Raw genomic sequence first — 57,671 nt, forward strand, 5'->3', positions numbered from 1 at the left:
GCCGGGCTGCCGCAGTTGCGCCGGCCATCAGACGTCTTCCGACGTCAGAGCCCTGCCGGGCCGAGAGCGAGACGCACATCACGCCTTCTCGATTTGGCCTCCCGTTCACCTGCCGGTAGAGTTGATCTTGCGACGCGGGGTGGAGCAGTTCGGTAGCTCGCTGGGCTCATAACCCAGAGGTCACAGGTTCAAATCCTGTCCCCGCAACTGACGGAAAGCCCGGATCTGGAAACAGGTCCGGGCTTTCCTGTTTGTGCCGTCGTGGGTTTGAATGGCTGTTAGACGGACCAGGCAGGTGCAGCGGACCTGGCGAAAGTGGCAGCCAAAGTAGGGTAGTGTTGATCAAGCGACGCGGGGTGGAGCAGTTCGGTAGCTCGCTGGGCTCATAACCCAGAGGTCACAGGTTCAAATCCTGTCCCCGCAACCAGATGGAGGCCCCGACCGGCAGTTACGCCGGTCGGGGTCTTCTTTTTGCTGGAATGCCGGTTGTCCCTAGTATTCTCTTTCGCAGAGACTCACGTTTTGAGCACTGGCCAGTCATTCTCGAGAGGAATGTTCTTCGATGTCCACATCCACAAAGAAGCCTGGGTCCGCGGCAGGCAAGCGGTCAAGACTCTATTGGGGTGTCCCTGCCGCTCTGGTGGTGCTGGTGCTCGTGGTGCTTCTGGCCAGGTGGATGACCGGACTTCCGGCTGTGGCCTCTTTTCTTGCCGACTATCCGGGCCACTCGGAGCTCCCGGGGGACGCGCCGGTGGGTTTTCCGGCGTGGTTGGCGTGGCAGCATTTCCTGAATGCTTTCTTCCTGCTCCTCATCATCCGGACCGGCTGGCAGGTGCGCACCACCACCCGCCCCAGCGGGCACTGGACGCGCAATAACAAGGGCCTGATCAAGACGAAGACGCCGCCCACCAAGATCACCCTTGAGCTCTGGTTCCACCTGACGCTGGATGCGTTGTGGATCCTCAACGGGCTGGTTTTCGCAGTCCTGCTGTTCGCGACCGGGCAGTGGATGCGGATCGTCCCTACGAGCTGGGATGTTGTCCCCAATGCCTTGTCAGCCGCGCTTCAGTACGTATCCCTCAACTGGCCCACTGAGAACGGCTGGGTCAACTACAACGCGCTCCAGCTGCTCACGTATTTCGCCACGGTCTTCATTGCCGCACCGCTTGCCTTCATCTCCGGCATCCGGACCTCCTCCGTCTGGCCGAAGAAAGCAACGGGCCTGAACAAGGCTTACCCGATTGAACTGGCGCGGGCCATCCATTTCCCGGTGATGATCTACTTCGTCGCCTTCATTGTGGTCCATGTCTTCCTGGTACTGGCGACGGGGGCGCTGCGCAACCTGAACCATATGTACGGCCCCAGCGACGACGCCGGCTGGTTCGGATTCTGGGTCTTCGTCGCCTCGGTGGCAGTCATGGTGGCAGCCTGGTTCCTGGCCCGGCCCATCTTCCTTCGCCCGATAGCTTCCCTGATGGGCAAAGTCAGCCGCTGACGGCCGCCAGACTCCCAAGCACGGCGAAGGCCGGGGTTCCTCACGAACCCCGGCCTTTGAAGGCTTCAGCGGGCTTAGGGCCCGCATGCCGCTAAAGCTTGTCGAAATCAGCTTCCTCGACGGTTGATTCCGAAGCGGCTGACGCGCCGGAAGCGCCGATAGCCGGCTTGGCGTTGCCGGACTTGAGTGCGGCCAGGCGTGCCTCGATTTCAACCTGCTCGCCGAGATCCTCAAGCTGGTTGAACTGGGCATCGAGGCTGGACTCGGCAAGTTCCTGCTGTCCCCGCACCTTGGCCTCTTCCCGGCGGATCTTCTCTTCGAACCGGCCCACCTCGGATGTGGGATCCATGAAGTCGATGCTCTTGATGGCATCGTGGACCTGCGACTGGGCAGCGGCCGTCTTGGAACGGGCGACGAGTTCGTTGCGCTTGCTGGTGAGCTCGTTGAGCTTGCCCTTCATCTGGTCAAGGCCGGTCTTAAGCTTGTCCACGACTTCACGCTGTGAGGAGATGCTCGGCTCGGCGCCCTTGGCTTCGTTTTCGGCCGACATCTGGCGCTGCAGTGCCACCTTGGCCAGGTTGTCGAACTTCTCGGCATCTGCAGCGTGGCCCGTGCCGCGGTATTCATCGGCCTTGCGCGATGCGGCGAGGGCCTTGTTGCCCCAATCGCGGGCGTTCTTTACGTCTTCGTTGTAGTCGTCTTCGAGCATACGCAGGTTGCCGATGGTCTGCGCCACGGCGGATTCAGCCTCGGCGATGTTGTTGGTGTAGTCCCGGACCATCTGGTCCAGCATCTTCTGCGGATCCTCAGCGTTATCCAGCAACGAGTTGATGTTTGCCTTTGCAAGCTGCGCGATGCGGCCGAAAATGGACTGCTTAACCATGGTGTTACCTTTCATCCTGCTCAATGGTGGCCACTGAAATCAGTGAACAGTTTGTTGTTTCGCTTCTATCCGCCAGCCGGTTCATTCCGGCCGGCGCCAGTTCTATCGGCTCAGAAACTTCCGGAGTCGCCTCCGCCGAACTCGCCTCCGCCAAAATCACCTCCGCCGAAGCCGCCGGAATCTCCGCCGCCCCAGCCGCCGCCGTCGCTGTGGCCGCCGCCCCAGCCGCCGCCGCTGCCGCCGTTGAGGATGGAGTTGATGAGGATGCCACCGAGGATGGCGCCGCCCAGGCCGCCTCCGCCGCCTCCGCCGAACATGCCTCCGCCGCCGTAGCCCTGGTTGGCATAGCCGCCGAAGTTGTCGACGTCGGCCTGGGCGAGCTGCGCCGCCTGGGCGGCGAGGGCGTGCGCCTGCTGGGCGTAGGTAAGGGCAGTGACAGGATCGTTTCGGGAGATGGAGAGGGCGTAGTCCAGGTTCCGCTGCGACTCAGCCAGCCGGGTGCGCGCCTCGGTACCCACGCCGCCGCGGCGGGCCGTGATGTAGTCCGAGGTGGCGCTGATCTGGGCCTGGGCAGACATGATGGTCTGCTGCAGGGAAGCCTGGGCCCGGCGCGCCTGTTCCTGCTGGTCCCGGATCCCGGTCAGCGCCTGGTCCAGTGCCTGATGTGCTGTTTCCACGCGCTGCAGCGTGGCGATGGGATCGATCTTCCCGCCCTGCATCTCGGCCTTGACCTGGCCAAGGGCCGACTCGACCCCGGCCACCGGTCCGGCCAGCTCCGGGTGGGCACCGGACTGGATCAGGGCCCGTGCCTGCGCCAGATCCTGGGAGGTATCCACGACGGCGGCCTCAAGGCCGTGCCGCGCCTCATCCAGGCTGGTGGAGACCTTGGAAATGGCGTCGAGGAGAACGTTGGTCTGGTGCAGGCTCTCTTCTGATGCACGGACGGCGACAGCGGCGAGGCTGGCCTCGCCTTCAGCCAGTTTCTGCTCCGCCGTGGCTGTGGCGTTCTGGACGAAGGCCAGGCGCTCCTTGGCCTGGGTGATGTTGTCTGCGACCTGAACCAGTGCGCTGTCCGCATATTTGGAGCGGAGGGCGGTGAGCGACTGTTCGGCTTTGGCGATCTTCGCGTCGGCTTCGTGCGCTCCGGCCTGGACTGTGGCAAGTGCCTGAGGGGCGTTCTTTTCCAGCTCGCGCAAGGAATCGAAATCGGCCTTTTGTTCCTGCAGGGAAGCGAGTGCGGCCTTGGACCGGCGGATGATCTCGCCAAGCCAGCTGCGCTGCTGCTCTTCGGTATCGGGAATGTGGTCGTCCAGTTGTTGCTGGAGTTTGAACGACTCGGACATGTGGGCTTTTGCTTCCGCCAATGCCTTGGTGAAATTGCCGACGGCGGAATCGCCGTATTGGGCCTGGGCGAACATCAGTTCCTGCTCGCTGGACTTGATGGCGTCATCTGCTTCGATGAGCAGCGATCCGCTCTTGCGGCGGAGCTCCTCCACCGTGAGCGAAGCGAGCGGATCCAGCTCGGCACCCTGGGGGCCGTAGCTGGCGCTGGATGCCTGGCCCGCTTTTTTCCGCCTGTTGCGGAAGTAGAGGTACGCGCCGGCACCTCCGGCGGCTACCACACCGGTTCCAACAAGGAGCGCGGTTCCTGCGCCACTGTCGGACGGGACATTGCCACTCCCGCCTCCGGCAGCATCGCCCACCGCCGCGGCAGTATCAATGGCCGCCTGCGCGTAGTCCTTCTTGCCACCGGCAAGATTTGCGGTCACGGCATTCTGGCTGATGTTCGACTGCTTGGACCTGATGGCGCTTGAGGCGTCAGTCGCAAAATAGAACTGACCCGCGGTCGAAATGGCCAACAGTACGTCGGCTTTACCCATGGATTTGTTTGTCGCGACGGCCTTGCCCCAGTCTTCAGGCTTTGCGGGGTTCTCAAAAGAGTTCACGGTGACCACGTAGAGGTTGTACTTGTGGTCTTTCAGAAGCTTTGAGATGGCCTCCTGGACCTCCGCTTTCCGGCCACCCAGAACATTGGCGTTATCCACAATGTTCGTTCCCGAGGGAATAGTCACCGGGCTCTCCGCCCAGGCGATACCGGCGGGAGCCGCCAGCAAACCGGTCAGGCCGATCACGGCGAGGATACGTTTGAACTTTGACCGCATGTGCAACCCTTCAGCACGCCTGACACTGATTCGGGACGAATCAGTCGTCTCGGAATCGATCAGCGCCCCCACGCGTGTGTCAAAGCCGCAGGTCGCTGTGGCAATTCCTCTTGATTCTATGGTGCACCGTCGGGGCGGTCCACAGCGGCGAATATGCCAGCAGCGAAACCGCAGGGCAGGTGCTGAAGCAGGTGCTGAAAGAACGGGAAAACGATGCGACTGACATTCAGGAACCTCCCAGTCAACGTGTGCCCGGGTTCCAGCAAGAGAGTCCATAGTTAATACAGACGAGGATGAAAGGAAGTCCAATGACTGAGAACCCAACGCCGGGTGCAGCGCCTGAGAACCGGAATCCGGGCCAATGGCAATCGCCGGAAGCGCAGGACGCTCACCAGCCGGAAGCACGGTACGGACAGAACCCCACGCCGTCGCACAACGGGGTCGCCGGGGAAGGGGATCACTACGCGCCTGCAGCCGGCAACGAGGGACCGGAGGCGCGCGATAGCGTGACCGAAAGGCTGGACCGCCCGCAGGAGCCTGCCAACCCTACCCGGCAACTCTCCGACGCCCCTCGTCCCGTCTACCCTCCCCGGGAACCGTTCTACGGGCAGCAGAACGCCCAGCAGAACCCCGGCCAGTACAGCTACGGCCAGCAGGACCCCGGGCACCACAATTCCGGACAGTACAACCCTGGCCAGCAGTACGCCCAGTACGGAGCTCATTCAGCGGGCCCTGTCGGTCACGACGGAAGCGGCGGCATTGCTTCCAATCCTGCCAATGCTCCTCGCCGGAAGGCCTCGTTCGGCGTCGGCACCCTGATTGCAAGCATCCTCGCTGCCGGCCTGGTGGGTGGCGGCGTGGCCACCGTGGGATCCGCCAACCTCTTCGGCAACGGCCCCTCGTCACCAGTAAGCAGCAGCAACCAGCCGGGCACCGTCATCGTCAACAACAAGGACGACGTCAATGCCATCACCGCCGCCGCCCTGAAGGCGTCCCCGAGCGTTGTCACCATCAGCGCGACAAGCGGCAGCTCCGGCGGCACCGGATCCGGCATCATCCTGGACAACGACGGCCATATCCTGACAAACACCCACGTGGTGACCCTGGACGGCCAGACGGCCAGCGCAACCATCGAGGTCCGGACCAGCGACGGCAAGGTCATCCCTGCCAAGGTCGTGGGCACCGATCCGCTGTCCGACCTCGCAGTTATCCAGGTGGATAACGCTTCAGGTCTGACGGCAGCCACCCTCGGTGATTCCTCCAAGCTCAACGTGGGGGATACCGCGATCGCCATTGGCTCGCCGCTGGGACTGACCGGCACAGTCACCGACGGCATTGTCTCTACCCTCAACCGCACCATCAGCGTCGCCTCCTCGGCCGCACCCAAAAACGGCGACGATTCCCAGGGCGGGGACCAGGGCTTCCAGTTCGCCCCTCCAGGCGGCGGACGGGGCCAGAGCACGGCCGGACAGGGCTCTATTTCCATCAACGTGATCCAGACCGATGCCGCCATTAACCCCGGCAACTCCGGCGGTGCGCTGGTCAACACCAAGGGCGAGATCATCGGCGTGAACGTGGCCATCGCCTCCGCGGGGTCCGACTCGACCTCGACCCAGAGCGGTAACATCGGCGTGGGATTCAGCATCCCGATCAATCATGCCAAGCGCGTTGCCCAGGAGATCATTGACAACGGCAAGGTGTCCCATGGCCAGCTGGGCGTGAGCGTGAAGGACAAGTCCACCTCGGGTTCATCATCCGGTTTCTCCGTGGGAGCGGATGTTGCCACCGTTGAAGCCGGTTCGGCCGCCGCTAAGGCAGGCATCAAGGTGGGAGACGTGGTGACCAAGTTCAACGACCTGGCCATCAGTGACCCCAACCAGTTGACGGCGGCTGTACGCGAGCAGCCCGGTGGATCCACGGTTAAGATCACTGTCCTGCGCAACGGCCAGGAGCAGACGCTGGACGTCACGCTGGGTACCGCTCCCGACCAGTAGGAAGAACGGGCGACGACGGCGGAGGCCACCTTAATCGGGTGGCCTCCGCCGTCGTCGTCGGTCCACTACCTGGCGGGTCTGACACAGGCCTTAACGGGAGGGCGCCGGAGCCCGGCTATATGGTTAGCTAGGAGCTACCCGTACCCCGGGCGTTCCGCGGCCATGTCCTCACCCGGCTGGCTATCCACAAGCATGGAAGGCTGCTGTAAATACAGTGGAAGAGACATTGAAGATCATCGTCCTGGTCAAGCATGTACCGGACGCGCAGTTCGACCGTCACCTCAACGGAGAGGGCTACACCACGGACCGCGACGAAAGCATCCTCTCGGAGCTGGACGAATACGCGCTGGAGGCCGGATTACAGCTGGCCGAAGCCCGCGGCGGCAGCAAGGCAGGCAACCAGGTCATCGCCCTGAGCATGGGACCTGCCGGCGCCGTGAACGCCGTGAAAAAGTCCCTGCAGATGGGCGCCACCGAGGGTTTCCACCTCACGGACGATGCCCTCGCCGGCTCGGACGCTGCCGCCACGTCATTGGCCCTCGCGGCGGCCATCCGCCACATCGGCACCGGCGCCCCAGTGGACCTCGTCCTCACCGGCATGGCCTCCACCGATGGCGAAACCTCGCTTGTGCCGGCGCAACTGGCAGAGCGGCTCGGCCTTCCGCAGGTGACATTCGCTTCCTCTTTGGAGCTCGACGGCGGACGGCTCACCGCGCGCCGGGACGCCGACACCTACTCGGAGACTGTGGAAGCTTCGCTGCCGGCAGTGGTTTCCGTTACTGACCAGATCAATGAGCCGCGCTACCCCAACTTCAAAGGCATCATCGCCGCCAAGCGCAAGAGCATCACCACCCTCTCCCTGGCGGATGTAGGGGTTGATCCCTCGCAGGTGGGCCGGGCGGGGTCCTGGACCACAGTGACGTCGGCCGAGGAACGTCCGCCGCGCACGGCTGGCACCATCATCACCGACGAAGGCGACGCCGGTATCAAGCTGGTGGACTTCCTGGCCGCCCAGAAGCTGCTCTAAGAGGGATCACAGACATGGCAAAAGTACTCGTATTCATTGACAACCCGGGCGACGCCCTGAAGAAGAGCAGTCTCGAGCTGCTGACGCTTGCACGTTCCCTGGGGGAGACTGTGGTGGCCCTGAACGGCGATCTCAACAGCGGCGTCTCGGACGAATTTGCGGAATATGGCGTCACCGCGGTTTACCGGCCGTCGTCCCAGGACCTGGACAACTACCTGGTGGCGCCCAAGGCGGCCTACCTGGCGGCAGCCGTGGAAGCTGCAGGTGCCGGCACAGTGCTCCTGGACAACTCGCCGGAGGGCAAGGAAATTGCCGCGAGGCTGGGGATCCGCTTGGGCGCAGGCGTCATTACGGATGTTGTGGGGGTCGACGCCGACGGGACGGCGCATAAATCAGTCCTGGCCGGCTCCTACACCACTGCCTCCAGGGTCACCACGCCGGTGGCCGTGCTGACGGTGAAGGCCAACAACGTGACGCCGGAGCCGGCGGCCAGTCCGAGCACCCCCGACGCCGTCACCGTTGAGGTACCGGGTGACAGCATTGCGACGGCTGCGCGCATCACCGACCGCCAGCAGAAAACCGCAACCGGCCGCCCGGACCTGACGGACGCACGGATTGTCGTGGCGGGCGGGCGGGGCCTCGACGGTGACTTCGGCCCGGTGGAACAGCTGGCAGATGCACTGGGTGCCGCCGTAGGCGCTTCCCGTGCCGCTACCGACGCCGGCTGGATCAGCCACGACGCCCAGGTCGGCCAGACAGGCAAGACCGTCTCCCCGCAGCTGTACATCTCGGCAGGCATCTCAGGGGCGATCCAGCAGAAGGCCGGCATGCAGACGGCGAAGGTCATTGTGGCCGTGAACAAGGACGCCGAATCACCCGTGTTCGAGATTGCCGACTTCGGCATCATCGGGGACCTTTTTGACGTCCTGCCCCAGGCCACGGAAGAGATCAAGAAGCGAAAAGGCTGATTTTTGACTGACCACGCTGTTCCAGCACAGAGCCCGTTCAACCCGGCCATCCACCAGGTTGGGCGGGTGCTCTGTTTCGCAGCCCATCCCGACGACATCGACTTCGGAGCAGCAGGTACCATCGCGGCGTGGACGGCGGCCGGTGTCCAGGTCAGCTACTGCATCATGACCGACGGCGACGCCGGCGGCTTCGACCCCGCTCAGCGCGCGGAAATCATCGCTCTGCGGGCGGCCGAGCAGGAACGGGCTGCGGCGCTCGTCGGCGTCACCGACATCCACTACCTTCACGAACGGGACGGCTTTCTCGAACCGAACCACCAGGTGATGTCCGGGGTAGTGAAGCTGATCCGGGAAATCCGCCCCGACGTCGTGCTTTCCATGCATCCTGAACGCAACTGGAACCGGATCCAGAAGAGCCACCCCGACCATCTGGCGGTGGGGGAGGCGGTGACCCGGGCCATTTACCCCGCGGCGGAAAACCCCTACGCCTATCCGGAACTCGCCGAATCCGGACTGCAGGCGTACAAGGTTCCCTGGCTGTGGCTCTACGCGGGTCCTGAAGAGCGGGAAAACCATTTCGTTGACATCACCGGGCAGGTGGAGAGCAAACTCCAGGCAATCCACGTCCATGTCAGCCAGCATCCGGACGTCGAGGCGATGGAATCGGCAGTCAGAAGCGGAATGGTCCTGAATGCAAGGCGGGCAGGCCTGCCGGGCGGGCGCAGTGCCGAGGCTTTCCATGTCGTCACAATCAACGGGCCGAGGACCATCGCCGGCTTCTAGGATTGCGAGGCTGTAACGCCTGTCATATGCTGGCCTCTGTTTAAATCATATTTATTCAGGAAGGCAGACTTTGATGGCGAAGACTGCGCAACAGCCCGTTCTGGTGATCATGGGCGTTTCGGGATCAGGCAAATCCACGGTGGCCGGCGTTCTTGCCGGCAAACTTGGCTGGGACCTCGCGGAAGGCGACGACCTGCATCCGGAGGCGAACGTGGCCAAGATGCAGGCCGGATCACCTTTGACGGACGAGGACCGGTGGCCTTGGCTGGAAATCATCGCCGGCTGGATCCGGCAGCACACTGAGAACGGCAAGCCCGGCGTCATTACGTGCTCGGCCTTGAAGAAGAGGTACCGGGATGTCCTTCGCGGCGAAGGGGTGGTCTTTGTCTTCCTTCAGGGCAGCAAGGACAAGATCTCTGACCGCCTGTCCTCCCGCCACGGGCACTTCATGCCTCCGGCGCTGCTGGAATCCCAGTTCGACGCGCTCGAAGAACCCACCGCAGACGAAAACTACATTTCCTTGTGCGTCTCCGCCACTCCCGCGGAGGAAGCCCAGGAAATCATTGAGACACTCGGCCTCGAAGGCGCCACGAGCGCCTCGGGCCAGAATTAGGAACCCATTGTGAATTCGCTAGTAACAGGGCAGCTCCCCGCTGCCTTGGAGGCCTGGACCGGGCATGACACCCAACTCCTCGTGGTCGCCGGATTGGGCATAGCCCTTATCGTGGTCCTCATCGCCAAGTTCAAGTTCCATCCGTTCCTGGCACTGGTGCTCGGGTCCGCATTCGTGGGGCTGGCTTCCGGGGTGGAGCTGGCCAAAGTCATCAGCAACTTCGAGGACGGCGTTGGCGGCGTCCTCAAGGAAGTTGGCCTCCTCATCGCGCTCGGCGCAATGCTGGGTAAACTGCTGGCAGATTCGGGCGGCGCGAACCGCGTGGTGGACACCCTCGTGGAAAAGGCAAGCGGAAACAAGGTCGTCTGGGCCATCACGCTGGTTGCAGTCATCATCGGCCTGCCCATGTTCTTCGAAATCGGGCTCGTGCTGCTGCTCCCGGTGATCGTCCTGGTGACGCAGCGGTCCAAGATGCCACTGATGCGGATTGCGATTCCGGCTCTGGCCGGCCTTTCCGTCCTGCACGGGCTTGTTCCGCCGCACCCCGGTCCGCTCATCGCCATCAGCGCGGTTAAGGCTGAGCTTGGTACCACCCTGGCATTAGGAATCCTCGTTGCCATCCCCACCGTCATCATCTGTGGGCCACTCTTTTCCAGGCTGGCGGCCCGCTGGGTACCTGTCGGCGCCCCCGCCGTGGCCGGCGGCATTGACACCCGGCATGGCGCCGACACCGAAGGGGTCAAGCGCCAGCCGACCTTCCTGGTCACCCTGCTGACAATCATCTTCCCGGTGGTGCTGATGCTCCTCAAAGCAATCGTCGACATCGTCTGGCCTGACCCGGCAACTGCCCCGGCTGTCCGGATGGTCTTCGATTTCATCGGCCAGCCGTTGGTGGCCATGACCCTCGCAGTGCTGCTGGCCATGGTGACATTCGGCTATGCAGTGGGCTTCACCAGCAACAGGATCACGTCCAAGATCGGTGCCAGCCTCGGCCCCATTGCAGCGATCCTGCTGATCGTGGGCGCCGGCGGCGGCTTCAAGCAGACCCTGATCGGGGCCGGTGTAGGCGACGCCGTGAAGAAGTGGGCGGAGGGCACCAACATGTCCGTCCTGGTCCTGGGCTTTATCGTGGCTGTGGCGCTTCGCCTGGCCACCGGCTCCGCGACAGTGGCTACAGTCACCGCAGCCGGGATCGTGGCGCCCCTGGCCAGTTCTCTGACCCCGACCCACGCAGCGCTGCTGGCCCTCGCCATCGGCGCCGGGTCGCTGTTCCTCTCCCACGTCAATGACGCCGGTTTCTGGCTGGTGAAGGAGCTCTTTGGGCTGACGGTGGGCCAGACCTTCAAGACCTGGTCGGTGATGGAAACGTTGATCTCCGTGGTCGGGTTCGGCTTCGTGATGCTCCTGTCGCTCATTATTTAGGCAGCAGGGCCCGCCCGACGCAAAAAGCCCCGCTGCGCGCCTTCCGTCCGGAGGACATGCAGCGGGGCTTTTGGCCAGCGGCCGAATCAAGTACGCCGAATCAAGTACCCAGCGGCGCAGCGGCAACCGTAGGCAACGTAGGGGAGGTGGAACCTCCCACGGGCTCCACCGTGATGCCGAGGGTGGCGGCCTTGGCGATGCCCTTTACCACCGCAGGCTTGGAGAGTGCTTCTTCGTCCATCAGGCCCTGTGATACAGCCGCGGAGCCGTCCTTCGGAATCAGCCACATCTGGTAGACCTTGCCTGCCGGCGGGGCGGGAACACCGTTCATCCTGACCACCACTGCGTCCCTTGACGGGGAGATCAGGACGGTTGCCGTGCCCCCGGCGGCAACGGCGACCGACTCTTCGCGGACATCGTCGGCCCGGACCACCTGGTTCAGGGGATCGTTCTGGTCAGCGATGTATGCGCCCACGCCCGCACCACCCAGGGCCAGGACTGCCGCGGCAGCGATGCCTGCCAGCCAGCGCCGCGGACCTGCCTGCCGGCGTCGTTCTTCCCTCCGTTGCCTGGCAGCTGACAGCTCATCGAGCGTCCCGGTGGTTCCGCTGGCGTGCGGGGCGGCCGTGCTGTCCCCCGCTTGAAGCGGTGCCTGCTCCCGGCCGGCCGTTAAGGACTGCGCCGGCAGCTGCGAGACGATGCGCGCAAAGAGATCTGCAGGGGGTTCTTCCTCTGCAGTGAACGTCACTGTGATACTTTCCCTGGCCTGGCGGACGCGCTCAAGGAAGGAGCTCCGCTCAGCCTCCGGAGCTGAGGCGATGTACTGCTCGATGGCCGAGCGTTCGGCGGCGGTCACCGCGTCCAAGGCATACAGTTCAGCCAAATCCACGGCGTGCCCTGCGGCAAGATCGGCAGCGACCGTATCGCTGAACGGGCCGGGCTGCCGGCTGGCTTCGTGATTATCCATTCCAGCCATCTCAACTCACCCCCAGGCACGTCTTCAAGCGGATCAGTCCATCGCGGATGCGGGACTTGATGGTCGGCACGGCGGTGTCCAGCCGTTCCGCCACCTCCCGGTACGTGAGGCCGCCGTAATAGGCCAGCCGAACAGACTCGCGCTGCGTATCCGTCAGCGTCTCCAGGCACCGGATCACGGACTCTGCCTCGAGCTTGCTGTCCACTTCATCGGAAACTGAATCATGGTCGATGTCCTGGCTGCTGGCGCCGTACCTGGCTTCGCGGTCAGTGGAGGACTGCGACGAGCGCACTTTGTCCACCGCCCGGCGGTGCGAAATGGTCATCAGCCACGAGAGCGCGCTTCCTGCTTCGGGGTCGAACTTCGAGGCGTTCTGCCACACCTGCAGGAAGACCTCCTGGGTCGCGTCCTCGCTGAGTCCGGGGTCGATCAGGACCCTTCGCGCCATGCCGAAAACCCGCCGGGACGTCAGCTGGTAGAACATCGCAAACGCGGCCTGGTCGCCGTCGGCAATGCGGCCAAGCAAGCCGGCAAGGCGTTGGCTGACCTGAGCCGGCGAGTCTGTGACGGCGGCACTGGCTTCGGAGTTTGACGGGGTGGGAGTTTCCATCACTTCCAAGCATAAGTCCCGAGGCGACGGCGGAGCGGCGGTATCGAGGCGGCTCCCGGAAACCGGCAACTCCGGAAGGTCTACAGCCTGGCCAGCCTCCAGTAGTGTCACCTGCCGCTCCTTGCTCATCATCGGATGTTCCAGGAGTGATTCGGTGCAGATCCCGGTCGGGATGGCCGGGGAGGGCTGTCAGGTCCTGGCGCCGGCAAACCCATGCTGGCGCCAGGCTTCGTAGACCGCGATGGACGCTGCATTGGCAAGATTCAGCGAGCGCAGGGAGGGAAGCATGGGCAGGCGTACCGTGGCGGTCACATGAGGATCCCGTTTGAGGTGCTCGGGAAGCCCCACTGACTCCTGCCCGAACATCAGGACGTCGCCGGGCGAGTATTCGATGTCTGTGTAGCTGGACTTCCCGTCCGAGGTGAAGGCATATACATGCTGTGGCTGCAGTTCCTGCCACGCTGCCTCGATGGTCTTGTGGACGGTGACGACGGCGAGGTCGTGGTAATCCAGGCCGGCGCGCCGTAACTTCGCGTCGGAAAAATCGAAGCCAAGGGGTTCCACCAGGTGCAGTTCGGCGCCGGTAATGGCTGCCAGCCGGATGGCGTTGCCGGTGTTGCCCGGAATTTCGGGAGCGTTGAAGAGGATTCGGAACACCGTCCCATCCTAGCCAGCCGGGCCACGGGGTCAGTGCATACCGCGCAGCAGCCTGGCCAGCACGGACACATTGACGGTGTTGGGTGCGGGGCCGGAGGACAGGAATTGCTTGAGGCCGCGGACCAGGCCTGCTGCATTGACCACCTGGATGGTGTCGTGGCCGCCGGCCGCCCGGCGGTGCCGGTCGATCACGGGCTCGTGCAGGTTGCCGTCAGGGCTGTGGACCACGATCCAGCCGGTGACGTTCAGTTCGGGGAAGATGTCCTGCATCGCCCTGACCACATGGGCCAATTGTGGCGGGACGACTGACCGTCCGCCGTGGTTAAGGGTGCGGCCGTCCCACGCATAGGCGCCCTTGGGCAGGAGCATCGAACTGATGAGCGCCAGCCTGTAGCCGGAGAGCAGCGCCTGGTCGATATGGCTGTTGTCTGCTGGTGACTGCAGCCCGTTGATCAGCCGGGCAGCGGGAATCGCGGGCAGCACCTGGCGGCTGATGAGCTGCACGGTCCTCATCTCGCGCTGGATCCGGGCTTCGGCGCCGAAAATTCCCCTTTTCCGCGGCATCCCGTGGATCTGCTGGCTGGCCTCGCGGAGAGGGACCAGCGGCACGGTTCCGGACGCCTCGTCGGCCGCTGGATCGTAGGGGGGAACGTAGACAGGCGGGTCACCGGCGGTGTTGCGCGGGGTATTTGCCCGGTGGACCGTGGCCGACGCGTGGCTTCCCGCAGCCGGTGCATCAAAATGCGGTCCCGGGGTACCCTCCCAACCGTTTCCTGCCGTGCCCGCTGCATACGAGCGGTCGTAGGCGCTCCTGCGTTGGGGATCGATGAGGGTTTCATATGCCGCTGTAACCCGGCGGAAGGCTGCGGGGTCACCACCGTGATCCGGATGGGCCTTGCGGGCAGCCCGGCGGTACGCCACCTTGATCTCCTTGTCGGTGGCAGTTACGGCCACGCGGAGCACCTGGTAATGCGAGCTGCTGCTCTCGGTCAAGCTCATCCTTCTCTTGATCTGGCCAGTCCACGGAAGGCAGCCCGGTTAGCCCAGTTTAACCGCCTGTCCGGATAACGACCGCGAGAGCCCGATTGGTTCCCGCCGTGGCCTGGCCTTGCATGCGGCAACGGGATCGGTGCATGGACGTTTAGACTCTTGGATGACGACGGCGGGTAACGCCAGACGACGGCGGGTGCCGTCGAGGGGGGAAGAGAATGTTTGGGGTGGAGGTGAAGCCGCGGATGGCGGTGGTATTGGTGACTGGGCTGCTCGGTGCGTCGCTTGTGGGCGGCTGCAGCATCAACGTCCCCGATCCCGCAGTCCCGGCGCAGGAGGTGACCGTTCCTGCACTTGCCACCCCCACCATTACCCCGGGCCACGACGCCGAGGCCGTGGCTGCCAAGGACCTTCCGTTTTCCGCCGGCGGCACGCTGGCTCCTGGAGTTCCGGTGGGAATCTCCAACGGGCTTAAGGATGCACCCGGCTGGAAGCTGGCCAAGGATGATGTTGCCGGCGGAAGCGAGTACCTGAAGACGGACGGGTGCCGCGTGGCTGCCAAAGTCAGCACCAACCAGTCTCCTTTAGTCCGGGGCGGTGACCGCGAGTCGACAATCGCCCTCTTCACCTATCTGGACCCGAGCATCCTGCCCGAATACCTGAAGACGGAAACGCTGCGCTGGGGCGGAGACCCCGAACAGCCAGGGCCGGTGGTTGAGGTACTGGCGCTTGAGCCGCCGGCCGCTCCGGGAGCGAAAGTCACAGCTATCATCGCCCGACTGTTCGGCACGGCCGGTTCCTCTGTTTACATTTCAGTAGCCTGTCCTGATGCCTCCGCACTGGCTGCCGCCCGTGCGGAGGTCACCCGCCGGCTCCTGGTCGTTCCGCCGTCCAACTGACCGGTCCAACTGACTGGCCCAATTGACTTGCGCAGCGTGATCAGCGGCCCCTTCTCCATGCTCCCGCGGGGGAGAGGCGGTTCAAGGCCAGTGCGGCGACCAGCAGGCCGAAATCCCTGAGCGCCACATCATAGAAGTTGCCCAGGACCAGGAGGTTGATGATGATTCCCAGCAGCCAGACGGCCACGAGCAAGGATCCGAACCGGGGACGGACCGCCACTGCGATACCGGCGATGATCTCTACAACGCCGACCACATACATGAATGTTTGCGGCGGGAGCGGCACTACGGATGTGACCACCGGCGCCAGGTAGGTGGTCCAGTCCGTGAGGATGTTTGTGAACTTGTCCAGGCCGAAGATGATCGGGGCGACGGTAAACACGGTGCGCAGCAGGAGGAAGGCCTGCCGGGCCGGTTCCGTGGCGGCCGCCTGGCTGGTTCCCTGAACTGCGGAGGTGGTTTTCATGATGACTCCTTCTAAAAGTAGGTATCATTATTTTAGAAATATCCAGCTAATTAAGCAATGGATCTTGTTTTTAGAAGGAGGGTTCTTATGCGAAAGCTTCCTTGGGTGCGGCGCATGGCGGCTGTTGCCTCGCTCGGTGATGAAAAGCGCCGGCAGCTCTTTGAGCTGGTGAGCGCATCAGGCGTCCCGGTGGGGCGCGACGATGCCGCGCTCGCGCTGGGAATGGCCAGGAGCACGGCATCCTTCCATCTGGACAGGCTGGTGGCGGACGGCCTGCTGGCCGTTGAATTCCACAAACCTGCCGGCAAAGCGGGCCCGGGCTCGGGCCGCCCCGCCAAGATGTACAGGACGGCGGAGTCGGAGGTCGGCGCCTCCGTGCCGGACCGGAACTACGATCTCGCCGGCGAGCTGATGGCTACGGCAATAGAGCACTCAGCCGCGGCCGGGGAACCTGTCCGTGAGTCATTGCTGGCGGCGGCGTCAAGAAAGGGCAGGGCGCTGGCTGCTGAAAGCGCAAGCCTGGAGGAGTTCCTGGCCGAGGAGGGCTACCATCCAGAGCCTGACGGGAAAGGCGGGTTCATCCTTGCGAACTGCCCGTTCCATCGCCTGGCGGACGGGCATCCGGAAGTTGTGTGCGCCATGAACGGGGCATTTCTGGGCGGTGCCGCCGCGGGCTGCGGGGAGTCCGAGGACCGCGTGGCGGGAAACAGCGTCCCGGGCCAATGCTGCGCCAGGATCACCGCGCCCTGACCCGGCGCCGCTGCCCGGGAATGCGTTGCCGGCCAAATCAGCAAGTGAAAGGGACGCGGCTAGAATTGATGGGTGCCCGTATACCTGGACCATGCCGCCACCACGCCTCTTTCCGCGGAGGCGCTGGCTACCCTGACGCGGGAACTGGCCCGCACAGGCAATCCGTCCTCCCTCCACGGCTCCGGCCGCCGTGCCCGCCGCGCCGTAGAGGACGCCAGGGAAACCATTGCCGGTGCGGCCGGCGCCCATCCCTCCGAAGTCATCTTCACCTCGGGCGGGACTGAATCGGACAACCTGGCCGTGAAGGGCCTGTACTGGTCCCGGTCCGGCGAAAACCCTTCCCGCCGCCGCATCCTCTGCTCCGCCGTCGAACACCATGCGGTGCTGGACACTGTCGAATGGCTTGAGCGGCACGAAGGCGCAGACGTCACCTGGCTGTCGGTAGACGGCGAGGGTGTGGTCGACATGGACGAACTGGCGTCCGAGCTGGCCCGTGATCCGGAAACCATCGCACTCGTGACGGTCATGTGGGCCAACAACGAAGTGGGCACCATCCAGCCCGTGCACAGGATCGTGGAGCTGGCACATGCCGCTGGCGTGCCGGTCCATTCGGATGCCGTGCAGGCTTTTGGCTCATTGGCTGTGGACTTCAAGGCTGCCGGCCTTGATGCCATGTCCATTTCCGGGCACAAGATCGGCGGGCCGGTAGGTGTGGGCGCCCTGCTGCTGGGACGCGCGGTCAAACTAATCCCGGTGCAACATGGCGGCGGCCAGGAGCGGGACGTGCGATCCGGGACATTGGACACTGCTTCCATTGCCGCCTTTGCCGCCGCAGCAGAAGCGGCAAGCGCACGACTGCACAAAGAGTCCGCCCGGATTGCCGGCCTCCGCGACCGCCTCATCGACGGGGTCCGGGTGGCTGTTCCGGAGGCAGTCCTGCGTGGAGCCCCGGACCAGGGGCGGCTTCCCGGCAACGCACACTTCACTTTCCCGGGCTGTGAAGGGGATTCGCTGTTGTTCCTGCTGGACCTGGCAGGTGTGGAATCGTCCACCGGATCAGCCTGCACCGCTGGAGTCCCGCGGCCGTCCCACGTGCTGCTGGCGATGGGCCTGGATGAGGAAACGGCCCGTGGCGCCCAGCGGTTCACCCTTGGCCATACTTCGGGCGAAGCCGACGTGGATGCGTTGCTGGCCGCCCTCCCCGATGCCTACCTGAGGGCACGGCAGGCAGGCATGGCAGGGCATGAATCCTCCATCCAGACCGCCGGAACGGTGGCGCGTCAGGCCTCCGGGAGGAGCTGATCGAGGCCCACTGACCCGTCCGCCAGCCGCTCTGGTGCGATGGGCGTCCGCGCCGAAATAAGGGCCTTGATGATCTTTTGCGCTCCCGGTTTGACCTCCCGAGGCCAGTTGACGCTCATGCCGGCCACCACCTTCGAGTCCTGCTGCCAGAAGGCGATGAACTCCTTGCGGTCCAGGGAGCCGCGGATGACGGGTTCTGCTCCGGCTGCCAGGGTGGGGAAGCCCGAATATTCCATGCTGATGTCGAACTGGTCCGTATAGAAATAGGGCACAGTGCTGTGGGTGGCGTCCTGCCCGAGCATGGCCTTGGCTGCCACCTTGCCGCCGTTGAGGGCATTTGACCAGTGCTCGCTGCGGTGGTGCTGTCCCGTGAACGGGTGCAGGGCGTTGGCCACGTCTCCGGCAGCAAAGATGCCGGGCGCGCTGGTCCTGAGGGATGCATCCGTCAGGATGCCATTGTCAACGTCGAGTCCCGCGTCGCGTGCGAGTTCCGTCTCCGGGAGCACGCCCACGGCAATGATCACGAGGTCCGCCGGGAGCAGTTCGCCCGAGTCGGTAACGACGCCGGTAACGGCTCCCGAGTCTCCCCTGATTTCCCGGGCTGAGGCGGGAAGCCGGAAGGTCACGCCGTTCGCTTCATGGAGGGAGCGGAAAAAACTTCCGAGTTCCGGTCCGATTGCGGCTGCCAGCGGGATCTCCTCAAGGCCGAGCAGCGTGACCTTGTTCCCATACGTCGCGGCGGCAGCGGCCAGTTCCATTCCGATCCAGCCGGATCCGATCATCACCACGTTCTTCCCGCCCTCCTGCAGGCCCTGGCGCAGATGGCGGCTGTCGTCCAAGGTGCGGAAGGTCGAAACGCCAGTAAGCCCGCTGCCCGGGAGGGTCAGCTCCCGGGGTGTGGCACCGGTGGCGATCAGCAGCGAAGCGTAGCTCAGTGATGTTCCATCGCCCAGTCCCACCGTCCGGGAATCAGGCTCAACAGCGGTGACCGAGGCGTTCAGGCGGAGGTCGACGTCGTTCTCTGCGTACCAGCCTGCCGGCACCACCGGGACGTCGTCCTCGGAGGCCTTGCCCAGCAGATACTCCTTTGACAGGGGAGGCCGCAGGTAGGGAGGATGGCCTTCAGTGCCGAGCAGGATCACAGGTCCGGCATATCCTTCGGCCCGAAGGGTCTTGGCTGCGGTGGCGCCGGCGAGTCCGCCGCCCACGATCACGATGTTGCCACTGGCCATGATGACTCGATTCCTGCGGCCGCAACTGACTCCGCGCCGCATGTCAGAGGGCGATATCTAAAACAGTTACTCTTGACTTTAGAATGCGGCTACGGGGCAGTCAAGGTCTTTTTGGGTGAGGATTCGGCGTGGCGATAGAATAGGGCCGCAGGCATTGTGCTACTTCTGTGGCCCACAGGCCGGCAACCACCCCTACACCTTAGAGAAAGCCAGCATGCGAGTTCTAGCAGCCATGAGCGGCGGAGTTGATTCCGCCGTTGCCGCAGCCCGGGCGGTCGAGGCGGGACACGACGTCGTCGGAGTCCATCTCGCGCTGTCCCGGATGCCCGGAACCCTGCGGACCGGGAGCCGCGGCTGCTGCACCATCGAAGATTCGCGCGACGCGTGGCGGGCCTGCGACGTGCTGGGGATCCCATACTACGTCTGGGACTTCTCCGAGCGTTTCAAGGAGGATGTGGTCCAGGACTTCATCGACGAATATGCTGCCGGCCGGACTCCCAATCCCTGCATGCGGTGCAACGAGCGCATCAAGTTCGCTGCCCTGCTGGAGAAGGCGATCGCGCTGGGATTCGATGCCGTGTGCACCGGCCACTACGCCAAGGTGATCACCGACGCCGAGGGCAATCCTGAACTGCACCGTGCGGCGGATTGGGCCAAGGACCAGAGCTATGTCCTGGGCGTGCTCACCCACGAGCAGCTCCGGCACTCCATGTTCCCGTTGGCGGACACGCCATCCAAGGCGGAGGTGCGTGCCGAAGCCGAGCGCCGTGGTCTCTCCGTGGCCAATAAGCCTGACAGCCATGACATCTGCTTCATCCCCGATGGCGACACTGCGGGCTGGCTCGCCGAGAAGATTGAGATGACCACCGGCGACATCGTGGATGAGACCGGGGCGAAGGTGGGGGAGCACCCTGGCGCCAATGCGTTCACTGTGGGACAGCGCCGCGGACTCAAGCTGGGCACCCCGGCCGCCGACGGCAAGCCGCGGTTCGTGCTGGAGATCCGGCCCAAGGAAAATAAGGTTGTGGTAGGTCCCGGGTCGCTGCTTGCCATCGACGAGATCCGGGGCATCAAGGTGTCCTGGGCCGGCCTGCCGATTGCCGAAGTGGGCACGGGTGCCGAGTTTGACTGCTATGCCCAGGTCCGCGTGCACGGGGACCCCGTTCCGGCGACGGCGCGAATGCTGCCTGGCTCCGGCGCCGGGGGGGCGGCAGTGCCTGGGGGCGGGCAGCTGGTCGTCACCTTGACGGACCCGCTGCGCGGTGTCGCTCCTGGCCAGACAGTGGTGCTTTATCAGGGCAGCCGCGTGCTGGGGCAAGCCACCATAGACGCCGCCCGCTCGCTGCAGCGCGTGGAACTTTAGCGTCCCGCCCTGGGGCGGAGGGGCTTTGCCCGCGCTCTCGCGGGAAAAGTGAGAGCTGTGAACCAATCAGGTAAATTTTGTGTACCGAATCAGTTTTGAATCGTTTCATATGATGACCGTCTGATTGAATCAAGAAATCAGGACAGCGTGCTGCCCGCTGACAAAACACGCCTTGGCGGGCGGCGAGCGCGTACTCATCGAACAGAAAGTTCACAGATGATCAAGAACACCAGGGCCTGGCGGAGCGCAATCGCGCTCGCAGGCATTTCCGCTTTCGCACTGACTGCCTGCACGGGCCCCTCGGGCGGCGGCGGAACGACCACCGGGAGCGCCGGCGGCGGAATCCTCACCTACGGAACGACCGACAAAGTGGTCACCCTCGATCCCGCCGGTTCCTATGATGCCGGTTCCTTCATGTTGATGAACCAGGTCTATCCGTTCCTCATGAATTCGAAACCGGGATCACCCGAGCCCAGCCCCGACATCGCGGAGTCGGCATCCTTTACCAGTCCCACTGAATACACGGTGAAGCTCAAAGCAGGCCTTAAGTTCGCCAACGGCCACGCCCTGACATCCTCTGACGTCAAGTTTTCCTTTGACCGGGTGGGTAAGATCGCTGACCCCAACGGGCCGGCATCGCTGCTCTCGAATCTAAAATCCGTGCAGGCTCCGGATGACTCAACGGTCGTCTTCACGCTGAAGGAAGGGAATGACCAGGTCTTCCCGAGCGTCCTTGGAACCAACACCGGCCCAATCGTCGATGAGGAAGTTTTTCCAGCGGACAAAATCCTGAGCGATGACGAGATCGTCAAGGCTAAGCCCTTCGCGGGACAGTATACGATCGACAGCTACAAGAAGAACGAACTGGTCAGCCTCAAAGCCAACCCGGATTACAACGGCGTGCTTGGCAAAGCCGCCAATGACGGCGCCAATATCAAGTACTACGCTGACTCCAACAACCTGAAGCTGGACGTACAGCAGGGAAACATCGACGTTGCCGGCCGCAGCCTGACAGCCACCGACGCCGCAGACCTCGAAAAAGACTCCAAGGTCAAGGTCCACAAGGGCCCCGGCGGTGAGTTGCGCTACATCGTCTTCAACTTCGACACGATGCCCTTCGGCGCCAAGACTCCTGAAGCGGATCCAAAGAAGGCGCTGGCTGTACGGCAGGCCATGGCGAACATCGTGGACCGCGACGCCATCGCCACGCAGGTATACAAGGGAACGTACGTGCCTCTATATTCCGTGGTTCCTGATGCGTTGCCGGGGGCAACTAAGCCATTGAAGGACATGTATGGGGACGGCAACGGCAAGCCGAGCCTGGACAAGGCCAAGAAGGCCTTCGCTGACGCCGGAATCTCAGGCACTGTCAATATCAAGTTGCAGTACAACCCGGACCACTACGGTAAGTCCTCCGGTGATGAATACGCCATGGTCAAGGAACAGCTGGAGAAGTCCGGCCTATTCTCCGTGGACCTGCAGTCCACGGAGTGGGTGACTTACTCCAAGGCACGCACCCAGGACGCCTACCCGGTTTATCAGCTGGGCTGGTTCCCGGACTACTCGGACGCCGATAACTACCTGGCACCGTTCTTCCTCCCGGACAACTTCCTCCATAACCACTATGCGAACCCGGCAGTCATCGATCTGATCAAGAAGGAACTCGTTACAGCTGACAAGTCAGAGCGTGAAAAGGTGCTCGGTGACGTGCAGACAGCCGTCGCTAAGGACCTGTCGACGCTGCCGCTGCTGCAAGGCGCCCAGTTGATGGTCGCCGGCGCGGACGTCAAGGGCGTGGAAAAGACGCTCGACGCGTCCTTCAAGACCCGTCTTGGTGTGATCTCCAAGTAGGAGCCCGCTCCACCAGGATCCATCCGGCAGGGGAGGCGGGACGCCTACCGGCGTCCCGCCTCCCCTCCGGACGCAGCCACCCGGGCAACACCCGGGAACGTCGACATTAGGTAAGAATGACTACATTGATTGAGGCGCCGCCAAGCGACGCCGACGGCCTGTTACCGTCAAAGAAGAAAGCTGCCGGCGGAGGACTCGGCCAATACATGCTGATCAGGTTCCTGCTGATCTTTCCCACTATTTTCATCCTTGTTACCCTGGTCTTCTTCCTGATGCGGATCACCGGTGATCCCGTTACGGCGGCTATGGGTGGCCGGCTTCCTCCCGATCAGCTGCAGCAGCGGATCCATGCCGCCGGCTATGACCGGCCGCTCCTGGTGCAGTATTTCGAGTACCTCGGCCAGCTCGTCACCGGCAATTTCGGAACCACCCTCTCTGACAACCGCAGGGTTACGGAGATGTTGGCGACGTACGGTTCGGCCACTCTTGAACTGACGATCAATGCCCTGATTGTGGCACTCCTGGTCGGCATTCCGTTCGGCATGATTGCTGCGCACCGGCGGGACCATCTGCCCGATGCCGTGCTGCGTGTTTTCGCCATCCTCTGCTACGCCACTCCGGTGTTCTTCGCAGGGCTGCTCCTTAAGCTCACGTTTTCGGTCTGGCTCGGCTGGCTACCTGTTGCCGGCAGGGCAAAGACGTCCAACGAGCTGGCCCTGACAGCGCTGCAGGCACGCAGCGGGATTTACTGGCTGGATGCCATCCGCAGTGGAAACATGGCCGCGCTCGGCGACGTCATGGCACACGCAGTCCTTCCGGCAGTGGCCCTTGGCCTCCTCACCGCAGGCATCTTCCTCCGGCTCGTTCGCACGAACGTGATCGGTACTCTCGGCAAGGACTACATCGAGGCAGGGCGCTCACGAGGAGTCAGCGAGTTCCGGCTCGTCACGAAGCACGCTTACAAGCCGGCCCTGATCCCTATCATCACCGTAATGGGCCTGCAGATCGCCGTGATGCTTGGGGGCGCGGTCCTGACCGAAAAGACCTTCGAGTGGCAGGGTTTGGGTTTCCAGCTTGCCAATTACCTGACGGCCCGTGACTTTGTCGCTGTGCAGGGCATCGTTGTCCTTCTGGCTGTCATCGTGGCCGTGACCAACTTCATCGTGGACATCGTCGCCGCGCTGATCGATCCCCGCGTGAGGTACTGACATGAGCACGAATCCTCCAGTGGGAACCGCTGCGGGCCGCAACGTGCCCCTGCTCAAACGGCTGCCCGTCATCTCCCATTTCAACAAGAGCGTGGGGCTGCAGCGGGGCATGCTTGTCATCGGGCTCGTGCTGACCGGCATCTTCTTACTGACAGCGGCGTTTGCGCCGCTGATCGCCCCTTACAGCTTCGCCCAGCTTTCCGACACCGAAGGCGGCTTTCCCACCCAGCAGCCGCCCGGCGGCAAGCATCTGTGGGGAACCACGGTGGGCGGCTATGACGTCTTTTCCCGCGTCGTCTGGGGTTCACAAACCGCTGTCTTCGTCATCGTCGTGGCCGTCATCCTCTCCATCTTCGCCGGCGTTATTCTTGGACTGGTCAGCGGCTACCTGGGCGGCTGGCTGGACCGGATCCTGGTTGTCATCGCAGACGCCATCTACGCTTTCCCGTCCCTGCTGGTGGCGATTGTCATGGCGATTGTCATCAGCGGGGGTCAATCGAGCCTTTGGGGCGGTGTCCTTGCGGCCGCCTTCTCCATAACTGTCGTCTTCATTCCGCAATATTTCCGCGTGATCAGGGCTGAGACCATCCGGCTCAAGGCGGAACCGTTCGTCGAGTCGGCCAAAGTTGTGGGCGCATCAAGCTTCCGGATCATGACAAGGCACATCTACCGCAACGCCACCCGGACCCTTCCGCTGATCTTCACGCTGAACGCCTCGGAAGCAATCCTGACCCTTGCAGCCCTTGGCTTCCTGGGGTTCGGCATCGAACCGTCCTCCGCCTCCGAGTGGGGCTTCGACCTCAAACAGGCCCTTGCCGATACGACGTCGGGCATCTGGTGGACAGGTGTATTCCCTGGCCTGGCGATTGTCTGGACGGTGCTCGGGCTCACGCTCGTGGGGGAGAGCATCAACGACCTGAACGATCCGCGCATCCGCGGGCGCAAACGCGCCGGGAGCGGCAAAAGCGGTCCCGATTCGACCGCCCCTGCCGCCCTCGAAGCAGAATCGAGAGTACTTTGACCATCAACCTCGGTTCAGTATCGGACCGGCAGAACCCAACGGATCCCCCGGTCCTGGAGATTGACCACCTCAAGGTCACGTTTGCGACTGACAGCGGGGATGTCTACGCCGTCAACGATGTGAGCCTCAACGTCAAGGCGGGAGAGGTGCTGGCGATTGTCGGTGAGTCCGGATCCGGCAAGACGGTGACGGCCAAAACCATTCTCGGGCTGCTGCCGGAGACCGCCACCAGCGGCGGGGCGGTGCTTATCAACGGAAACAATGTGATCAGCGTCAGCGCCTCAAAACTGAGGCAGATCCGCGGCCGCGATGTCGCCATGGTGTTCCAGGAACCCTCCACCGCCTTGAACCCGGTCTTTACCGTGGGCTGGCAGATCGCGGAGGGTATCCGTGCCCACGCCGGCGGCGCCGGCGGCAAGCGCGTCTCCGCCAAGGAAGCCAAGCTCCGTGCCATCGAGGCGCTGGGCAAAGTGGGGATCCCGGATCCGGAGCACCGGGTTAACTACTATCCGCACCAGTTCTCCGGCGGCCAGAAGCAGCGGGTTGTCATCGCCGCGGCACTTGCGCTGAACCCCGGGCTGATCGTGGCCGATGAGCCCACGACCGCCCTGGACGTGACGGTGCAGGCGGAGATCCTGGGACTGCTCAGGGACCTGAGGGACATCTACGGCACGGCCATCGTGCTGATCACCCACAACATGGGCGTGGTTGCTGACCTGGCTGACCGTGTGGTGGTGATGTACCAGGGCGACGTCGTGGAGGAGGCAACCTCACGCGTCCTCTTTGCGCAGCCCAAACAGGACTACACGAAGAAACTGCTCGCGTCGGTCCCGCACCTCGGGCGCAACTCGGCCTCGGAGGGCATGAAACAACGTGCCCATCAGGGCTCGCCGGTGCTGGTGGAGGCGCGGAACCTGACCATCGAATACCCCGGGCGGCTGGGAACCCCTTCCTTCAAGGCAGTGGACGGGGTCAGCTTCACAGTGTCAGAGGGCGAAGTCTTCGGGCTGGTGGGCGAATCCGGATCAGGAAAGACCACTATCGGACGCGCCATCGCAGGACTCAACCGGACCACCGGAGGGAGCCTGAATGTGCTGGGCTACGAGATGCTCAATCTCAAGGAGCGCACCTTCAAGCCGCTCCGGAAGGACATCGGGTTTGTCTTCCAGGATCCCGCCGCCTCCTTCAACCCCCAGCTGACCATCGGCGAATGCGTCGCGGAGCCGCTGATCATCCACACCAACCCGACGCCGGCACAGGCGCGCAAACGCGTGGGTGAACTGCTCGAATCAGTCCAGCTGCCGGCGTCGTACGCGGAAAGGTACCCGCACGAACTGTCAGGAGGGCAGCGCCAGCGGGCGTCACTGGCGCGGGCGCTGATCCTGAACCCGAAACTGCTCATCGCGGACGAGCCGACGTCGGCCCTGGACGTTTCGGTACAGGCGAAGGTCCTGGAGCTGTTCAAGGAGATCCAGCGCGAGTTTGGCTTCGCTGCCCTGTTCATCAGCCACGACCTTGCGGTGGTGGATATCCTGTCGCACTGGGTGGGCGTGCTGTACAAGGGCAAGCTGGTGGAGCAGGGGATCGGCAGCCAGGTGATGGGGGCGCCACAGCACGACTACACCAAACGCCTGATCGCTTCCCTTCCGGTTCCCGATCCCGATGAACAGGCAAAACGCAGGGAAGAACACCGGGCACTGTTGGGTATCTGAGCCCTGAGGACCATAGGAAGGACACCCCGTCGACGGATCAGGTCGGCGGGGTGTCCTTTGGCCCGGGCATGATCTTAACACCGCCGGGAATTCCTTTGCCTGCCCATAGACTTGGACCATGACGCAGCACAACCACGATGTTCCTGATTCCGGATCCTACGACGCCTCCGCCAGTTCGCTGGCAGGCCAGGTGGACAACTCGGTGATGGCGGAACTGCTGTCCATCCGTTCCAGCATCGACAACATCGATGCCACGCTGGTGTTCCTTCTGGCGGAACGGTTCAAGGCCACCCAGAAGGTGGGTTTCCTGAAGGCCGCCCACCGCTTGCCGGCCGGAGACCCAGGCCGGGAAACGGCCCAAATCGCCCGCCTGAGGCGGCTGGCGGAGGAGGCACATCTTGATCCCGCCTTCGCGGAGAAGTTCCTCAATTTCATCATTGGCGAAGTGATCCGCCACCACGAAGCTATCGCAGAGGACCATGAGGCTGCCTCCGGGAAGCAGAACCGGGAACCGGAAACGCAGCCCGCCCCCGACGGTACCGGCGTCGCCTCAGGCCCGCACGCCTCAGTAACAGCGTGAGGGCCGCCCCGTGAGGATTACCAGCCGGCAGGAACCGGATCAGGATAAACCGGAAGCCGTGGCTGCCTTGCCCCTGGAAGTGACGGCAACAGGCCTTGGCCCGTGGCCGGGCGAGGATCCGGTGGAGACCGCGCGGATTATCCGCGGTGAACTGGGCAGCCCGCATATGCCGTTCCTGGCAGAGCTTCCGGACCGCGGCGTCGGATCGGACAGCCTGGGACGTACGGCCTCGCTCCTCGTAGAGATGGCAGTAGACGTCCAGCCTTACGGCTGGCGCCTGGTTGACCGGCCGGGCAAGGACTTCCGTCGCGCAGCCTCCGCCCTGTCCACCGATATCAACATCCTCGCGGACGTGGCCGGCGAGGAGGACAGACCTGCCGCCGAAATCAAGGTCCAGTTGCTCGGGCCGCTCAGCCTGGCCGCGGGTCTGCACCTGCACAACGGTGAACGGGCACTTATCGACTACGGCGCGCGCCGTGATGTCGCCGCCTCGCTGGCCGCGGGTGTCGGTGGCTACCTGTCCCGGGTCTCCATGGCGGTTCCGGGCGCCCGGCTGGTGGTGCAGCTCGACGAACCCGATATCGCTGCCGTGCTTGCGGGCACCATTCCGACGTCGAGCGGCTACCGGACGCTGCGGGCGGTGGGCGGGCAGGAGGTCACCGAGTCGTGGAGGGTCGTTATCGACGCCCTCCGTGTTGCCGGGGCTGCCGAAATCGCCATCTCGGTTCCGGAAGTTGAAGCACCTTTTGAGCGCATCCTTGCCGCCGGGGCCGATGGCATAGCCGTCCCCTTGAGGGCCCTGACTTCACGTCAATGGGAGCAGCTTGCCGGAGCGATTGAGGCGGGCAAGAGGCTCTGGGCCGGTGCCCTTGACGTTTCCGCTGCCACGCTGCCCAAGGTGGCTGACGCCGTTGATTCCGTCTGGCGTCCCTGGCATCAGCTGGGCCTTCCGGCGTCGTCCCTCGGCACGGTCCGCATCACACCCTCGTCCGGTCTGGCAGGACATATGCCCTCAACTGCCACTGCCGTACTGAACCGGCTTACACAGGTGGCTGACGGGCTGAACCAGCGGGCGCTGGGCTAGGTCCTGCTTTCCCAACGGTCCGGCTGCGCATAAGGGGGCAGGAAACTCAGTGCCGAGCTGCCCCCGGCGTAGGGGCGCAACCGGTAGTCGAAGCTTCCTGCGTATACCAGTACCAGGCCGATCTGGGGCTGGATGACCTTGACCTGGATCCGGTGCTTCCCGTTCACGCCCTCCGACCCGTCCCACCACTGCTCGGCGTAGGCCTTGGCATCGAGCGCTGCCGGCAGCGGCAGCCGGAGGGAACCGAGGAAAAGCCGGGAGGCTTCGGAGACGCCGCGCAGCCGGCCCTCACCTGTGACACTGAGGTTCAGGTCAGTCACCGCCCGCCGGTACCTGCCCACATAGTCAACAAGCCGGGGACCGGTGTCCGAGTCAGTGACGCTGGTGGTGTCCTGGAAGATTCGGGTGGCTGCGGGAAACCGGATTTCCCGCCTGGCCGTCAGGCTGGAACGTCCGAACGGATCTAGATGAGCGTGGTTTTCGATCCGGAAGGGAACACTTTCACCGTACTCCGGGAAGAACGCCTGCTCCGAGGATGTCAGGCGCAACAGGGGACGCAGCCATGGTTGGCGGCATCCCACGACGTCGAAAACGCCCTCGCCCACGCCGTACTGCCCCGAGCCGGGAACCAGGGAGAAGTAGTTTTGCAGCTCGGGCTGAAGCCTGCTGAAGTCCCCGCCCAGGACCTGTTGGTATATGGGTACGTTCATGCTGGACCTCCTCGTGGCGGCACTGCGGGCAGGGCCGGGTGTGATCTCACAATCTACCGGCAGCCTTGAGCCTGATGTACATGTCGGCCAGCTGTGGAGGCAACTGATGCGGTTCCGCATCCACCACCTCCACACCGTGATGCCGGAGTTCGACGCTGACTGCCTCGCGTTCCAGCAGGGCTCGCTCGGCTGCTGCCGCCCGGAATACGCTGGCGGCATTGTCCCGGTCCTGAAGCATCAATCCCAGCACAGGATCCCGGACGGACGCCACTACCACGACGTGCTGCTGCGCCAGCTGCGCGGCAGCGGGGATGAGTCCCTCTTCCGGGGCGCCGCCGTCAAGCGTCGTCAGCAGAACCACCAGGGAGCGGTGCGCCGAGACAGCACGGACCTGTCCCGGAATGGCTGACCAGTCAAGCTCGATCAGTTCTGCCTCAAGGGGGGCCATCGCCTGGACCAGCTGCCCCAGCAGGTTCCCGGTGGTGGCCGATCCTGCCCTGGCCCTCGGCCTGCGGTCAAAGGCCAGGAAGTCCACCCTGTCGCCGCCCCGCTCGGCCAGGACAGCCAGGAGGAGGGCAGCTTCCATGCCGGTGTCCAGCCGGGGCTCGTCGTCGATCCGCGCGGCCGAGGTCCTGGAGGTGTCCAGGATGATCACCACGCGGCGGTCCCTTTCGGGCCGCCAGGTCCGGACGACGACGGCGGACCGGCGGGCGGTTGCCCGCCAGTCGATGGACCGCACGTCATCCCCGCGTACATAGTCCCGGAGCGAATCGAACTCGGTTCCCGCGCCACGGATCTGCACGGCCGCCTTGCCGTCGAGCTCACGCAGCTTGCGGAGTTTGGAGGGAAGGTGCCGGCGGGAGTGGAAGGGCGGCAGGACACGCAGGGAGCCGGGGCAGGCAAGGGTGCGCTGGCGTGCAGCAAGCCGCACCGGCCCGTGTGAACGCAGGGTGACGTGCAGTGCACCCAGGTCTCCGCGCCGTGTCGGCTGGAGCCGGACGGTCACGCGGCGGCTTTCCCCCGCGGGTACCTCCACGTCCTGGACCGGATTCTGTGCACCGGCCGAAGGCTGCCAGGCGTCACGGAGTGTGGCGCGCAGCCTGCGCCGGCCGTTGTTCCGGACGGTGATGGTGGAGGTTGCCGTGCCGTGCAGGGTCACGTTTCCGGACTCCATTCGCTGCACCTTAACGTCCCGCAGGGATGCAGCCTGGCCCAGTTCCAGGGCGAGGAGGAACGCCAGGACCAGGAGCACGCCCAGGACGATGCCCCATCCCGGCAAAAGCAGCACCGGCACCAGGCCAACGAGCGCCAGGAGTACGAAACGTCCGGAGAGTGCCATGGCAGGTCAGCGCGGGACGGGGACGGAGGCCAGGATGCTGCCCAGCACGTCATCCACGCGGACCCCGTCCATTTGGGCTTCGGGCCGCAACGCGACGCGATGGCGCAGGCAGGGCAGGGCCAGGGCCTTGACGTCGTCCGGGGTGACGAAGCTCCGGCCGGACAGCCAGGCCCAGGCCCGGGAGGTGTTCAGGAGTGCTGTCGCTCCCCGCGGGGAGACGCCCAGCTGGAAGGACGGAGCCGCGCGGGTTGCCCGCACCAGATCCACGATGTACCCGATGATCTCGGGTTCCACGGCCACGGTGGCCACAGCCTGCCTGGCGCGTTCAAGATCCTGCACGCCCGCCACGGCACGGATGCCGGCTGCAGCAAGGTCGCGGGGGTTGAAGCCGGACGCATGCCGCCGGATCACCTCCATCTCGTCCGTCCGGTTCGGAAGGGGCATGGTCAGCTTGAGGAGGAAACGGTCCAGCTGGGCTTCGGGCAGCGGATAGGTTCCCTCGTATTCCACCGGGTTCTGTGTTGCCGCCACAAGGAAAGGCGCCGGCAGCGGGCGGGACACGCCGTCCACCGAGACCTGCCGTTCCTCCATTGCCTCGAGCAGGGAGGCCTGGGTCTTGGGGGGCGTGCGGTTGATCTCGTCTGCCAGCAGGATGTTCGTGAACACCGGTCCCTCACGGAAGCTGAACTCTGACGTGTGGGAGTCGTAGACCAAGGACCCGGTGACGTCGCCCGGCATCAGGTCAGGCGTGAACTGCACCCGCTTTGTGTCCAGGCTCAGTGCAGCCGACAGCGCGCGGACCAGCAGCGTCTTGGCAACTCCGGGCACGCCCTCGAGCAGGACGTGGCCCTGCGACAACAGTGCGATCAGGAGACCCGTGACGGTTGAGTCCTGCCCTACCACAGCCTTTGCCACCTCATGGCGGACGTCAAGGAGCGCCTGCCGGGCAGGGGCGTGCTGGACGGAATCCAGGATTTGCGGGCCGCTGCTGTGTTCGTTCATCGGGTCCTCACCTTGTTTTCTAGTTTCTCCAGCTCCTGGGACCATTGCACCAGTCTGGTTTCGTTCCGCGGATGTTCACGGAGAAGTTCCGTGATTTCGGCTGCAGGCCTCCCCAGGTGCCGGGCCGCCGCATCGGCTACGTCGTCAGCCGCGGCGTCACTGCCAAGCCGGAGTTCCTTGGCCAGCCTCACCAGGGTGCCGGCCCGCAGGTTGTCCCTCGCCCGGTCCACGGCATGCGAATCGTGATACAGCCGCGCGCGGCCCTCCGCCGTTTCGACAGCCTTGACCACGACTGGCAGAGGTTCAAAGACGAGTGGTCCGAGCCGCCGCCCGCGCCAGGCAATGGCCAGGGCCGCCACGAAGGCCAGCCACGGACCGAGGAAGTGCGCCCACGGCGGCGCGAGGTCATCCAGCGTCCGGGGCGACTCGGCCGGGTTCATGTCGGAGAGCCCGGGGAGGTACCAGACGAGATCCCGGGAATTGCCAAGCATGCGGAGGGCCAGCGCTGCGTGTCCGTAGCGGGCGAGCCCGCTGTTGCTGACAACGGCAGTACTGCCCAGGACGGTCAGCACTCCGCCGTCAGTGGAGGCAAGCAGCCCGGCGGAGGTTCCCGGCGGCCGGTAGCAAATCGTGCCGCCGTCGTACAGGAAGCCGGATTCCCCGGACACGGTTCCCGCGGCTTCCGCCTCGGTTAGGCCGCAACCGGGCTCCAGGGTCGGGGCGGTGTCAGGCACCACACCGGCCTGGCTGATGCCGCTCCGCAGCGCCGCCAGGGTATTCAGCCGTGGTGTCACCACTACCAGGCGTCCGGCCTCCGACGTGAGCTCGCTCAGTTGGGATTCGTCCAGGAAGCCGTTGCGGTCGTAGAGCAGCAGGGTGGAACCGGGCCGGTCAGTCAGGGCATCCATGGCGGCGCTGAAGGTTTCCACGCTGTTCACGGTAACGCCATGCCGGCCCAGGATTTCGCTCACAGCCCGTGCACCCTCCGGCCCGGCATTGCTGACGGACAACGGAATGGTGTCACCTTTGGGAGCAAGCTGCGTGGAGATGAGCACAGCGAGCGCGACGGCGAATATGCCAGCCGTCGCTGCCTTGGCGCGGTGCCGCCGTAGCCAGGAAACAGCCCTGGCAGCGCGGGAACCGGCTGCTGTCCCGGCGGCCGCGTCACTCGGGACCGCGGTGACCCCGCTATGCAAGTCCTGGGTCACCGGGGAACCGCCGGCTCCGCCACCACTGCGGGGTCGAGGGGTTTCAGGGATTGCAGGGCGGCATCCAGCGCCTGGATGGCCGCGTAAGCGTCGCCGTCTGTCGCCTCATGTCCGTATCTGATCCCGTCAAACGTCCTCGCAGCCCAGCCGAGGCGACGGGCTTCGGCGGCGAACGGGCCGGCCAGTTCGCGCGCCACCTCGTCGGCGGTCCTGCCCGGCCGGGCGTCCAGGACGTTCCTGTCTTCGGCAGTACGGACCATGGCGCGGAAACAGTCCACGACGGCCGCACCCCACTCGCCGGCGGCTGCTGCGGCCGCCGCGCGCGCGCGGTAGTCGGTGGCACTGAAGGTGCTGTCGGCGTCGAACACGTCGTCCGATCGCCTTGATCCGGCATTCAGCCGGGGACGAACAAGGATGATGGCCACAGCGATCACCACGGCTATGGCCACGCCGATGAGCGGGGCGGCCGGCGTGCCGTCCATGCCGGACCCGTCCAGGGAACGGAGCCAGTCCAGCAGGTTCTGCCACAGACCGTCCAGCCAGCCCGGAGCTGCTTCGCGGTATTCGGACTTGGAAAGTTCCTCCACTGCCCACCGCCGTGCTTCGTCGCTGCCGGGAACCACCGGGGGTTCAGCTGCCATTCGGCCATGCCCCGTATGCCGGCCCTTGAAGATGGCCGGGGCCTGCTGTGTGGACAGACATGCCCCGGCCAGGGACGCCGTCAGGATCCGCTCCTGATTCGAGCAGTCGCAGCAGCGCGATGTCCAGCCCGTCCGTGCGCATTCTGAGGTCCATGTAGAGCAGGGCCATAACCGACGTCTGGAACGCGTAGCCCACCGCACTGACCAGTGCGCTGACGATGGCTGTCCCGACTCCCACTGCCACCGCCATGGCAATCGCCTGCTGGACGCCGCCATGCGGTGAGACCACGCCCATGAAGAAGGCTGGCAGCAAGCTAATGGGAATCATGACAACCTGGGCGATGACGCCCACCATGATCCCTACCACAAGGGTGATTCCGAGGATGCGCCACCAGCTGCCCCGCGTGAGTTCCCACGACCGCCGAAGGCCATCCCTTGCCCCGAGTTCCTCGATGACGATGGCAGCCGGGGCCACCATCAGCTTGATGTAGATCCAGAGCAGGAGTGCAAAGAGAGCCAGGCCGAGGGGGATGAGCGTGAGGGCGGCTGTTGAGCCGATGGAACTGACCAGCCCGACGGCGAAGGCAGCGAAAATCATCACCACGATGATTCCGCCAAGAAGCAGCAGTGTTGCCATCCTGATGAGTGCACCGGCCCGTGACTTGGCCAGCGCCCACATCTGCCGGAACGGCGTCCGCCTATTGAGAACGGAACGGGCTACAGGAACCACCATGGCACCCTGGAGAACAGCGGAGATGAAAAACGTGACGATGCTGAACAGCAGGATTCCGCCGCCAAAACCGAGCCCGACAGCGACCATCTCCTGGCGGCTGAGGCCCTGCATCCACGTTCCCGGGGATTCCCCGGGGTTGGCGGAAAACGCAGTAACGACCGCGGTGACTACGGCGGCCAAAGACTGTGCCAGCAGGGCGGCGCCGAGCATGGCCTGGGGATTGCGCCTGATCGTCTGGAAGGAGCCGTCCAGGATCTCGCCGAACATCAGGGGGCGCAGCGGAATGATGCCGGGTTTGGGCGGGGCGACGTAAAGCGGCTGGCTGTAAGGTTGTGGGCTGCCGTAGGCGTTGTGCGGGGGAGTGGCCCACGGTGACTGTTGCCAAGGAGGCGGGGCACCCGGTGGAGGGCCCCAGGCGGGCTGCCCGCCCCACTGCGGCTGTTGGGAATCTGGCGGCCCTGGCGGCGGCCCCCATTGCGGCTGGCCGTTCTGACCCGGCCGCTGCATATTCGGATCCTGTTGTGACAATCTGTTCCTTCCCCCGTGCGGCACCGCTGGTGCACTGCCCTTGCCCCGTGTTTTCCGGGGGGGAGGATGTCAGGGCAAATCAGCGGTAGCCAGTCCGGCAGCAGCCGGCACGATCCCAGACTATAGTTCCGGCGTCGGGCGTCATAGCCTGACGCCATGCCGGGAAGGCGTTCAACACGACAAAGGCCCATCAATAAGGGAATATATAACTATGAAGGCACGCATTCTGGTAGTTGATGATGACGAAGCGCTGGCCGAAATGATTGGAATTGTTCTCCGTAACGACGGCTTCGAGCCGGTCTTCTGCGCCGACGGCGGCCAGGCGCTTGACATTTTCCGTTCATCCAAGCCGGACCTCGTACTGCTTGACCTCATGCTTCCCGGAGTCGACGGGATTGAAGTGTGCCGGCAGATCCGCTCGGAATCCGACGTGCCAATCGTGATGCTCACCGCCAAGTCGGACACGTCCGACGTCGTCCGCGGCCTGGAATCGGGTGCGGACGATTACGTGCCGAAGCCATTCAAGCCCGCCGAGCTGGTTGCCCGCGTCCGCGCGCGCCTGCGGCCAGGTGACCAGAAGGCTCCCGAAACGCTTCGGATCGGCGATATCACGATCGACGTGGCCGGCCACACCGTGAGCCGCGCCGGTGAACGCATTTCCCTGACTCCGCTGGAGTTCGACCTCCTCGTGGCCTTGGCGCGCAAGCCCTGGCAGGTCTTCACACGGGAGCTGCTGCTTGAACAAGTCTGGGGTTACCGCCATGCGGCCGACACCAGGCTGGTCAACGTCCATGTCCAGCGCCTCCGGTCAAAAATTGAGCGGGACCCGGAAGCGCCGGAAGTAGTAATGACGGTTCGTGGTGTCGGCTACAAAGCAGGTTCCTGACCCCTCAGGAGCCGACAGCGGGCGCGCGCCGGACGCTGCCGGGGCCGGCCAGCCGGAGGTCCGCCCGGAGCGGCATGCCGCCCCGGAGCATACGGATGCCCTCGCCGCGGGACTGATGCGGCTGCCGTTGCGCGCCAGCATCTGGAAGCGCCGGACCCTGATCGTCAGCCTGAGGGTGGCGCGCCTGGTCAGGACCGGCCTCGGCCGCGTGTTTCCGGCCCTGCGCTACCTGGCGAAATCGCTTCACCGACGCTGGCGGCGCTCCCTGCAGTTCCGGACTGTGCTCACCACGCTGCTGCTGTCCGTGACGTCGTTTGCCGTGGTCGGCGCCTACCTGTCGAACCAGATCGCCAACAACCTCTTCCAGGAGCGCCTGACCCAGGCTGAGTCCGAGACCCGGTACAACGTCAAGCAGGTCCAGGACACTTTCGACGGCGCCCAGGTCACCGACCAGTCCAGCGTCATCACCCTGGTCTACGACACCCTGACCGCAGTCGAGGGGCGGGGAGACATCATCCAGCGCCGCTACGTGTTCGAGGCGATGCCGGAGCAGACCAAGCCCCGGAACCGGTGGGTTGAATCCAGGGCATCGGACCAGCTGACAGTGAGCGTCATCCCGCCCGAACTGCGGAAGGCAGTCCAGCAATCCGGCAAGGACCAGTACTGGGCTTCCACCGTTATTCCGGTAGGCACCGAGGACCGGCCGGGAATTGCGGTAGGCAACAAGGTGACCTTCAACGGGACGGTGTACGAGCTCTACCTGATTTATGACCTCAACACCGCGCAGCAGACCCTCGACGAGATCCAGAGCGTGCTGTGGGCCGGCGGCGCCGTGCTGGTGCTGATCATCGGCGCCATCGCGTGGTATGTGACCCGCAACGTAGTCAGTCCGGTCAGCCACGCGGCCCTGGTATCGGAGAAACTCGCTGCCGGGCAGCTGCAGGAGCGCATGGTAGTCAAAGGCGAGGATGAAGTGGCCCGGCTGGGCGCTTCCTTCAATCACATGGCCGCCAGTCTCCAGGAACAGATCACCCAGCTGGCCACGCTGTCGCAGATGCAGCAGCGCTTCGTGTCGGACGTTTCGCATGAGCTGAGGACTCCGCTCACCACTGTGCGCATGGCGGCGGAGGTCCTCTACGACGCCCGGCACGACTTCGATCCTATTAACAAGCGTTCCGCTGAGCTCCTCTATAACCAGGTTGAGCGTTTCCAGTCGCTCCTTTCCGACCTGCTCGAGATCTCTCGTTTTGATGCCGGCGTGGCCGTGCTTGACGCGGAGCCGGAGGACATCCTGCAGGTCATTGCCCACGTCATCGAAGGCGCCGCGCCTGTCGCGGCGGAGTACGGCTGCGAGATCACGCTTCGTGCCCCCGCCGGCGGCATAGTCGTGGAAATGGACGCCCGGCGCATCGACAGGATCCTGCGCAACCTGATCCTGAATGCCGTGGAACACGGCGAAGGAAAACCCGTGAACATTTCAGTTGCCGCCAACCGGACGGCAGTGGGCATTGCCGTCCGCGACCACGGCATCGGAATGACCCCGGCGGAGGCGGCCCGTGTCTTTGACAGGTTCTGGAGGGCCGACCCCGCCCGGGCCCGGACCACTGGCGGCAGCGGCCTGGGACTATCCATCGCCATGGAGGACACCAAGCTGCACAACGGCTGGCTGCAGGCCTGGGGAAAGAAGGGGAGCGGGGCCAACTTCCGGCTGACGATCCCCCTGAGGCAGGGCGAAGAGATCGAGAGGTCACCTGTGCAGCTGGAGCCGGGGGAGATCACCCTGCCCGGAGGGCCGGACGGAAAGAACATGCTGGTCCTGGAGCGGGGTCCGGCGCCTGTTCCGCCAGCCCCGGATCCCGCACCGGAGGCGGCAGACAGTGTGCCGCCCCGGCAAGATGAACATGCTGAGGAGCCTGCACTTGGCAGCGGGGACGTGACTTCGCCTCCGCGTTCCGCCGCATCGGCAGCGCGGAAGGATTCGCCATGACTGAAATGAAGGTCAGCATGCGGCACAGCAAGCTTGTGCTGATGGTCATCCTGGTCGTCCTGCTCGCGTCCTGCGCGCGCATCCCCACGTCGGGTCCGGTAGGGAAAAGCAGTGAGGGTAGTGCCGGGAATGTCAGCGCTCCGGTCTTCCTCCCGGCCGGACCTCAACCCGGCGCCGCCCCGGAGAACATCATTGAGGATTTTTACCGGGCAGGGAGCGGCTACGAGGACGATTATGCTGTGGCCCGCGAGTACCTCACCCAGGCATCTTCGGTGGCATGGAAACCTGATCAGCGCGCACTCGTGTACCGGGCAGCACGTGTTGTGCCCACCAGCGTCGCCAATGTCTACAACTACGAACTGGACGTTGCGTACACAGTCGACGCCGACGGCATCGCAACCCAGAGCCCGCCAGGCACCATGGAGAACATTCCCGCCACGCTCACCCAGGTTGACGGGCAATGGCGGATTTCAGCCATTCCTGACGGGACTGCGATCCCGGAGGAAACGTTCAAGGTCATTTACGGCGCCTTTCCCATCTACTTCTACGATCCAAGCTTCACGTACGCGGTTCCGGACGTGCGGTGGTTCATCAAGAACAAAACCGTGAAGGCAATGACCAGTGCCCTGCTCGCCGGGCCGGCGCCGTACCTCCGGGGTGCAGTGGTGAGCGCCTTCCCCTCCGGCATCAAACTGGCGCGTGAATCCGTTCCGGTAGTGTCAGGGGCCGCGCAGGTGGACCTCAGCGCCAAGGAACTCACCGAGGCGTCCGCGGAGGACAGGCTCCGGATGCAGACGCAGCTCGCCCTGACCTTCAGGAGCCAGCCTGATGTGGTCAACGTCGAACTGCGGGCCAACCAGGACCTTGTCCGGGTGGATGACAACGGGTCGGTGCTGCCGCCCGTACAGAACAAGAACGTTCCCGCCCGCCAGATCGCCGTCAGCGGAAAGGAACTGGTGCGGTATGAGAACAACAGAATCTCTCCGCTTCCGGACATGCAGACCGTCTCCGCTCTTGGTCCGCGCTTTCCGGCGGAATCGCCCGTATCCCAAACCGTTGCGTTCCTGAATGAAAGCAGGACGACGCTTTACAGCATGGTTCCCGGACAGCCCGCCAGGGCCCTGACCACGCGCAGCATCCTGACGCATCCCTCCTTCAGCCTGCACGACTGGGTATGGGCTGCCGGGCCCGGCGCCTCCGGAGGAACGGAAATCGTGGCCTACCATCCGGCAGGAATCGCTGAGGGAGCAGCCGTTCCCACGGTTACCCTGGCACCTTCCTGGCTCGCCGGATGGACCATCAAAGACCTGAGAGTGTCCCGGGAAGGGGTGCGCGCACTCGTGATATCGGAGCAGAACGGAAAGACGCGGGTGCAGGTTGCCGGGATCATCCGCAATGCCGATGGAACCCCGAGGGAGCTGACCTCACCTATAACGCTGGTCACGGACAGCGAGCCGGACCAGGGCGTCTGGGTCAGCGATACAACGATCGCGGTGATGAAGGGGGCACCGGCAGCGAATGTGACGCCGGAGCTGTTGTCACTCACCTCCGGACAGCCCCAGCAGCTGGCACCCTGGCCGGGCCTGGTTGCGCTTAGCGCCGGCAACGGGCAGGAGGAGATCTACGGCCAGTCGGCCGAGGGGATCTTCCAGCGGCTCGGGAACGGCTGGTCCCCGCAGCTCAAGGGCCCGATGGATCCGTCCTTCCCGGGTTAAGTGTGCGGCCTTGCTGAGCGGGCCGAGTTACTCACATAGCCCGGCCCGGGCCTTCTGCAGTGGCTGCCGCGGGACGACCATGGTGATGTGACTGACGGACCGCCTACCCGGGGACCTGGCGGGATCATGGTTCCCGCCGATCCGGACCTCCTTCCCGCTGCTCTCTCACCCGCGAAGCACCGCGGCGAGTACCGGACGCGGGTCCTGAAAATGGCTGACCAGCTGGCCGCCGCCTGGGCCGAGCTTCTGGCCCTTGCCGTTCCGGTGGACTGCGTCTGCTGCGGCGCTGAGGACCGGTGCCTCTGCGTGGCCTGTGAACGTCAGGTCAGGAGACTCACCAGCAGACCCTTCAGGGCCGAGGGGCAGGCCCCGGCGCTCATGGAAGTCGACGGCGGCATCATCCTCCCGGTGGTGGCCGCCGGGGTTTACCGTGAAGAGCTGGCGCAGGCGCTCCTTTCGTTCAAGAGCCATGGCCAGCCCCACCTGAAGTCGGTTTTGGCGAAGGGGCTGGGCGATGCCCTCACCGCGGCGACGGGAGGCATGGACGCCGTACTCCTCGTGCCCGTCCCCAGCAGCGCCGGAGCATTCGTGAAACGCGGCTTCAGCCCGGTGCATCTTCTCCTTCGTGCATTGGCGGGACGGGGCCTTCTGGGCGGCACACCTGTTCTGGACGTTCTTCGAAAATCCCGCCGCCACGATGTGGCCGAGCGGCTTCCGGGTGGCCAAAAGGGCCTCGGCCGCGGGGCGAGGGCCAGGCGGGTTCGAGGATCCATGCGCGTCGGAGGGTGGAAGGGGAAGAGTGTCGCCGGACGGCGATGCGTCATTGTGGATGACGTCCTGACCACCGGGGCAACGCTCTCCGAGGCGGCCCGCGCGCTCCACCTGGGCGGTGCCTTCGTGGCAGGCGCCGTGGTCCTCGCAGCCACGCGCCCGCCCGATTCCGGTGCCCTGGCGCCCCTTCCACAGGGGCTGGAGGAAGGGCCGCGACTTACAAAAAAATAAACGAAGAAAAGATGAATAACGTGTGGCTATGAACTAACGTCGGTTATGGGTACCAAGAACAGATGTACCTTTCGATGGCGGCTCGGAGAGGGGCTCGACTGTCAAGCAGATCGGCCCTAGGAAGTGCCGCCGTCGTGTCACCGAAGTCATTTGGAGGGCACCATGGAGTTTATGATCAGCGGACGAAATCTGACGGTCTCAGACCGCTTCCGCGAATACGCGGGGGAAAAGATCTCGAAGATCGAATCGCTCGGCGACAAGGTCCAGAGAGTGGATGCGAAAGTTTCCAAGGAAACGAATGCCCGCCAGACCGGCGACCAGCTCACCGTTGAAGTGACCGTCCTGGGACGTGGACCAGTGATCCGTGCCGAAGCCAGCGCCGCTGACAAATTCGCTGCGTTTGATCTCGCTTACAACAAGCTGCTGGAGCGGCTCCGCCGTGCGAAGGACCGCAAGAAGGTCCACCACGGCCGGCACACACCCAAAGCGGTCCGGGAGGCCACCGCCGCCCTGGAACCCGCGAGTGCCCACGAACCTATTTATGCGGAACCAAGCCACCGGAACGAACCCGTGGCAACGCGGGCCGAAGCGTCCCCCTATGAGGTTGACAACGATATTCCCGCAGGCGATTCCCCGGTGCTGATCCGGCGCAAGGTCTTTCCTGCTGCCTCCCTCTCCCTCGACGACGCCGTGGACAACATGGAGCTCGTAGGCCACGATTTTTACCTTTTTGTTGATAAAGCCACCAACACACCGTCCGTGGTGTACCGCCGCCGCGGCTGGACGTACGGGGTCATCACCCTGGACCACGAATGCGAACCCGGGGATACAGTGATTGAGGAAAAAATCATCGCTTACCGTTCCGATGATGAGGCAGCAAAAGTCTAGGATTGTGAAAACCATCCAACGAGAGGACTGAGGTGGCAGCAACGCTGAGCCTGGACCAGGCCCGGCGGATTGCTCTGGCAGCCCAGGGACTCGACAAAGGACGGCCCGCCGGACCCGTGACATCACGGACGGTGGGCCGTACCTTTGCCCGGCTCCAGCTTGTCCAGATCGATTCCGTCAATGTTCTTTCCCGGAGCCACTTCCTCCCGTTTTTCTCCCGGCTGGGGAACTACGACCGCAGTATCCTGCAGCGCCTGTCAGCCACCCATCCCCGTCGGATGATGGAGTACTGGGCACACGAAGCCAGCTACATACGGCCCGAACACTTCCCGGATCTGCTTTTGTGGCAAAAACGAAAATGGGTGGGTGCTTCGGCCATGGAACCCGCACTTCGGGACGGGGTGGCTGGAAAAATCCTCGAGGAACTTTCCATCGGCCCGCCCCTGACAGCCGCGCAGTTGACGGCCAGGATCGGACACGTCGAGGACCGGCGGACCGACAACTGGGGATGGAACTGGAACGCCGTCAAAAGGGTCCTTGAGCATCTCTTCGAAGATGGTCTGGTCTCTGCCGCTTCCAGAAGCGACCAGTTCGAGCGCAGGTATACGCTGACCGCGCGTGTGCTGCCGGGCCTGGCCGGTGAACAGGAGCGCCCGCGGGATCCGGTTGCCGCCATGCACCGCCTCATTGACGCAGCCGCGCAGGCACACGGCATCGGAACTGTGAGGTGCTTTGCCGACTACTTCCGGGTCCCGGCAAAAGCGGCCGCCCTGTCCGTGCACCATCTGGTGCAGACCGGCAGGCTTGAACCGGTCAGGGTTGCCGGCTGGGACAGAGAACTGTTCCGCCACGTGGATGCCAGGGTTCCCCGGAAGGCCATGGGGCGCGCCCTCCTGAGTCCCTTCGATTCCCTGGTTTTCGAACGGCGCCGGCTGGAGGAACTTTTCGGGTTTCACTATCGCATAGAGATTTACACGCCAGAACATAAAAGACGGTTCGGATACTACGTCCTCCCGTTCCTCCTGCGGGACAAGTTAGTGGCCCGGGTTGACCTAAAGGCGGACCGCGCCTCAGGCCAGCTGCTGGTCAAGTCCGCCCATGCCGAGCCGGACCCCCCGCTGGACACCGCCGTCGAGCTTGCCGCCGAACTGAGGCTCATGGCCGACTGGCTGGGACTTGAGGACGTAGTGGTTCACCCTGCCGGTGACCTGGCGGCGGGGCTGGAAGCAGCCGTCCGGGCGGATGCCGGAGGCATCCGCTCTCAGGGAACACAGGCCACGTGGCCTGTGTCTCTCCCGTAGACTAAAAACGCCAGAATTCGGCAGCATGAGAGTGGGAGCATCTTCACGTGGCATCAATCATCGAAAAACTTCTCCGTACGGGTGACAAAAAAACCCTGCGGCAACTCCGGAACTATGCCGACTCCATCAATGCTCTCGAAGACTCGTTCAAGACTTTCACTGATGCCGAACTCCGTGAAGAAACGGACCGCCTCCGCGCCCGGCATCAGGACGGCGAGAAGCTCGATGACCTTCTGCCGGAAGCCTTTGCCGCAGTGCGTGAAGCCTCCTCCCGTACCCTTGGCATGCGTCACTTCGACGTCCAGATGATGGGTGGTGCTGCCCTCCACCTGGGCAACATCGCCGAGATGAAGACAGGTGAAGGCAAGACCCTCGTGGCCACTGCTCCGGCCTACCTCAATGCCCTCACCGGGAACGGTGTCCACGTGGTCACCGTGAACGACTACCTGGCCGAATACCAGTCAGACCTCATGGGCCGCGTCTACCGCTTCCTGGGTCTCACCAGCGGCTGCATCCTGTCCAACCAGGACCCCTCAGTCCGGCGCGAGCAGTACGCCGCCGACATCACGTACGGCACCAACAACGAGTTCGGCTTCGACTACCTTCGCGACAACATGGCCTGGGACCAGTCAGAGCTCGTTCAGCGCGGGCACCACTTTGCCATCGTGGACGAGGTCGACTCCATCCTGATCGACGAGGCCCGGACGCCGCTGATTATCTCCGGTCCCGCCCAGGGGGACACGAACCGCTGGTACAGCGAATTCGCCAAGGTCGTGCTGAGGCTCCAGGTGGACCAGGACTACGAAGTGGACGAAAAGAAGCGCACGGTGGGCGTTCTTGAAAGCGGCATCGAAAAAGTCGAGGACTACCTCGGAATCCAGAATCTCTACGAATCCGCCAATACTCCGCTCATCGGGTTCCTCAACAACGCCATCAAGGCCAAGGAGCTCTTCAAGCGGGACAAGGACTATGTCATCCTGGACGGCGAAGTCCTGATCGTCGACGAACACACCGGCCGCATCCTCGCGGGCAGGCGGTACAACGAGGGCATGCACCAGGCCATCGAAGCCAAGGAAGGCGTCGAGATCAAGGCCGAGAACCAGACCTTGGCCACGGTGACGCTGCAGAATTACTTCCGCATGTACAACAAGCTCGCTGGCATGACCGGTACTGCGGAGACCGAGGCCGCCGAATTCATGGGCACCTACAAGCTCGGTGTCGTGGCAATCCCCACCAACCGGGATATGCAGCGGATCGACCAGTCCGACCTGGTCTTCAAGAATGAAACAGTAAAATTCGACGCCGTCGTCAGGGACATCGCCGAACGCCACGAAAAGGGCCAGCCCGTCCTGGTAGGCACCACCAGTGTGGAGAAGAGCGAATATCTCTCCAAACTGCTGGCCAAGGAAGGCATCAGGCACGAAGTCCTGAATGCCAAGAACCATGCACGTGAAGCGGCCATCGTCGCGCAGGCCGGCCGGAAGGGCGCCGTCACCGTCGCCACGAACATGGCAGGCCGCGGTACGGACATCATGTTGGGCGGCAACGCCGAATTCACAGCAGTGGCAGACCTTGCCCAGCGCGGGCTGGACCCGGAAGAGAACTCTGAGGAGTATGAGGCCGCCTGGCCAGCCGCCCTGGAGGCCGCCAAACAGTCAGTCAAGGACGAGCACGAGGAAGTCCTGGACCTCGGCGGGCTTTACGTGCTGGGAACCGAGCGGCACGAATCCCGGCGCATCGATAACCAGCTCCGCGGCCGTTCGGGACGCCAGGGTGATCCGGGTGAATCACGGTTCTACCTCTCCCTGACCGATGACCTCATGCGTCTCTTCAACTCCGGTGCCGCCGAACGGCTGATGAACAGCTCAGTGCCGGATGACGTGGCGCTGGAATCCAAGCTTGTCTCCCGCGCCATAGCATCCGCGCAGGGCCAGGTCGAAGGCCGGAATGCCGAGCAGCGCAAGAATGTCCTGAAGTACGACGACGTCCTGAACCGCCAGCGCGAAGCCATTTACGGCGACCGGCGCAGGATCCTCGAGGGCGACGACCTTCATGAGAAAGTGCAGTACTTCGTCGAGGACACCATCACGGCCCTCATCGATGCCGCCACGGCGGAGGGCACCGGTGACGACTGGGACTACAACCAGCTCTGGACGAACCTGAAGACGCTGTACCCCGTCAGTGTCTCGCCTGAGGACATCATCGAAGAGGCCGGCGGAAAGTCGCGGTTGACGGTGGAGTTGCTCAAGGAGGAACTGCTGTCCGACGCGCGCCTGGTGTACCAGGCCCGTGAGGAAGCAATCGGTTCCGAAAGCATGCGGGAGCTTGAGCGTCGCGTCGTCTTGTCGGTCATCGGGCGCAAATGGCAGGAACACCTTTATGAGATGGACTACCTGAAGGAAGGCATTGGCCTGCGGGCGATGGCCCAGCGTGATCCGCTCGTTGAATACCAGCGCGAAGGCTTCATCATGTTCCAGAGCATGATGGAGGCCATCCGTGAGGAAAGTGTCGGCTTCCTGTTCAACCTTGAAGTCGAGGTCACACCGGCGCAGGATGTCGTGGTTGCCGACGCGGCCGGGGGGCACACGGAACATATGGAACCCCGGATCCACGCGGCCGGACTCGAGGCGCCGGAGAAGCCGGCCCAGCTGCAGTACACCGCGCCGGGCGAGGATGGCGGAACCCAGACCCGGGTGGAGAGCCGGTCCTCCTCCTCGCGTCCGGGCAACCCGTCGCGTTCAGGCAACCCGGCAAAGGCCGCCGCGCAGGATCCGACCAGGCGTGCCGCGAAGAAAAAGCGCCGCTGACACACCCTGCGTGATCAAGCCATAGGGCAGGACCCGGAGCGCCAGTTCCGGGTCCTGCCCTTTTGAGTCCCGGCTTGGGTCGCGGCTTGAGCCCTGGCACCGGGCTCACCCGACGACCAGCTCGGTCACGCGCCAAACCTGCTTGCTCCGTTCAAGCCTGACGGCCACTGCCCGTGCCCGGACGTCGTCAACTACTACCGCACTGGCTTCGTAGATGCCCGGCGCGACCTCACAGGCCCGGACGGAGCGCACTACCGAATTCCGGTGGAGCCTTGCGAGTGTCGGGGACGCAGAGCGTGCACGTTCCCGACGGATCAACGATGCGCGGTGCTGCAGCACTGCCAGGCAGCGCGGGTCCAGTCTCCGCGCAAGCTGGTGGACCGGCCGGATCCCGGCGAGGACCTCCATCGCGGCCTGGACTGTGCTCCGGGTGATCGCCCGGACTTCCGCGTCATCATCATTTTCGCGGACAGGATGGAGGACCGGGCTGTCCGGCCGGGGCGGAACTTGTCGCGAAGGCGCCGTACGGTTGCCATACGCTGCTGCCGTGCCGATAGGTATTACTGCACTCATGATTTCCCCTTGCTTGGTTGCGAATGTCGCATGGAACCGTCGGCTAGGCCGCGGAGGGTGGTTTGAGGATCTGTCCTGGCAGCAGTACATTGGGGTTTTCCCCGATGACGGCCTGGTTGGCCTGGTACCAGCGAGGCCAGTGAAGGGCAACGTCGATATCAGTTGCAGCGGGCCCGAGCTCCCGTGCAGCGATATCCCAGAGGGTGTCGCCTGCCAGCACCGTGGTTTCGCCCACCGAGGTTTCGCCAGGTTTTGGGATCGGGTGTTGTGCGGCGCGCACCGGCGGGGGAGCGAGAAGTCCAGGGTCGGTCACAGGAGCCGCAGGCCGCCATGCCACTTGAAGGTCCGATGCCGGTAGGGCTTCGTCTGTCCCGCCTGTCGGGCTCCAGCCAGCAGGGACTGCGGCTTCCTGCGTTGGCAGCCATGCGGCACCGGCTGGTAGCGGCACAGCGGCGTTGGCCAATGGTGCCGACAGCAGCTGGACAGAAAGCGCGGCGAGGGCAAGGCGCCGCATGAAGGCGGGACACAGTCGTCCGGCGGCTGCCGCAGCGCGTTTGCTGCCTCTTCGCTCCAAAACGGCCGCCACGGTGGCCAGAAGCATGGAAAGTAGCCACCATGCGACGACGGCGAGTCCGATGGTGGTGGCGACGGCACCAAGAAGGTCGTCGACGTCGGGCGTCTGCCGGCGTGCGGCAGAGAGGCGCCACTTTTCCTCGAGACCGGAACCGGTAAAGAAGAGAAAGGAACCAAGGAGCAAGAGCAACCCCGCCATACCGGCGTCGGCGCCTATGCCACGGTTTGCTACTGCAGCCAATGCGTACTCCTCCTCATTTGATACAGTTTGATGGCGTTTGCTGCATCTAGCCTCAGTTTGCCCTAGCTAGTCGATTTTTGTCCAGACGTTGGAGAGAATCTTTGGCTGGATTGACCACCACCCATGCCCCGCCCTACGCTGGCGCAATGCGCTGGGATGCACTCTTCAATGACATGGAGTCACAGTTCGCTGAAGGGGACAGGCTGTTCCTGGAGGCCGAGGTCACGGAACGGGCGAGAATTGAGACCGCCGATATCCAGTTGGCAGACAGGCTGCGCGGATCATTGGGAGCCGTCGTAGCCGTGCACCTTGTGTGCGGAAAAGTCTTTCAGGGGGCTCTCAGTCATGCGGGGGCAGATGCCCTGGTTGTGAACGAGGCACGGCACCAGGTCCTGATCCCGTATGCTGCCGTCTCCCGGTATGTGGGGCTGGGCCGGCTGTCGCTGAACGAGCCTTCAAAAGTGCGGCGCGGAATCGGATTGTCGAACGCCCTGAGGGTCCTGTCCCGGGACAGGACCGAGCTTTCAGTGACCCTCGAAGACGGATCCGGCCGGGACAGTGGACTGCTCGGTGTCATCGATAGGGTGGGCAGGGACTTTTTCGACTTCGCGGCGGTGGGTGACGGTGAAGTCCGCCGCGCATTGCAGGTGAAACACGTTTCCACTATTCCGTTTGGCGCACTGTGTGCAATCAGATCGGCGCGGGCCGGAGAGGCGTAGCGGCCGCCGAACCGGTGACGCGGCGGATTGGGCAGCCACGTGACGGGATCAGACCGACTTCGACTTGGCTTCCTGGATCATCCGGCTTGCTTCGGCGTAGCGTTCCTCGATGTACTGCTCAAGCATCTTCTCTTCCACCCGCCACTGTCCGCGGCCGCCAACCTGGATGGCCTTGAGCTCTCCGCTGCGGACCAGTGCATACGCCGCGGGCGAATTGATCTGAAGCTGTTCGGCGACATCTGCGAGCGTGAGGAATCGTGGCATGTAACCATTTTGCCACTGCAGGCACCATCTGGTGCTGTTATCCACAGTTTGATGTCGTTTGGTTTTTTGACTTTTGTTAGAGCACCCTTGCAGTCACAATAAGGGTGTCCGGCGCGATCAACCGTCGGGTGCGGAGCAAGGGGGAAGACGCATGAGTCCTGACGGCGCGGCCACTGGCGCACGGTTGAAGCGGCCATCATGGAAGGACCCCCGGTTGCTGGTAGGCATGGTACTTGTCCTGGCATCGGTTGCCGGCGTCATTTCATTGGTAGGCAGCGCTGACCGGACCACCGAAGTCTACGCAGCCAGGGACTCCATTGCGGTGGGTGAAAAGCTGACCCCGGACAACGTCGTCCGCGCCAAGGTGCGGCTGGGCGAGACGGAGGAGCAGTATGTCACAGTGGAATCCGGGCTGCCCGAAGGTTTGGTTGCCGTTCAACGAATCGGGAAGAACCAGCTGGTTCCCAGGGAAAGCCTCGGCAAGGTCGATGCCCTGGACCGCAAGCCGGTAGCCGTGACCATCGGGGAAAGCCTGCCGCCCCAAGCCGTTGCCGGTACTCGCGTGGATGTCTGGGTGGCCATGCCGGATGCCCGGAACGGGTTCAGCGAACCCAAGCTGCTCCTTCCCGGTGCAGAAATTGCCCAAGTGACCACCGAGTCCACCACTCTGGGGTCTTCCCGGAATACGGTGCTCATGGTTCTGGTGGCGGACAGCCAGATGCCTGCCTTGCTGGGGGCACAGGCGAACCAGGCCAAGATTTCCGTCGTATGGAATCCGCGCGGGGGAGCGTCGTGAGCATTCCTGTTGTGACCGTCGGTCAGTCGCAGGAAGATGTTGTCGGTGGCCTGGAACGGCTCCATGGACCGGTAACGGTGGTTCGGCGCTGCGCCGAGCTCACCGAACTGCTTGCGGCGTGTCAGAGTGGACTGGCCCAGGCTGCCGTTGTCGCTGAAGGCTGCGAGCAGCTGACAGCTTCCCTCGTTGACAGGCTCGCCGCGGTAGGCGTTGCCATCATCGCGCTGACTGATAGCCCGAGTGAGGCGGCAAGGCTGAGGCGCATAGGCGTGGCATCAGCGCTGTCCGGAATCGAATCCGAGGCCCTCGCCGGCCGGATCGCCGAGTCGGTTTCCCAGCTGACCGGATACCGGCCATCCGATTCCGGGGCCGGCCTGGCGGACACAGGTGCGGCGCTCAGGCAGCTGCCGGCCGCCTCATCGGACATTCCTGCTGCTGCCGGATCCGGGAAAATCATTGCCGTCTGGGGTCCGGCCGGATCTCCCGGGCGCACGTTCACCGCAGCGAACATGGCGGGGGAGCTGGCTGCTGAAGGAAAGTCCGTCCTCCTCATTGACGCCGACAGCTATGGAGCCAGTATTGCCGCTGTCCTGGGTCTCCTCGATGAATCTGCGGGCCTGGCCCAGGCCTGCAGACTGGCGGATCAGGGGCTCCTGGACACCGACGCGCTGCTGAGGGTGGCAACGCCCGTGGCCACCAGGCTCGGAACGTTCCGGGTCCTTACCGGTATCACGCGGGCCGACCGCTGGACCGAGCTCCGCGCCGCTGCGTTGTCGCTTGTGCTGGAGCGTGCCAGGGACATTGCCGATGTCGTCGTGGTGGACACGGGCTTCTGCCTCGAAGCCGATGAAGAGCTCAGCTTCGACACCATGGCGCCGCGGCGAAACGCGGCCACGCTGCGCAGCCTGGAACTCGCGGACATTGTCTATGCGGTAGGTGCCGCTGACCCGGTGGGTGTTCCGAGGCTGGTCCGTGGCCTGGCCGAACTGCAAACTGCTGTTCCGCACGTTTCCCCGCTGGTTGTCATGAATAAAGTGCGGGCGGCCGCAGTTGGCAGATCTCCCGAACGCCAATTGCGGGATGCCTGGGACAGGTACGGGCCCTCGGCGGGCATTAAAACGTTCCTGCCGGCGGATGCTGCTGCTGCCGATGCTGCTTTGCTCAGCGGGTCGTTGCTGCTTGAAACAGCTCCGGATTCGAAGTTGCGACGCGCTATTGCCGATATGGTTTGTGCACCTGCCCAACGAAGTTCCCGATCCTCTGTCTTTACTTCCACAGCGAGCCGTCGGGTAAAGAGTTAGGCTCACCATAAGAGCTGCAAAGGTGCAGCATCAATCTTGTGATGGAGGCGTTTGTCGATGTCGTCTGGATCCAGCGTGGAGGATCAGCCCCTTTCCATTGGAGACCGTGAAGGTTTCTTCGGGGACTACTACCAGCACCTAGCCGAAGAGGACGCCCGGAGCTATCGACAGGAAGTCCTGGCTGCCCGCGCCGAAACCCACCGCGAGGTCGCTGCTGTGCGATTCCCGGGGCAGGCGAGGGTAGCCGTCGTCAGTGAAGAGGAAAACAGCGTTGTCTACGTTGCGACCGACGACATGCCCTTCCTGGTCGACTCCGTCAACGCCGAACTCGTACGGCAAAACGCGGCAATCCACCTGGTGGTCCACCCGCTCTTCGTGGTGACGCGAAACCGCGAAACCGGAGAGCTCGTCAAGGTTGCCAAGGTCCCGTCGGGCGTAGGCATCTCCAGCGGTGACACCGCAAGCATGCCCAGCGTGTCTCACCTGATCGCCCAGGGAGATAACGCCTCCCACATGGAATCGTGGATTGCTGTCGAGATCGGACGCGCATCCGAGGAAGCCCGGACGTCGCTTCTTTCCGGGCTGGAACGTGTACTGGGTGATGTGCGCGCCGCCGTCGAAGACTGGCCCAAGATGCGGCACAAGGCCCTTCAGATCGCCGAAAGCCTGGACAAGGTGGCCAATCCGGCGCAGATCGCGGAACTGCGGCAGGCGCAGGATCTGCTGCGCTGGCTCGACGAGGGAAACTTCACGTTCCTGGGCTACCGGGAATACGACCTCGTCAACGTTGACGGCGAGGATGTCCTGGAACCGCGCGACGGCAGCGGACTCGGCCTGCTCCGGGCGGCCGACGACTCACACCACATCCAGCACCTGACGGAGGCCGGCAGGAAGAAGGCCAGGGAAAAGCGGGCACTGGTCATCACCAAGGCGAATTCGCGTTCCACCGTGCACCGCCCCGCCTACCTGGACTACATAGGAGTGAAGAGCTTCGACGCGGCCGGCAACGTCAACGGCGAGCAGCGCTTCATCGGACTCTTCGCGACCAGCGCCTACGCCGGTTCCGTGAGGAATATCCCCATCGTCCGGGAGAAAGTGGACGCCGTCCTGAGGAGCGCGGGTTTCCCGCCGGATTCGCACTCCGGAAAGGACCTGCTGGGAATCCTGGAAACATATCCGCGCGATGAACTGTTCCAGATCGAAATTCCGGATCTGGCCGCGACGGCGACAGGCATCCAGAAGCTGCAGGAGCGCCGACGGACCCGGCTGTTCCTCAGGCCGGACATCTACGGCAGGTTCATGTCCGCCGTCGTCTATCTTCCCCGCGACCGCTACACCACCAACGTCCGGCTCCGGATCGAGGAAGAGCTGCGGGAGACGTTCCAGGCCGTTTCCATTGACTACGAAGCAAGGATGACAGAGTCAGCGCTTGCCCGTCTGTTCTTCCGCATCCGCCTGCCAAGAGGCGCCGAAGTCAGCCACGTCAACACCGAAGAGCTGGAGAAGCGGCTGGTCCGCGCCACCCGCTCATGGAGCGAGGGAGTCGCCGAAGTCCTGCGGGAACGGCACATCGACGGTGACCCGAAGGAACTGGCCAGGATCTGGGCGGAGGCATTTCCTGCCGGGTACCGGGTGGACTACGAAGTTGAGGACGCGCTGGAGGACATCCTCCGCTTCGAGAAATATGGAGCGGAAGCTGAACGGAAAGCCGGAGCCAAGCAGGAACGGCCCGGAGTCCACGTCTATCTCCCCGAAGGTGCAGGGGCCACGTTGGAGGAAGACGCACGGGTAAAGCTCTACATGCTGGAGCCCAAGAGCCTCAGCCAGATTCTGCCTTTCTTCCACAACCTGGGGCTTGAGGTCCTGGACGAGAGGCCCTTCGAAATAGAGACAGCGGACCGTCGCGATTTCTTCCTCTATGACCTGGGTCTTAAGTACCCTGCCGGTGTCGATCCGGTGTCCACCGGCCAGCTGCTCGCCGACTCGTTCGGGGCTGGCGTGTCCGGTGCCGCCGAATCTGACGCCTTTGACAGGCTGGTACTGCGCGAGGGTATGCAATGGCGGCAGATTACGGTCCTGCGGGCCTACGCCCGGTATATGCGCCAAATGGGAAACCCCAACTCCTTTGAGTTCATGGCCGACACCCTGCTGGCAAACCCGGAAGTCACCAAGGGCCTGAACGCCCTGTTTGCCGCGAGGTTCGATCCTGCGCTGGGCCAGGATGAACGCACCAGGGCCCAGAAGACAGTACGCAGCGAACTGGCCGCGGCAATAGAGCAGGTTGCAACGCTCGACGCCGACCGGGTCCTGCGCACGTTCGTCAACCTGATCGAATCCACGCTTCGCACCAACTACTACCAGTACAAGGCGCACCTGAGTTTCAAGCTTGATCCCGCGCACATCGAAGGGCTGCCTTTCCCCCGGCCGATGTTCGAGATCTGGGTCTATTCCCCACGGGTCGAAGGTGTCCACCTTCGCTTCGGCAAGGTGGCCCGCGGCGGCCTCCGCTGGTCGGACCGCCGCGAGGATTTCCGGACGGAGATCCTGGGCCTGGTGAAGGCCCAGACAGTAAAGAACGCCGTTATTGTTCCCACCGGAGCGAAGGGCGGCTTCTTCGCGAAGCAGCTGCCGGACCCTGCGGCGGACCGCGCCGCCTGGATGGCGGAGGGCATCGAAAGCTATAAGACCTTCATCCGCGGGCTGCTGGACTTCACCGACAACCTCGTAACCCGGCCCGACGGCGAGACCCTGGTGCCGCCGTCGGACGTTGTCCGGCACGACGACGACGATTCCTACCTCGTCGTGGCAGCGGACAAGGGAACGGCGACATTCTCCGACATCGCCAACGGACTGTCCGCAGAGTACGGCTTCTGGCTGGGCGACGCGTTCGCCTCGGGCGGCTCCGTCGGCTACGACCACAAAGCCATGGGCATCACGGCCCGCGGGGCGTGGGAATCGGTGAAGCGCCACTTTAGCGAGCTTGACCTGGACACCCAGACGGAGCCGTTCACCGTGGTCGGCGTCGGAGATATGTCGGGTGACGTTTTTGGCAACGGAATGCTGCTGTCCCGCCACATCAAGCTGCTCGCCGCCTTCGACCACCGGCACATTTTCCTGGACCCTGCCCCGGATGAGGCCTCGTCCTTCGATGAGCGGCAGCGGCTGTTCGACCTGCCGAGGTCCTCATGGGACGACTACGACAAATCGCTCATCAGCGAGGGTGGCGGCGTTTTTGCCCGCCAGGCCAAAGCCATTCCCGTCTCGCCGCAGGTGCGCACCGCGCTCGGTTTGCCTGAGGCAACCACCGAGCTGAGTCCGCCCGAGCTCCTCCGCGCCATCCTTCTGGCACCGGCAGACCTGCTCTACAACGGCGGGATCGGGACCTACGTCAAAGCAAGCACCGAGTCGAACGCCTCTGTGGGTGACAAGGCCAACGACGCGATCCGCGTCGACGGCAAGGACCTACGCGTCAAGGTGGTCGGTGAGGGCGGAAACCTGGGCCTGACCCAGCGCGGCCGCATAGAGGCAGCGCTCCAGGGAGTGATCCTCAACACCGACGCCATCGACAACTCCGCCGGTGTGGACTGCTCTGACCACGAGGTCAACATCAAGATCTTCGTGGACCGGATGGTGGCCGCGGGCAAGCTCACGCCGGAAGAACGCCCCGGATTCCTTTCGTCCATGACGGACGAAGTAGGCCGGCTGGTCCTTGAAGACAACGTGGACCAGAACATCCTGCTCCTCAACGACCGCATGCGCGTTGCCGAGTGGAGCCCCAGCTACGAGCGCCTGATGGACTGGCTGGAAAAGAAAGCGGACCTCAAGCGCGACCTTGAGGCCCTGCCGACCACGGAGACACTGCGGGAACGGCTGAACCAGGGCCAGGGACTGACTTCTCCGGAACTGTCCGTGCTGGCGGCGTATGCCAAGATCGAGCTCGCTACGGCGCTGCGCGATAGCGACCTCGCGGATGACCCGTGGTTCCGCAGGACACTGCGGGCCTACTTCCCGCAGCAGCTCCGGGAACGCTTCGACGCGGAGCTCGATACCCATCCGCTGCGGCGGGAAATCATTGCCACAGTGGTCGCCAACGACATGGTCAACATGGGTGGGATCACCTTCGCCTTCCGCACCATGGAGGAGACATCGGCCTCCGAAGTGGCAGTGGCCAGGGCCTTCGTGGCGCTTCGGGAGATCTATGAGCTGGACGCAATGGTGGGTGAGCTTAACAGCCTTCCCGCGTCGTTCCCGACCGAGCACTGGAGCACCGTCCACCTGGATATCAGGCGCCTCCTGGACCGCGCCGTCCGCTGGCTGCTGGGACAGGGCAGCGTGTCACGGCCCATTGCCGACATCGTCGCTGAGTTCAAACCGCTCATGGATCCGATGCGCGCCCGCCTGCTTGACTACCTGCGCGGGGACGACCGCGAACGCGTTGCAGGGTGGCTGGAGAAGGGACGCGAGTGGGGCCTGCCTGAGGGTCTTGCACTACGCTGGGCGGAGCTGTTCGAGAGCTTCGTGCTGCTGGATATTGCCAAGATCGCGCACCTCCGCAAGGACCCCGTCGAAGAAATATCGGCCGTGTACTACACGGTGTTCAACCGCTTCCACGCGGATTCGCTGCTGGAGCGGATCAGCAGCCTGCCGCGGCAGGACAGGTGGCAGGCTCTGGCAAGGGCGGCGCTGCGGGACGACCTGTATTCCACCGTCTCAGACATGACGACGGCGGTGCTCGAGTCGACGCGGCCGGAAGATTCTGCCGAGCAGCGGCTGAGGGCGTGGGAAGGCCAGAACGCAGAGCAGTTGGGCCGGGCCAAGACCATGTTCGATGAGGTGAATTCGCTCGAGGCCGACGATATGGCTTCACTGTCGGTAGCATTGAGGCTCTTGAGGTCAATCGTCCGGCGCTAGGAATTTCCGCGCCGCAACTGGAGGTGCAGTGGCAATCTTTACGGACCCCATCAGGGAACATGCTGATTTCGGGCCGGGCGATGCTGAATGGCTGCACCTCCTCGTGGGCGACTGGCAGATGGTTGCTGATCTTGCCTTTGCCGACCTGGCCTTGTGGTTCCCGCATCCGGACCACGGTTACGTGGCGCTGGCTCACGTCCGGCCCTCGACGACGCACACAGTCTTCCACGGAGACTTTGTCGGCGAGGGCATCCGTTCCGATCTGCAGCCCCTGGTGGACAAAGCCTGGGCCAGCCGGTCCATTGAACGCTCCAGTGAAACCAACTGGAGCAGCGACATGGCACTGAGGGTGGAAGCTGTGCCGATGGTCCGGAACGGCAGGACCCTGGCTGTCGTGACCACCCACATGGACCTGTCCAGCTCCCGGATGCCATCCCGCCTGGAACTCACGTATCGTCAGTGTGCCTATGACCTGCTCCGCATGGGAACGCTGGGATTGTGGCCCGATTTCGCGTCGCCCACTGGCTCGCGACGCGGAGCGCCACGTGTGGGGGACGGCCTCATCAGGCTCGATGCGGAGGGCATCGTGCAATATGCCAGCCCCAACGGCGTGTCCGCCTTTCGACGGCTGGGCGACGGCGAGTCCCTCGAGGGCCGTTCGCTGGCCGAGGTCACGGCGAGCCTGCTCAAGGACCGGCGCATGGTGGATGAGACCTTGCCGCTGGTGGTGACAGGGCGGATGCCGTGGCGGAGCGAGATCGAATCCCGCGGGGTGAGTCTTTCGCTGCGCGCCATTCCGCTGCGCGATGAGCAGCAGCGTTTCGGCGCCCTGGTGCTGTGCCGTGACGTCTCGGAACTGCGGCGGCGTGAGATGGAACTCGTCACGAAGGACGCAACCATCCGGGAGATCCACCACAGAGTCAAGAACAACCTTCAGACGGTGGCCGCGTTGCTGCGCATGCAGTCCCGCCGAATGGTCAGTGATGAAGCCAAACAAGGCCTGGAACAGGCAATGCGGCGGGTGGCAACCATTGCCCTGGTCCACGAAACACTTTCACAGGGGCTGGCCCAGAGCGTTGATTTTGATGAGCTCATCGGCCGCCAGTTCCGGCTCTCGGCCGAAGTAGCATCGCCCTCACAGCAGGTGAAAACTGAGCGGTCCGGGCTCTTCGGTGAGCTGCCCAGCGATTTCGCCACGCCGCTGGCGCTGGTCATCAACGAACTGGTGACCAACGCCGTCGAGCACGGTCTTGAGGGCCGCACGGGAACGGTATGGCTTCTGGCTGACCGCTCCGAAGGGGAAGATGGCGACGAACTCCTGACCGTGACGGTGGCGGATGACGGAGTAGGCCTGCCTGACACACCACATCTGGAAGGGCTGGGGCTGCAGATCGTACGCACACTGGTCACCAGCGAACTTGGCGGCTCCATCCAGTGGAAGCCGCGGGAAGGCGGGGGAACGGCAGTACAGATCCGCTTAAGCCTCGCGGCCAAATAGTGGTTACAGCGCCCTGCCGAGGATTTCCGGTATAAAGCGTCCGGCTTGAAACTGCGGTTCTAGGAGTACGGGAAACTTAAAAGGCAATGGCCGCGACCCTTTGGGTCGCGGCCATGGCCTGACGTTATTTGACTCTCGGTCAGGAGGCGCGGCGTGCGCGCGCTGCGCGGCGCTTCAGTGCGCGACGCTCGTCTTCACTCATTCCGCCCCACACCCCGGCGTCCTGTCCGGATTCAAGAGCCCACTGAAGACAGGTATCGACAACCGGGCAGCGCCGGCAGACGCTTTTGGCTTCCTCGATCTGGAGTAGGGCAGGGCCCGTGTTTCCGACCGGGAAAAACAGTTCCGGGTCCTTGTCAAGGCACGCCGCGCGGTTACGCCAATCCATGCTGATCAGTTGCTCCATTTCTGGGAAGAGCCCTTTGTGAAATTATTCACTAGGAGCTACAAAGGAAAGGGGCCCGTCGGGCCCCCTTGGTCATCTGAATTAAGCCTGTCATGTTAACGCTGTGTAAACAAGGGGTAATAAGGCCCGATATCCCTGGAAACCTGAGCGATACATCACATCTGTGCTGATGGCCCCCACTACAGTCCGACTATGTCCGGTAGGGTGCCAGTGTGTCAAGACCCCCGCTGAACCCTGAAAACCCGTCGTCCGACCCGTCTGATGACGGCTCCGGGTCCTCCGGAGGGCAGGAACCAGTGACGGCGGCGGACTCCCGGCGGCCTCGCGCTCTTGCCGTGATAGCCACCATCGTTGCGGCGGAAGCCATAGCCCTGCTGGCCGCCGGATGCTGGTATGCCTACGAGCTGATCACTGGCGCGCCCGTGCTGTCGTTTTGGGGCGCTGTCTTCACGCTCGCGCTCTTGCTGGCATTCTCCGTATGGCTTTTTACAGTGGGCCACTTCCTATTCCGCGGATACCGCTGGACACGGTCGGCCGCCCTGGTTGCCCAGGCGATCGTTCTGACTATCGGATTCCCGACGCTGACCGGCGGGTTGTTATGGGCAGGGCTCGCCATGGTGGTGCCGGCGCTGACAGCCATCGTGCTGCTCTTCGACAAACGTGTTATTGCTTATGCGTCCCGCACAGGCGGATCATCTCCGGCCTTATGATGCCAGGCTGGCGACGGGCGGCTTGGGACAGCTGACTCGGCCGAGGCGGCGCTTCCGGGCCGGGGCGGAGTCGAGGGGACGAGGCCAGGGGGCACCCAGCCAAGCTGGACGCTCGTCGACCGGCTTTCTGAGATCAGGACGCTCCGGCCAGGCGGGGGATTTGATTCGACCTCGAACCGAACACCGAAAATATCGCCGTCGGTGAAGGTACGCGGGGCGATCAGCAATCCGGTCCCCGTGCCCCGGGCGCTCAGCATCAACGGAACACGCTGGACAATGGAGGGGCTGAAAGCGGCAGTCAGTACAACGTTGAAGCCCATCGTATGGAGGTCTGCGAGGTCCTGGTTCGCGGCCGGCGGAAGCAGATCGGCGTCGTCAACCAAAGCGATCGAACCCGGGTCAAGCTCACCGGCGGCAGCCCTGCGGCGGACTTCAGACCAGTAGCGGACTGGTTCAGTCGCCCCTTCCGGCAAAAGCCAGGGACCTGCGCCGGCGTTGAGTCTGGGCAGCAGCTGCAGAAAGTTGGATTTTCCGGAGGAAGGTCCGCCCAAGGCAGCCAGGACTGCGCCTGCCGGCAGCCGGAGACCGACCGGAGTCAGCTCGTCGCCGCCCACCCCTATATACAGCCGATGGTGCCGTCGGGAGGGCTGGCCGGGCTGCCCCGTGGGGGACCGTTTGGCAGTGCAAAACATTCCGTCCTTCTGTCCACGGGCCAGCAGTTCCGGGACGGGCACTTTCGCTGGCAATGGCTCGATCCTGAACGGACGCCTGAGGACGCGCACGAGGCCCACGCCCGTAGCAGAACTGACCTGGCTATCGCTGTGGGAAGGCGTGTAAAACTGGCAGACCGCAACCCTGCCCGCCGAGAGCGCGCCGAAAGCCAC

The 57,671-nt window shown here is 64.0% G+C and carries 49 protein-coding genes and 2 tRNA genes (1 of these 51 only partly in view); 32 read left to right on the plus strand and 19 right to left on the minus strand.

What is annotated here, in order from left to right; genetic code table 11:
- The first annotated feature begins 133 nt into the window (after positions 1-133).
- From QFZ40_RS05850 to QFZ40_RS05860, 3 genes are all read left to right on the plus strand, one after another.
- Positions 134-207: transfer RNA gene (locus QFZ40_RS05850), tRNA-Met, on the plus strand.
- 143 nt (positions 208-350) lie between these two features.
- Positions 351-427: transfer RNA gene (locus tag QFZ40_RS05855), tRNA-Met, on the plus strand.
- A gap of 135 nt (positions 428-562) precedes the next feature.
- On the plus strand, positions 563-1,495 hold the full coding sequence (locus QFZ40_RS05860; RefSeq protein WP_306903357.1) for a cytochrome b/b6 domain-containing protein: 933 nt from the start codon (positions 563-565) through the stop codon (positions 1,493-1,495).
- A 91-nt stretch (positions 1,496-1,586) separates the two neighbouring features.
- Here QFZ40_RS05860 and QFZ40_RS05865 read toward each other — a convergent pair whose 3' ends face one another.
- Together QFZ40_RS05865 and QFZ40_RS05870 are read right to left on the minus strand one after the other, a co-directional pair.
- On the minus strand, positions 1,587-2,378 hold the full coding sequence (locus tag QFZ40_RS05865) for a PspA/IM30 family protein (protein WP_306903358.1): 792 nt from the start codon (positions 2,376-2,378) through the stop codon (positions 1,587-1,589).
- A 110-nt stretch (positions 2,379-2,488) separates the two neighbouring features.
- Complete coding sequence (locus QFZ40_RS05870) at positions 2,489-4,540, minus strand: TPM domain-containing protein (protein ID WP_306903359.1); 2,052 nt, start codon at positions 4,538-4,540, stop codon at positions 2,489-2,491.
- A gap of 308 nt (positions 4,541-4,848) precedes the next feature.
- Here QFZ40_RS05870 and QFZ40_RS05875 point away from each other — a divergent pair, with 308 nt between their 5' ends.
- From QFZ40_RS05875 to QFZ40_RS05900, 6 genes are all read left to right on the plus strand, one after another.
- Positions 4,849-6,534, plus strand: coding sequence for a trypsin-like peptidase domain-containing protein (locus QFZ40_RS05875; protein ID WP_306903360.1), 1,686 nt, complete (start codon positions 4,849-4,851; stop codon positions 6,532-6,534).
- Between the two features lie 226 nt (positions 6,535-6,760).
- On the plus strand, positions 6,761-7,561 hold the full coding sequence (locus tag QFZ40_RS05880) for an electron transfer flavoprotein subunit beta/FixA family protein (RefSeq protein ID WP_306906834.1): 801 nt from the start codon (positions 6,761-6,763) through the stop codon (positions 7,559-7,561).
- Positions 7,562-7,575: 14 nt separating this feature from the next.
- Positions 7,576-8,529 (plus strand): electron transfer flavoprotein subunit alpha/FixB family protein, encoded by a 954-nt coding sequence (locus QFZ40_RS05885; protein WP_306903361.1) that lies wholly within the window; start codon positions 7,576-7,578, stop codon positions 8,527-8,529.
- A 3-nt stretch (positions 8,530-8,532) separates the two neighbouring features.
- Positions 8,533-9,312, plus strand: a complete 780-nt coding sequence (locus QFZ40_RS05890; RefSeq protein ID WP_306903363.1) for a PIG-L deacetylase family protein — start codon at positions 8,533-8,535, stop codon at positions 9,310-9,312.
- A gap of 73 nt (positions 9,313-9,385) precedes the next feature.
- Positions 9,386-9,925 carry a gluconokinase gene (locus QFZ40_RS05895; RefSeq protein WP_306903364.1) on the plus strand — a complete coding sequence of 180 codons (540 nt, stop codon included), beginning with the start codon at positions 9,386-9,388 and terminating at the stop codon, positions 9,923-9,925.
- 9 nt (positions 9,926-9,934) lie between these two features.
- Positions 9,935-11,347 (plus strand): GntT/GntP/DsdX family permease, encoded by a 1,413-nt coding sequence (locus QFZ40_RS05900; RefSeq protein ID WP_306903365.1) that lies wholly within the window; start codon positions 9,935-9,937, stop codon positions 11,345-11,347.
- A gap of 100 nt (positions 11,348-11,447) precedes the next feature.
- On the opposite strand, the gene QFZ40_RS05905 is transcribed toward QFZ40_RS05900, so the two are convergent.
- From QFZ40_RS05905 to QFZ40_RS05920, 4 genes are all read right to left on the minus strand, one after another.
- On the minus strand, positions 11,448-12,323 hold the full coding sequence (locus QFZ40_RS05905) for an anti-sigma factor (RefSeq protein ID WP_306903367.1): 876 nt from the start codon (positions 12,321-12,323) through the stop codon (positions 11,448-11,450).
- 1 nt (position 12,324) lies between these two features.
- Positions 12,325-12,933, minus strand: coding sequence for a sigma-70 family RNA polymerase sigma factor (locus tag QFZ40_RS05910; RefSeq protein WP_306903368.1), 609 nt, complete (start codon positions 12,931-12,933; stop codon positions 12,325-12,327).
- A gap of 189 nt (positions 12,934-13,122) precedes the next feature.
- Positions 13,123-13,590 (minus strand): tRNA (cytidine(34)-2'-O)-methyltransferase, encoded by a 468-nt coding sequence (locus tag QFZ40_RS05915; protein WP_306903369.1) that lies wholly within the window; start codon positions 13,588-13,590, stop codon positions 13,123-13,125.
- A 30-nt stretch (positions 13,591-13,620) separates the two neighbouring features.
- Entirely contained in the window at positions 13,621-14,583 is a 963-nt protein-coding gene (locus tag QFZ40_RS05920) for a J domain-containing protein (protein ID WP_306903370.1), read from the minus strand.
- A 242-nt stretch (positions 14,584-14,825) separates the two neighbouring features.
- Here QFZ40_RS05920 and QFZ40_RS05925 point away from each other — a divergent pair, with 242 nt between their 5' ends.
- Positions 14,826-15,479, plus strand: a complete 654-nt coding sequence (locus tag QFZ40_RS05925; RefSeq protein WP_306903371.1) for a hypothetical protein — start codon at positions 14,826-14,828, stop codon at positions 15,477-15,479.
- 40 nt (positions 15,480-15,519) lie between these two features.
- Here QFZ40_RS05925 and QFZ40_RS05930 read toward each other — a convergent pair whose 3' ends face one another.
- Positions 15,520-15,945 (minus strand): DoxX family membrane protein, encoded by a 426-nt coding sequence (locus QFZ40_RS05930; RefSeq protein WP_306903372.1) that lies wholly within the window; start codon positions 15,943-15,945, stop codon positions 15,520-15,522.
- An 87-nt stretch (positions 15,946-16,032) separates the two neighbouring features.
- Between QFZ40_RS05930 and QFZ40_RS05935 the strand changes: the two genes are divergently transcribed.
- Positions 16,033-16,695 (plus strand): helix-turn-helix transcriptional regulator, encoded by a 663-nt coding sequence (locus QFZ40_RS05935; RefSeq protein ID WP_306903373.1) that lies wholly within the window; start codon positions 16,033-16,035, stop codon positions 16,693-16,695.
- A 72-nt stretch (positions 16,696-16,767) separates the two neighbouring features.
- Positions 16,768-17,997, plus strand: a complete 1,230-nt coding sequence (locus tag QFZ40_RS05940) for a cysteine desulfurase family protein (RefSeq protein WP_306903374.1) — start codon at positions 16,768-16,770, stop codon at positions 17,995-17,997.
- Here QFZ40_RS05940 and QFZ40_RS05945 read toward each other — a convergent pair.
- Positions 17,976-19,229, minus strand: coding sequence for an NAD(P)/FAD-dependent oxidoreductase (locus QFZ40_RS05945; RefSeq protein WP_306903375.1), 1,254 nt, complete (start codon positions 19,227-19,229; stop codon positions 17,976-17,978). The two genes, QFZ40_RS05940 and QFZ40_RS05945, sit on opposite strands and share 22 nt — an antisense overlap.
- Positions 19,230-19,443: 214 nt before the next feature.
- Between QFZ40_RS05945 and mnmA the strand changes: the two genes are divergently transcribed.
- From mnmA to QFZ40_RS05980, 7 genes are all read left to right on the plus strand, one after another.
- The gene (gene mnmA / locus QFZ40_RS05950; protein ID WP_373427397.1) at positions 19,444-20,592 is read left to right on the plus strand and encodes a tRNA 2-thiouridine(34) synthase MnmA; all 1,149 of its coding nucleotides are present in this window, start codon (positions 19,444-19,446) and stop codon (positions 20,590-20,592) included.
- A gap of 216 nt (positions 20,593-20,808) precedes the next feature.
- Positions 20,809-22,443 carry an ABC transporter substrate-binding protein gene (locus QFZ40_RS05955; RefSeq protein WP_306903376.1) on the plus strand — a complete coding sequence of 545 codons (1,635 nt, stop codon included), beginning with the start codon at positions 20,809-20,811 and terminating at the stop codon, positions 22,441-22,443.
- A 116-nt stretch (positions 22,444-22,559) separates the two neighbouring features.
- Entirely contained in the window at positions 22,560-23,651 is a 1,092-nt protein-coding gene (locus QFZ40_RS05960; protein WP_306903377.1) for an ABC transporter permease, read from the plus strand.
- A 1-nt stretch (position 23,652) separates the two neighbouring features.
- Complete coding sequence (locus QFZ40_RS05965) at positions 23,653-24,672, plus strand: ABC transporter permease (RefSeq protein ID WP_306903378.1); 1,020 nt, start codon at positions 23,653-23,655, stop codon at positions 24,670-24,672.
- On the plus strand, positions 24,669-26,384 hold the full coding sequence (locus QFZ40_RS05970) for an ABC transporter ATP-binding protein (RefSeq protein ID WP_306903379.1): 1,716 nt from the start codon (positions 24,669-24,671) through the stop codon (positions 26,382-26,384). Before QFZ40_RS05965 ends, QFZ40_RS05970 begins: the two co-directional genes overlap by 4 nt.
- 118 nt (positions 26,385-26,502) lie before the next feature.
- On the plus strand, positions 26,503-26,964 hold the full coding sequence (locus QFZ40_RS05975) for a chorismate mutase (protein ID WP_306903380.1): 462 nt from the start codon (positions 26,503-26,505) through the stop codon (positions 26,962-26,964).
- A gap of 16 nt (positions 26,965-26,980) precedes the next feature.
- The gene (locus QFZ40_RS05980; protein WP_373427463.1) at positions 26,981-28,048 is read left to right on the plus strand and encodes a hypothetical protein; all 1,068 of its coding nucleotides are present in this window, start codon (positions 26,981-26,983) and stop codon (positions 28,046-28,048) included.
- Here QFZ40_RS05980 and QFZ40_RS05985 read toward each other — a convergent pair.
- Genes QFZ40_RS05985 through QFZ40_RS06010 form a run of 6 tightly spaced genes read right to left on the minus strand, consistent with a single transcriptional unit; the run spans position 28,045 to position 34,188 of the window.
- Positions 28,045-28,758, minus strand: a complete 714-nt coding sequence (locus tag QFZ40_RS05985) for a DUF4166 domain-containing protein (RefSeq protein ID WP_306903381.1) — start codon at positions 28,756-28,758, stop codon at positions 28,045-28,047. The genes QFZ40_RS05980 and QFZ40_RS05985 overlap by 4 nt on opposite strands.
- A gap of 46 nt (positions 28,759-28,804) precedes the next feature.
- A complete protein-coding gene (locus tag QFZ40_RS05990) occupies positions 28,805-30,097 on the minus strand; it encodes a DUF58 domain-containing protein (RefSeq protein WP_306903382.1) in 1,293 nt (430 codons plus the stop codon).
- A gap of 6 nt (positions 30,098-30,103) precedes the next feature.
- Positions 30,104-31,099, minus strand: coding sequence for an AAA family ATPase (locus tag QFZ40_RS05995; RefSeq protein WP_306903383.1), 996 nt, complete (start codon positions 31,097-31,099; stop codon positions 30,104-30,106).
- Positions 31,096-32,307, minus strand: coding sequence for a DUF4350 domain-containing protein (locus QFZ40_RS06000; protein WP_306903384.1), 1,212 nt, complete (start codon positions 32,305-32,307; stop codon positions 31,096-31,098). The genes QFZ40_RS05995 and QFZ40_RS06000 overlap by 4 nt, the downstream gene beginning before the upstream one ends.
- Positions 32,304-32,948 carry a DUF4129 domain-containing protein gene (locus tag QFZ40_RS06005; protein WP_306903385.1) on the minus strand — a complete coding sequence of 215 codons (645 nt, stop codon included), beginning with the start codon at positions 32,946-32,948 and terminating at the stop codon, positions 32,304-32,306. Before QFZ40_RS06005 ends, QFZ40_RS06000 begins: the two co-directional genes overlap by 4 nt.
- Positions 32,938-34,188 (minus strand): DUF7847 domain-containing protein, encoded by a 1,251-nt coding sequence (locus tag QFZ40_RS06010; protein ID WP_306903386.1) that lies wholly within the window; start codon positions 34,186-34,188, stop codon positions 32,938-32,940. Before QFZ40_RS06010 ends, QFZ40_RS06005 begins: the two co-directional genes overlap by 11 nt.
- Before the next feature lie 232 nt (positions 34,189-34,420).
- On the opposite strand from QFZ40_RS06010, the gene mtrA reads away from it, so the two are divergent.
- The 7 genes from mtrA (at position 34,421) to secA (ending at position 44,795) form a co-directional block, all read left to right on the plus strand.
- Positions 34,421-35,095, plus strand: coding sequence for an MtrAB system response regulator MtrA (gene mtrA, locus QFZ40_RS06015; RefSeq protein ID WP_306903388.1), 675 nt, complete (start codon positions 34,421-34,423; stop codon positions 35,093-35,095).
- Positions 35,096-35,210: 115 nt separating this feature from the next.
- The gene (gene mtrB / locus QFZ40_RS06020) at positions 35,211-37,082 is read left to right on the plus strand and encodes an MtrAB system histidine kinase MtrB (RefSeq protein WP_306906837.1); all 1,872 of its coding nucleotides are present in this window, start codon (positions 35,211-35,213) and stop codon (positions 37,080-37,082) included.
- Positions 37,083-37,087: 5 nt separating this feature from the next.
- Entirely contained in the window at positions 37,088-38,797 is a 1,710-nt protein-coding gene (locus tag QFZ40_RS06025; RefSeq protein WP_306906838.1) for an LpqB family beta-propeller domain-containing protein, read from the plus strand.
- A gap of 87 nt (positions 38,798-38,884) precedes the next feature.
- On the plus strand, positions 38,885-39,799 hold the full coding sequence (locus tag QFZ40_RS06030) for a ComF family protein (RefSeq protein ID WP_306903389.1): 915 nt from the start codon (positions 38,885-38,887) through the stop codon (positions 39,797-39,799).
- A gap of 162 nt (positions 39,800-39,961) precedes the next feature.
- The gene (gene hpf, locus QFZ40_RS06035; protein ID WP_306903391.1) at positions 39,962-40,687 is read left to right on the plus strand and encodes a ribosome hibernation-promoting factor, HPF/YfiA family; all 726 of its coding nucleotides are present in this window, start codon (positions 39,962-39,964) and stop codon (positions 40,685-40,687) included.
- A 32-nt stretch (positions 40,688-40,719) separates the two neighbouring features.
- On the plus strand, positions 40,720-41,988 hold the full coding sequence (locus QFZ40_RS06040) for a winged helix-turn-helix domain-containing protein (protein WP_306903393.1): 1,269 nt from the start codon (positions 40,720-40,722) through the stop codon (positions 41,986-41,988).
- 47 nt (positions 41,989-42,035) lie between these two features.
- Positions 42,036-44,795, plus strand: a complete 2,760-nt coding sequence (secA, locus tag QFZ40_RS06045) for a preprotein translocase subunit SecA (RefSeq protein ID WP_306903394.1) — start codon at positions 42,036-42,038, stop codon at positions 44,793-44,795.
- A 105-nt stretch (positions 44,796-44,900) separates the two neighbouring features.
- On the opposite strand, the gene QFZ40_RS06050 is transcribed toward secA, so the two are convergent.
- Both QFZ40_RS06050 and QFZ40_RS06055 read right to left on the minus strand, forming a co-directional pair.
- Positions 44,901-45,368: an Rv3235 family protein gene (locus tag QFZ40_RS06050; RefSeq protein WP_306903395.1), complete on the minus strand. Its 468-nt coding sequence runs from the start codon at positions 45,366-45,368 to the stop codon at positions 44,901-44,903.
- Between the two features lie 43 nt (positions 45,369-45,411).
- Entirely contained in the window at positions 45,412-46,182 is a 771-nt protein-coding gene (locus QFZ40_RS06055) for a LysM peptidoglycan-binding domain-containing protein (protein WP_306903397.1), read from the minus strand.
- Positions 46,183-46,283: 101 nt separating this feature from the next.
- Here QFZ40_RS06055 and QFZ40_RS06060 point away from each other — a divergent pair, with 101 nt between their 5' ends.
- Positions 46,284-46,901: a hypothetical protein gene (locus tag QFZ40_RS06060; RefSeq protein ID WP_306903398.1), complete on the plus strand. Its 618-nt coding sequence runs from the start codon at positions 46,284-46,286 to the stop codon at positions 46,899-46,901.
- Positions 46,902-46,949: 48 nt separating this feature from the next.
- Here QFZ40_RS06060 and QFZ40_RS06065 read toward each other — a convergent pair whose 3' ends face one another.
- Complete coding sequence (locus QFZ40_RS06065) at positions 46,950-47,165, minus strand: helix-turn-helix domain-containing protein (protein ID WP_015937610.1); 216 nt, start codon at positions 47,163-47,165, stop codon at positions 46,950-46,952.
- 151 nt (positions 47,166-47,316) lie between these two features.
- On the opposite strand from QFZ40_RS06065, the gene QFZ40_RS06070 reads away from it, so the two are divergent.
- From QFZ40_RS06070 to QFZ40_RS06085, 4 genes are read left to right on the plus strand one after another with little or no spacing between them, the layout of a single operon-like run.
- Positions 47,317-47,961 (plus strand): hypothetical protein, encoded by a 645-nt coding sequence (locus tag QFZ40_RS06070; protein WP_306903399.1) that lies wholly within the window; start codon positions 47,317-47,319, stop codon positions 47,959-47,961.
- Positions 47,958-49,262 carry an AAA family ATPase gene (locus tag QFZ40_RS06075; protein ID WP_306903401.1) on the plus strand — a complete coding sequence of 435 codons (1,305 nt, stop codon included), beginning with the start codon at positions 47,958-47,960 and terminating at the stop codon, positions 49,260-49,262. Before QFZ40_RS06070 ends, QFZ40_RS06075 begins: the two co-directional genes overlap by 4 nt.
- Before the next feature lie 57 nt (positions 49,263-49,319).
- Entirely contained in the window at positions 49,320-54,173 is a 4,854-nt protein-coding gene (locus QFZ40_RS06080; RefSeq protein WP_306903402.1) for an NAD-glutamate dehydrogenase, read from the plus strand.
- Between the two features lie 28 nt (positions 54,174-54,201).
- Complete coding sequence (locus QFZ40_RS06085) at positions 54,202-55,671, plus strand: sensor histidine kinase (RefSeq protein WP_306903403.1); 1,470 nt, start codon at positions 54,202-54,204, stop codon at positions 55,669-55,671.
- A 139-nt stretch (positions 55,672-55,810) separates the two neighbouring features.
- On the opposite strand, the gene QFZ40_RS06090 is transcribed toward QFZ40_RS06085, so the two are convergent.
- Entirely contained in the window at positions 55,811-56,059 is a 249-nt protein-coding gene (locus QFZ40_RS06090; RefSeq protein ID WP_003804966.1) for a WhiB family transcriptional regulator, read from the minus strand.
- Positions 56,060-56,373: 314 nt separating this feature from the next.
- On the opposite strand from QFZ40_RS06090, the gene QFZ40_RS06095 reads away from it, so the two are divergent.
- Complete coding sequence (locus tag QFZ40_RS06095) at positions 56,374-56,787, plus strand: hypothetical protein (RefSeq protein WP_306906839.1); 414 nt, start codon at positions 56,374-56,376, stop codon at positions 56,785-56,787.
- Here QFZ40_RS06095 and QFZ40_RS06100 read toward each other — a convergent pair.
- Positions 56,748-57,671, minus strand: partial view of an FtsK/SpoIIIE domain-containing protein gene (locus tag QFZ40_RS06100; protein ID WP_306903404.1) — the end only. 3,276 nt of this gene lie beyond the right edge of the window; only the last 924 of its 4,200 coding nucleotides appear in the window; its start codon lies off the right edge, out of view; the stop codon is at positions 56,748-56,750. The two genes, QFZ40_RS06095 and QFZ40_RS06100, sit on opposite strands and share 40 nt — an antisense overlap.

It is taken from the genome of Arthrobacter pascens (genome assembly GCF_030816475.1).
Classification (GTDB): Bacteria; Actinomycetota; Actinomycetes; order Actinomycetales; family Micrococcaceae; genus Arthrobacter; species Arthrobacter pascens_B.

Bases quoted from the DNA above. Each gene is read 5' to 3' on its own strand.
- mtrA (WP_306903388.1), top strand. From the start codon at position 34,421: ATGAAGGCACGCATTCTGGTAGTTGATGATGACGAAGCGCTGGCCGAA.
- QFZ40_RS05990 (WP_306903382.1), bottom strand. From the start codon at position 30,097: ATGGCACTCTCCGGACGTTTCGTACTCCTGGCGCTCGTTGGCCTGGTG.
- QFZ40_RS06065 (WP_015937610.1), bottom strand. From the start codon at position 47,165: ATGCCACGATTCCTCACGCTCGCAGATGTCGCCGAACAGCTTCAGATC.
- QFZ40_RS06070 (WP_306903399.1), top strand. From the start codon at position 47,317: ATGAGTCCTGACGGCGCGGCCACTGGCGCACGGTTGAAGCGGCCATCA.
- QFZ40_RS05945 (WP_306903375.1), bottom strand. From the start codon at position 19,229: ATGGCCAGTGGCAACATCGTGATCGTGGGCGGCGGACTCGCCGGCGCC.
- QFZ40_RS06080 (WP_306903402.1), top strand. From the start codon at position 49,320: ATGTCGTCTGGATCCAGCGTGGAGGATCAGCCCCTTTCCATTGGAGAC.
- QFZ40_RS06010 (WP_306903386.1), bottom strand. From the start codon at position 34,188: ATGCAGCGGCCGGGTCAGAACGGCCAGCCGCAATGGGGGCCGCCGCCA.
- QFZ40_RS05985 (WP_306903381.1), bottom strand. From the start codon at position 28,758: ATGAACGTACCCATATACCAACAGGTCCTGGGCGGGGACTTCAGCAGG.
- QFZ40_RS06090 (WP_003804966.1), bottom strand. From the start codon at position 56,059: ATGGATTGGCGTAACCGCGCGGCGTGCCTTGACAAGGACCCGGAACTG.
- QFZ40_RS05910 (WP_306903368.1), bottom strand. From the start codon at position 12,933: ATGGAAACTCCCACCCCGTCAAACTCCGAAGCCAGTGCCGCCGTCACA.
- QFZ40_RS05885 (WP_306903361.1), top strand. From the start codon at position 7,576: ATGGCAAAAGTACTCGTATTCATTGACAACCCGGGCGACGCCCTGAAG.
- QFZ40_RS06025 (WP_306906838.1), top strand. From the start codon at position 37,088: ATGAAGGTCAGCATGCGGCACAGCAAGCTTGTGCTGATGGTCATCCTG.
- QFZ40_RS05930 (WP_306903372.1), bottom strand. From the start codon at position 15,945: ATGAAAACCACCTCCGCAGTTCAGGGAACCAGCCAGGCGGCCGCCACG.
- QFZ40_RS05870 (WP_306903359.1), bottom strand. From the start codon at position 4,540: ATGCGGTCAAAGTTCAAACGTATCCTCGCCGTGATCGGCCTGACCGGT.
- QFZ40_RS06050 (WP_306903395.1), bottom strand. From the start codon at position 45,368: ATGAGTGCAGTAATACCTATCGGCACGGCAGCAGCGTATGGCAACCGT.
- QFZ40_RS05925 (WP_306903371.1), top strand. From the start codon at position 14,826: ATGGCGGTGGTATTGGTGACTGGGCTGCTCGGTGCGTCGCTTGTGGGC.
- QFZ40_RS05975 (WP_306903380.1), top strand. From the start codon at position 26,503: ATGACGCAGCACAACCACGATGTTCCTGATTCCGGATCCTACGACGCC.
- QFZ40_RS05875 (WP_306903360.1), top strand. From the start codon at position 4,849: ATGACTGAGAACCCAACGCCGGGTGCAGCGCCTGAGAACCGGAATCCG.
- QFZ40_RS05935 (WP_306903373.1), top strand. From the start codon at position 16,033: ATGCGAAAGCTTCCTTGGGTGCGGCGCATGGCGGCTGTTGCCTCGCTC.
- QFZ40_RS05865 (WP_306903358.1), bottom strand. From the start codon at position 2,378: ATGGTTAAGCAGTCCATTTTCGGCCGCATCGCGCAGCTTGCAAAGGCA.
- QFZ40_RS06005 (WP_306903385.1), bottom strand. From the start codon at position 32,948: ATGGCAGCTGAACCCCCGGTGGTTCCCGGCAGCGACGAAGCACGGCGG.
- mnmA (WP_373427397.1), top strand. From the start codon at position 19,444: ATGCGAGTTCTAGCAGCCATGAGCGGCGGAGTTGATTCCGCCGTTGCC.
- QFZ40_RS05860 (WP_306903357.1), top strand. From the start codon at position 563: ATGTCCACATCCACAAAGAAGCCTGGGTCCGCGGCAGGCAAGCGGTCA.
- QFZ40_RS05955 (WP_306903376.1), top strand. From the start codon at position 20,809: ATGATCAAGAACACCAGGGCCTGGCGGAGCGCAATCGCGCTCGCAGGC.
- QFZ40_RS05965 (WP_306903378.1), top strand. From the start codon at position 23,653: ATGAGCACGAATCCTCCAGTGGGAACCGCTGCGGGCCGCAACGTGCCC.
- QFZ40_RS05895 (WP_306903364.1), top strand. From the start codon at position 9,386: ATGGCGAAGACTGCGCAACAGCCCGTTCTGGTGATCATGGGCGTTTCG.
- mtrB (WP_306906837.1), top strand. From the start codon at position 35,211: ATGCGGCTGCCGTTGCGCGCCAGCATCTGGAAGCGCCGGACCCTGATC.
- QFZ40_RS05995 (WP_306903383.1), bottom strand. From the start codon at position 31,099: ATGAACGAACACAGCAGCGGCCCGCAAATCCTGGATTCCGTCCAGCAC.
- hpf (WP_306903391.1), top strand. From the start codon at position 39,962: ATGGAGTTTATGATCAGCGGACGAAATCTGACGGTCTCAGACCGCTTC.
- QFZ40_RS05905 (WP_306903367.1), bottom strand. From the start codon at position 12,323: ATGGCTGGAATGGATAATCACGAAGCCAGCCGGCAGCCCGGCCCGTTC.
- QFZ40_RS05960 (WP_306903377.1), top strand. From the start codon at position 22,560: ATGACTACATTGATTGAGGCGCCGCCAAGCGACGCCGACGGCCTGTTA.